Origin of the sequence: Aquabacterium sp. (assembly GCF_030652515.1) — a bacterium.
Taxonomy (GTDB): Bacteria; Pseudomonadota; Gammaproteobacteria; order Burkholderiales; family Burkholderiaceae_C; genus Aquabacterium.
In genome coordinates this window covers 1-43,427 of record NZ_JAUSAR010000089.1, presented here as the reverse complement: position 1 = coordinate 43,427, position 43,427 = coordinate 1, and the positions used below count along the sequence as shown (strand labels likewise).

The 43,427-nt window shown below is 64.0% G+C and carries 37 protein-coding genes and 1 pseudogene; 17 read left to right on the top strand and 21 right to left on the bottom strand.

Annotation, left to right across the window (positions count from 1 at the left end; translation table 11 throughout):
• Positions 1 to 1,529 (bottom strand): annotated as a pseudogene (locus tag Q7V20_RS11350) (hypothetical protein); the annotation flags it as partial.
• Between the two features lie 90 nt (positions 1,530 to 1,619).
• Here Q7V20_RS11350 and dbpA point away from each other — a divergent pair.
• The 3 genes from dbpA (at position 1,620) to Q7V20_RS11335 (ending at position 6,213) form a co-directional block, all read left to right on the top strand.
• Positions 1,620 to 3,038 carry an ATP-dependent RNA helicase DbpA gene (gene dbpA, locus Q7V20_RS11345; protein ID WP_304790762.1) on the top strand — a complete coding sequence of 473 codons (1,419 nt, stop codon included), beginning with the start codon at positions 1,620 to 1,622 and terminating at the stop codon, positions 3,036 to 3,038.
• Between the two features lie 57 nt (positions 3,039 to 3,095).
• A complete protein-coding gene (locus Q7V20_RS11340) occupies positions 3,096 to 3,698 on the top strand; it encodes a CatB-related O-acetyltransferase (protein ID WP_304790759.1) in 603 nt (200 codons plus the stop codon).
• Between the two features lie 100 nt (positions 3,699 to 3,798).
• Positions 3,799 to 6,213 (top strand): YgiQ family radical SAM protein, encoded by a 2,415-nt coding sequence (locus Q7V20_RS11335; protein ID WP_304790756.1) that lies wholly within the window; start codon positions 3,799 to 3,801, stop codon positions 6,211 to 6,213.
• 3 nt (positions 6,214 to 6,216) lie between these two features.
• Here Q7V20_RS11335 and Q7V20_RS11330 read toward each other — a convergent pair whose 3' ends face one another.
• Entirely contained in the window at positions 6,217 to 6,768 is a 552-nt protein-coding gene (locus Q7V20_RS11330; RefSeq protein ID WP_304790753.1) for a glutaredoxin family protein, read from the bottom strand.
• Positions 6,769 to 6,877: 109 nt separating this feature from the next.
• On the opposite strand from Q7V20_RS11330, the gene Q7V20_RS11325 reads away from it, so the two are divergent.
• Together Q7V20_RS11325 and Q7V20_RS11320 are read left to right on the top strand one after the other, a co-directional pair.
• Positions 6,878 to 7,648, top strand: coding sequence for a ParA family protein (locus Q7V20_RS11325; protein WP_304790750.1), 771 nt, complete (start codon positions 6,878 to 6,880; stop codon positions 7,646 to 7,648).
• 74 nt (positions 7,649 to 7,722) lie between these two features.
• Complete coding sequence (locus Q7V20_RS11320; RefSeq protein ID WP_304790748.1) at positions 7,723 to 8,610, top strand: alpha/beta hydrolase; 888 nt, start codon at positions 7,723 to 7,725, stop codon at positions 8,608 to 8,610.
• Between the two features lie 5 nt (positions 8,611 to 8,615).
• On the opposite strand, the gene Q7V20_RS11315 is transcribed toward Q7V20_RS11320, so the two are convergent.
• A complete protein-coding gene (locus Q7V20_RS11315; RefSeq protein WP_304790745.1) occupies positions 8,616 to 9,467 on the bottom strand; it encodes a PA4780 family RIO1-like protein kinase in 852 nt (283 codons plus the stop codon).
• Positions 9,468 to 9,544: 77 nt separating this feature from the next.
• On the opposite strand from Q7V20_RS11315, the gene Q7V20_RS11310 reads away from it, so the two are divergent.
• The gene (locus tag Q7V20_RS11310; protein WP_304790742.1) at positions 9,545 to 10,063 is read left to right on the top strand and encodes a GNAT family N-acetyltransferase; all 519 of its coding nucleotides are present in this window, start codon (positions 9,545 to 9,547) and stop codon (positions 10,061 to 10,063) included.
• A 3-nt stretch (positions 10,064 to 10,066) separates the two neighbouring features.
• Here the strand turns inward: Q7V20_RS11310 and Q7V20_RS11305 are convergent, their stop codons facing one another.
• Positions 10,067 to 10,951, bottom strand: coding sequence for an HDOD domain-containing protein (locus Q7V20_RS11305; RefSeq protein WP_304790739.1), 885 nt, complete (start codon positions 10,949 to 10,951; stop codon positions 10,067 to 10,069).
• Positions 10,952 to 11,096: 145 nt separating this feature from the next.
• On the opposite strand from Q7V20_RS11305, the gene Q7V20_RS11300 reads away from it, so the two are divergent.
• Positions 11,097 to 11,687 (top strand): chalcone isomerase family protein, encoded by a 591-nt coding sequence (locus Q7V20_RS11300; protein WP_304790736.1) that lies wholly within the window; start codon positions 11,097 to 11,099, stop codon positions 11,685 to 11,687.
• Here Q7V20_RS11300 and Q7V20_RS11295 read toward each other — a convergent pair.
• Entirely contained in the window at positions 11,680 to 13,101 is a 1,422-nt protein-coding gene (locus tag Q7V20_RS11295; protein WP_304790733.1) for a cytochrome P450, read from the bottom strand. The two genes, Q7V20_RS11300 and Q7V20_RS11295, sit on opposite strands and share 8 nt — an antisense overlap.
• A 99-nt stretch (positions 13,102 to 13,200) precedes the next feature.
• Here Q7V20_RS11295 and Q7V20_RS11290 point away from each other — a divergent pair, with 99 nt between their 5' ends.
• Positions 13,201 to 14,130 (top strand): tRNA-dihydrouridine synthase, encoded by a 930-nt coding sequence (locus Q7V20_RS11290; RefSeq protein WP_304790731.1) that lies wholly within the window; start codon positions 13,201 to 13,203, stop codon positions 14,128 to 14,130.
• Here the strand turns inward: Q7V20_RS11290 and ppk2 are convergent.
• From ppk2 to Q7V20_RS11275, 3 genes are read right to left on the bottom strand one after another with little or no spacing between them, the layout of a single operon-like run.
• Complete coding sequence (ppk2, locus tag Q7V20_RS11285) at positions 14,127 to 14,963, bottom strand: polyphosphate kinase 2 (RefSeq protein ID WP_304790728.1); 837 nt, start codon at positions 14,961 to 14,963, stop codon at positions 14,127 to 14,129. The genes Q7V20_RS11290 and ppk2 overlap by 4 nt on opposite strands.
• Positions 14,964 to 15,021: 58 nt before the next feature.
• The gene (locus Q7V20_RS11280; RefSeq protein ID WP_304790726.1) at positions 15,022 to 16,137 is read right to left on the bottom strand and encodes a PA0069 family radical SAM protein; all 1,116 of its coding nucleotides are present in this window, start codon (positions 16,135 to 16,137) and stop codon (positions 15,022 to 15,024) included.
• Between the two features lie 57 nt (positions 16,138 to 16,194).
• Positions 16,195 to 16,893 carry a YkgJ family cysteine cluster protein gene (locus Q7V20_RS11275; protein WP_304790724.1) on the bottom strand — a complete coding sequence of 233 codons (699 nt, stop codon included), beginning with the start codon at positions 16,891 to 16,893 and terminating at the stop codon, positions 16,195 to 16,197.
• 184 nt (positions 16,894 to 17,077) lie between these two features.
• Here Q7V20_RS11275 and rpoH point away from each other — a divergent pair, with 184 nt between their 5' ends.
• Entirely contained in the window at positions 17,078 to 18,004 is a 927-nt protein-coding gene (gene rpoH / locus Q7V20_RS11270) for an RNA polymerase sigma factor RpoH (protein WP_304790721.1), read from the top strand.
• A 4-nt stretch (positions 18,005 to 18,008) separates the two neighbouring features.
• Here the strand turns inward: rpoH and Q7V20_RS11265 are convergent, their stop codons facing one another.
• The 3 genes from Q7V20_RS11265 to tal are packed head-to-tail and all read right to left on the bottom strand — an operon-like array spanning position 18,009 to position 21,285.
• Complete coding sequence (locus tag Q7V20_RS11265; RefSeq protein WP_304790719.1) at positions 18,009 to 18,668, bottom strand: HAD family phosphatase; 660 nt, start codon at positions 18,666 to 18,668, stop codon at positions 18,009 to 18,011.
• Positions 18,665 to 20,308, bottom strand: coding sequence for a glucose-6-phosphate isomerase (gene pgi, locus Q7V20_RS11260; protein WP_304790716.1), 1,644 nt, complete (start codon positions 20,306 to 20,308; stop codon positions 18,665 to 18,667). The genes Q7V20_RS11265 and pgi overlap by 4 nt, the downstream gene beginning before the upstream one ends.
• Positions 20,309 to 20,325: 17 nt before the next feature.
• On the bottom strand, positions 20,326 to 21,285 hold the full coding sequence (gene tal, locus Q7V20_RS11255) for a transaldolase (RefSeq protein WP_304790713.1): 960 nt from the start codon (positions 21,283 to 21,285) through the stop codon (positions 20,326 to 20,328).
• A 72-nt stretch (positions 21,286 to 21,357) separates the two neighbouring features.
• On the opposite strand from tal, the gene zwf reads away from it, so the two are divergent.
• A complete protein-coding gene (gene zwf, locus Q7V20_RS11250) occupies positions 21,358 to 22,815 on the top strand; it encodes a glucose-6-phosphate dehydrogenase (RefSeq protein WP_304790710.1) in 1,458 nt (485 codons plus the stop codon).
• 14 nt (positions 22,816 to 22,829) lie between these two features.
• Here the strand turns inward: zwf and Q7V20_RS11245 are convergent, their stop codons facing one another.
• From Q7V20_RS11245 to Q7V20_RS11220, 6 genes are all read right to left on the bottom strand, one after another.
• The gene (locus Q7V20_RS11245; RefSeq protein WP_304790708.1) at positions 22,830 to 23,117 is read right to left on the bottom strand and encodes a lipid asymmetry maintenance protein MlaB; all 288 of its coding nucleotides are present in this window, start codon (positions 23,115 to 23,117) and stop codon (positions 22,830 to 22,832) included.
• A 5-nt stretch (positions 23,118 to 23,122) separates the two neighbouring features.
• Positions 23,123 to 23,758 carry a phospholipid-binding protein MlaC gene (locus tag Q7V20_RS11240; RefSeq protein ID WP_304790776.1) on the bottom strand — a complete coding sequence of 212 codons (636 nt, stop codon included), beginning with the start codon at positions 23,756 to 23,758 and terminating at the stop codon, positions 23,123 to 23,125.
• Positions 23,759 to 23,845: 87 nt separating this feature from the next.
• Entirely contained in the window at positions 23,846 to 24,712 is an 867-nt protein-coding gene (locus tag Q7V20_RS11235; protein WP_304790705.1) for a VacJ family lipoprotein, read from the bottom strand.
• Positions 24,709 to 25,191 (bottom strand): outer membrane lipid asymmetry maintenance protein MlaD, encoded by a 483-nt coding sequence (gene mlaD, locus Q7V20_RS11230; protein ID WP_304790702.1) that lies wholly within the window; start codon positions 25,189 to 25,191, stop codon positions 24,709 to 24,711. Before mlaD ends, Q7V20_RS11235 begins: the two co-directional genes overlap by 4 nt.
• Positions 25,192 to 25,225: 34 nt before the next feature.
• Complete coding sequence (gene mlaE / locus Q7V20_RS11225) at positions 25,226 to 26,008, bottom strand: lipid asymmetry maintenance ABC transporter permease subunit MlaE (protein WP_304790773.1); 783 nt, start codon at positions 26,006 to 26,008, stop codon at positions 25,226 to 25,228.
• Positions 26,008 to 26,820 (bottom strand): ABC transporter ATP-binding protein, encoded by an 813-nt coding sequence (locus Q7V20_RS11220; protein WP_304790769.1) that lies wholly within the window; start codon positions 26,818 to 26,820, stop codon positions 26,008 to 26,010. The genes mlaE and Q7V20_RS11220 overlap by 1 nt, the downstream gene beginning before the upstream one ends.
• A 308-nt stretch (positions 26,821 to 27,128) precedes the next feature.
• Here Q7V20_RS11220 and Q7V20_RS11215 point away from each other — a divergent pair, with 308 nt between their 5' ends.
• Positions 27,129 to 27,884 (top strand): SDR family oxidoreductase, encoded by a 756-nt coding sequence (locus tag Q7V20_RS11215; RefSeq protein ID WP_304790700.1) that lies wholly within the window; start codon positions 27,129 to 27,131, stop codon positions 27,882 to 27,884.
• A gap of 12 nt (positions 27,885 to 27,896) precedes the next feature.
• Here Q7V20_RS11215 and Q7V20_RS11210 read toward each other — a convergent pair whose 3' ends face one another.
• On the bottom strand, positions 27,897 to 30,035 hold the full coding sequence (locus tag Q7V20_RS11210) for a TonB-dependent siderophore receptor (RefSeq protein ID WP_304790697.1): 2,139 nt from the start codon (positions 30,033 to 30,035) through the stop codon (positions 27,897 to 27,899).
• An 81-nt stretch (positions 30,036 to 30,116) separates the two neighbouring features.
• On the opposite strand from Q7V20_RS11210, the gene Q7V20_RS11205 reads away from it, so the two are divergent.
• Positions 30,117 to 31,109 carry a citryl-CoA lyase gene (locus tag Q7V20_RS11205; protein WP_304790694.1) on the top strand — a complete coding sequence of 331 codons (993 nt, stop codon included), beginning with the start codon at positions 30,117 to 30,119 and terminating at the stop codon, positions 31,107 to 31,109.
• Complete coding sequence (locus Q7V20_RS11200) at positions 31,106 to 31,912, top strand: hypothetical protein (RefSeq protein ID WP_304790691.1); 807 nt, start codon at positions 31,106 to 31,108, stop codon at positions 31,910 to 31,912. The genes Q7V20_RS11205 and Q7V20_RS11200 overlap by 4 nt, the downstream gene beginning before the upstream one ends.
• 96 nt (positions 31,913 to 32,008) lie before the next feature.
• Here Q7V20_RS11200 and Q7V20_RS11195 read toward each other — a convergent pair whose 3' ends face one another.
• From Q7V20_RS11195 to Q7V20_RS11185, 3 genes are all read right to left on the bottom strand, one after another.
• Positions 32,009 to 33,475: a glutamate synthase subunit beta gene (locus Q7V20_RS11195; protein ID WP_304790688.1), complete on the bottom strand. Its 1,467-nt coding sequence runs from the start codon at positions 33,473 to 33,475 to the stop codon at positions 32,009 to 32,011.
• A 28-nt stretch (positions 33,476 to 33,503) separates the two neighbouring features.
• A complete protein-coding gene (locus tag Q7V20_RS11190; protein WP_304790765.1) occupies positions 33,504 to 38,180 on the bottom strand; it encodes a glutamate synthase-related protein in 4,677 nt (1,558 codons plus the stop codon).
• Positions 38,181 to 38,440: 260 nt separating this feature from the next.
• Positions 38,441 to 39,163 carry a transposase gene (locus tag Q7V20_RS11185; RefSeq protein ID WP_304790685.1) on the bottom strand — a complete coding sequence of 241 codons (723 nt, stop codon included), beginning with the start codon at positions 39,161 to 39,163 and terminating at the stop codon, positions 38,441 to 38,443.
• A 243-nt stretch (positions 39,164 to 39,406) separates the two neighbouring features.
• Between Q7V20_RS11185 and Q7V20_RS11180 the strand changes: the two genes are divergently transcribed.
• The 4 genes from Q7V20_RS11180 to flhD form a co-directional block, all read left to right on the top strand.
• Positions 39,407 to 40,546, top strand: a complete 1,140-nt coding sequence (locus Q7V20_RS11180; protein ID WP_304790682.1) for a ferredoxin reductase — start codon at positions 39,407 to 39,409, stop codon at positions 40,544 to 40,546.
• 25 nt (positions 40,547 to 40,571) lie between these two features.
• A complete protein-coding gene (locus tag Q7V20_RS11175) occupies positions 40,572 to 41,723 on the top strand; it encodes an acyl-CoA desaturase (protein ID WP_304790680.1) in 1,152 nt (383 codons plus the stop codon).
• Between the two features lies 1 nt (position 41,724).
• Entirely contained in the window at positions 41,725 to 42,912 is a 1,188-nt protein-coding gene (locus Q7V20_RS11170) for an acyl-CoA desaturase (RefSeq protein WP_304790677.1), read from the top strand.
• A 268-nt stretch (positions 42,913 to 43,180) separates the two neighbouring features.
• On the top strand, positions 43,181 to 43,427 hold a 247-nt coding region (flhD, locus tag Q7V20_RS11165; protein ID WP_304790674.1), incomplete at its 3' end, for a flagellar transcriptional regulator FlhD.

Below are 43,427 nucleotides of genomic sequence, written 5' to 3'. Positions count from 1 at the left end.
GTGACGTCGGCCCGGCCAGGCGCCCCCCCATCCAGCCCCCGCCGGGGATTGCCCACGGCCAGGTAAGCGCGGGTCAGGCGCGCCCGGTAGAAGCTGTGCAGCGACGAGGTGTTGGGCATCTGGGCGTTGCCCGCCGTGAGCGCCACCCAGGTGAACCACACCAAGGCCACCAGCGCCGCCCGCATCCACGAAGGCGTGTTGATCAGCGGCGCGAAGGTGTCGGGCGCGAAGATGAACCACTGCAGCAAAACCAGCCAGCCCAGCACCAGCACCAACAGCCCTGCCAGGCTGCCCACGTTGATCAGGCGCGGCAACCATTCGCGCGCGCGCCCGCCAGCTTCCGCCGCCATCTGCTGCAGCGGCTGCACCATGGTGCGCAGACCCAAAGCCACCAAGCCGCCAAAACCCACGCCGCGCCACAGGTAGTTCTCATTGCCCGCCTGGGATTGAAGCTCTTCCAGCAACCACCAGCTCAGCACATCCAGCGCACCCAAACCAGCGACCGCACACGATGCCAGCGTGACCATGCGCAAAGCCCGGGTGAGCGCATTGCGCAAACGGGCCACGGCCAGGGCGTGGGGATCACCACTGAAGAACAACCAGCCTTGCGCCAGCGATTGCCCCACCGTGATGGACAGCAAAGCCAGCACGGCCGCGCTGGTGGCCGTGAGGCCGTCGTGGCAGGGATCGAGCAACTGCGCCGCGATCGACCATCGAACCAACACCCAGGTCCCCAAGGCGCAGCCCAGCAGGAACAGCACATCGCCCACGCTGGGCCCCGCCGACTTGGCCCCCGGGTTGGCCGTGTCACGCGCCGCCCAGTAGCCCGAGATCAAGCCCGGCGCGGTGAGCAACCACCCGGCCAGGGCCAGCACCCACCAGGGCGTGCGCCAGAAGGCCCAGCCTTTGGGATCCAGCAGCTGGGTGCTGTGCTGCAACAAGTGCGGCGCCACCACGATCAGGCCGACCAGCATGCAAGCCACCATGAACTCGGCGTGGATGGCCAGCACAGCACGAAGGTAGGTGACCACTGCCGTGCCCCAATCGCGCGAGCCCGAGGTGGACAGGTAGCGCCCATTGCGCCGCAGCCATTCCAGCACCGGCGAGGACGCGTCGGCCATCAAGGCCTGCGCCCGCGCGATGCCAAAGCTGGACACCAGGCGCCCGAACATGCCACCGATGTAGCCCCCACCCGAGACCGTGGACAGGTAATCGACGCGCCCCAGCAGGCCATCCGCATCCAGCGTGCGCTCATCAGCGGGCACGCCACCGGCGCCGCCCCGCTGGTTCTGGGCCAGGCCACGCATCAGGCCCAAGGCAAAGGTGGCGCTGCGCACGCCACCCCCCGACAAAGCCAGACCCACCCGTGGCAGCTTCAACTCGGTCTGTGCATGGACCGACGCCTCACCCAGCACCTGCTGCCTGCGCGCCTGCAAGGCGTCCTGCTCGGCAGATTGCAAAAGCGCGCCGGCGCCCGGGTGCGCGGCCTGGCCAGGATGTTCAAGCGAAGATTGGATGGATGACGTCATGCCCCATGCTGCTGCATATGGCGGCCACTGCCAACCAATCCAGGGGCCACAAATTAGGGGGTGACAGGCCCGGCGCGGATAATCCGCCACATGAACGCCCCCACACCGACCGCCAATGCCTCCGCCGACCAGCCCTTCAGCCTCCTGCCCCTGGCCCCCGCCATGCTGGACAACCTGACGCAACTGGGCTACCTGACCATGACGCCGATCCAGGCCGCCAGCCTGCCGATCGCACTTGAGGGCAAGGACCTGATCGCCCAGGCCAAGACCGGCAGCGGCAAGACCGCCGCCTTCGCCCTGGCCCTGCTGACGCGCCTGGACCCGAAGAACTTCGCCGTGCAGGCCATGGTGCTGTGCCCCACGCGCGAACTGGCGGACCAGGTCACGCAAGAGATCCGCCGCCTGGCCCGCTTCGAGGACAACGTCAAGATTCTGAGCCTGTGCGGTGGCACGCCCATGCGCGGCCAGATCGACAGCCTGGAGCATGGCGCCCACATCGTGGTTGGCACGCCCGGCCGCCTGATGGACCACCTGGAGCGCGAGACGCTGAACCTCTCAGCCCTGAACACCCTGGTGCTGGACGAGGCCGACCGCATGCTGGACATGGGCTTCTTCGACGACATCGTGAAGGTGGCCAAGCAGTGCCCCAAAGACCGGCAAACACTGCTGTTCTCAGCCACCTACCCCGAAGGCATCGCCAAGCTCAGCGCCCAGTTCTTGCGCAACCCGCAAGAAGTGAAGCTGACCCAGCAGCACGACGACAGCAAGATCCGCCAGCGCTGGTACGAAATCACCGAGACCGAGCGCCTGCACACCGTGGCACTGCTGCTGCTGCACTACCGCCCCGTCAGCACCCTGGCCTTTTGCAACACCAAACAGCAATGCCGCGACCTGGTCGATGTGCTCAAGGCCCAAGGCATCGAAGCCCTGGCCCTGCATGGTGACCTGGAACAGCGCGACCGCGACCAGGTGCTGATCCAGTTCGCCAACCGCAGTTGCTCGGTTTTGGTGGCCACCGACGTGGCCGCGCGCGGCCTGGACATCGCGCAGCTGGAAGCTGTCATCAACGTGGACATCACGCCCGACACCGAGATCCACGTGCACCGCATCGGCCGCACCGGCCGCGCTGATCAAAACGGCTGGGCCCTCAACCTGGCCACGATGAACGAGATGGGCCGCGTCGGCAACATCGAGGTGGCGCAGGGCAAGCAATCCGAATGGCACCCGGTCAGCGAACTGACGCCCGCCAGCAGCGATCCCTTGCTGCCCCCGATGATCACCCTGCAGATCCTGGGCGGCCGCAAGGAAAAAATCCGCCCCGGCGACGTGCTGGGCGCCCTGACCGGCGAGGCGGGCTTCAGCGGCGCGCAGATCGGCAAGATCAACGTGACCGACTTCCACACCTATGTGGCGGTGGAGCGCAGCATTGCCCGCCAGGCGGTCAGCAAGCTGTCGGCCGGCAAGGTCAAAGGCAAGAAGGTGAAGGTGCGCTTCCTGAACGAGCTGTGAGCCCCTGCGCCCCCGTGTATAAAGCTGCCATCCCGCGAGAACAGGACACCCCCCACCATGACCGCCATTGACCCCAGCCTGCCCCGCTACGGTGTGATCGGGAACAGCAAGATCTCCTACGGGCGGTTCAACTACGGCACGCACTACCTGTCCATCCACGAATGGGGCGAAGGGGCCTCGTTCAGCATGGGCAGCTTCTGCTCCATCGCCTCCAACATCACCGTCTTCCTGGGTGGCAACCACCGCACCGACTGGATCACCACCTTTCCCTTCGGGCACGTGTTCCAGGAGCAACTGGGCGGCATGCACATCAAGGGCCACCCCGCCACCAAGGGCGACGTGATCATCGGCAACGATGTCTGGATCGGACACCACAGCACCATCATGTCGGGCGTGACCATCGGTGATGGCGCCGTCATCGGCGCCCACGCCGTCGTGATCAAGGACGTCGAGCCCTACGCCATCGTCGGCGGCAACCCGGCCAAGCACGTGAGATTCAGGTTCGAACCCGAAATTTGTGAATTGCTGAGCCAACTGAGGTGGTGGGACCTGCCGGTGGATGACATCAAGGCCATCGCCAACCAACTGTCCACCCAGCCCACGGTCGAGCTGCTGCAAGCCCTGATCGAGGCCCACAAAAACACGCCCCGCACACCCTGACGGCGGGCGCCGGGCAACCACCCTACTCAAAATAGGGCCATGGATTTGCCCCGAAAGTGGACAATAGAGGGTTGCCCCTCCGTTGTCCCGCCGCCTGCCCATGTCCGCCACCGCCTCGCCGATCACCATCCCCAAAGCTGAAAAGACCCTGAACGGCTACCGTCCGTACTGGGCCAAGCGCTTTGGCACGGCCAAATTCCTGCCCATGAGCCGGGACGAGATGACCGCCCTGGGCTGGGACAGCTGCGACATCATCATCGTCACGGGCGATGCCTACGTGGACCACCCCAGCTTCGGCATGGCCGTGATCGGCCGCATGCTGGAGGCACAGGGCTTTCGCGTCGGCATCATCGCGCAGCCCGACTGGCAGAGCGCCGACCCTTTCAAGGTGCTGGGCAAGCCCAATCTGTTCTATGGCGTCACCGCCGGGAACATGGACTCGATGATCAACCGCTACACCGCCGACCGCAAGATCCGCAGCGACGACGTGTACACACCCGGCGGCCAAGGCGGCAGCCGCCCCGACCGCGCCTCGCTGGTCTATGCGCAGCGCTGCAAGGAAGCCTACAACGACGTGCCGATCATCATGGGTGGCATCGAAGGCTCGCTGCGCCGCATCGCCCACTACGACTACTGGCAGGACAAGGTCCGCCGCTCCATCCTGGCCGATGCCAAGGCCGACCTGCTGCTCTACGGCAACGCCGAGCGCGCCATCGTCGAGATCGCCCACCGCCTGGCCGCGCGCGAGCCCATCGAGCAGATCACCGACGTGCGCGGCACCGCCTTCATGCGCCGCACCAACGACCCCACCGCCGCCGGCTGGTTCGAGCTGGACTCGTCCGAAGTCGACATGCCGGGCCGCGTGGACGAGCACATCAACCCCTACCAGACGACCTCAGAACAGGCCGAAGCCCAAGGCACGACCTGCGCCAAGGAAGACGCCGCCAAGGCCGATGGCCCGCCCGCGCCTGCCGCGGCTCTGGTCGATGGCAACGGCATGGCCGCCGCCATGGGCAGCGGCGTCAAGCCCATCGCCTTCGTGCGCAACCCCTTGAGCGTGGTCAAGCCCACCGGCAAGATCAACATGCCGCCGCGCGACCGCACCGTGATCCGCCTGCCGTCTTACGAACAGGTCAAGAGCGACCAGGTGCTCTACGCCCACGCCAACCGCGTGCTGCATTTGGAAACCAATCCTGGCAACGCGCGCGCCCTGGTGCAGGCCCACGGCCACCGCGACGTGTGGATCAACCCGCCGCCCATCCCGCTCACCACCGCCGAGATGGACTTCACCTTCGATCTGCAATACGCGCGCTCGCCCCACCCGGCCTATGCCGACGAGAACGGCAGCCATGATGGCGCCACCAAGATCCCCTCGTGGGAGATGATCCGCTTCAGCGTCAACATCATGCGCGGCTGCTTTGGCGGATGCACCTTCTGCTCGATCACCGAGCACGAAGGCCGCATCATCCAGAGCCGCAGTGAAGACTCGGTCATCAAGGAAATCGAAGCCATCCGCGACAGCGTGAAAGGCTTCACCGGCGTCATCTCCGACCTGGGTGGCCCCACGGCCAACATGTACCGCATCGGCTGCAAATCACCCGAGATCGAAGCCGCCTGCCGCAAGCCATCTTGCGTGTACCCCGATGTGTGCCCCAACCTGAACACCGACCACGGCCCGCTCATTAAAATGTACCGCCGCGCGCGGGCCTTGAAGGGCGTGAAAAAAATCTTGATCAGCTCAGGATTGCGCTATGACCTGGCCATCAAGTCGCCCGAGTACATCAAGGAGCTGGTCACCCACCACGTGGGCGGCTACCTCAAGATCGCGCCCGAGCACACCGAGCAAGGCCCGCTGACCAAGATGATGAAGCCGGGCATCGGCAGCTACGACCGCTTCAAGCAGCTGTTCGAAAAATTCAGCGAAGAAGCCGGCAAGAAGCAATACCTCATCCCCTACTTCATCGCCGCCCACCCGGGCACCAGCGACGAGGACATGATGAACCTGGCCATCTGGCTCAAGCGCAATGGCTTCAAGGCCGACCAGGTGCAGACCTTCTACCCTTCGCCCATGGCCACCGCCACGGCGATGTACCACACCGGCCGCAACCCCTTGCGCAAGATCACGCGCGACAGCGAGACCGTGGACATCGTGCGCGGCGACCGCCGCCGCCGCTTGCACAAGGCCTTCTTGCGCTACCACGATGCCAACAACTGGCCTTTGCTGCGCGAGGCTTTGAAGGCCATGGGCCGCGCCGACCTGATCGGCAATGGCAAGCACCACCTGATCCCGACCTACCAGCCGGTGATTGATGGCAGCTACCAGACCGCGCGCCGCAAGAACTCCACGCCCACGGGCGCGATCAAAACCTCGCCCGTGACCAAGGGCCGCATCCTGACGCAGCACACCGGCCTGCCCCCGCGCGAAACCGGTGCCAGCGCATCGCCCACCCGCTCGGTGAAAAGCGTGGGGGGTGGCATGGCGCACAAAGCCATTGGGCGCAAGAAACCGCGCTGAAGGCTAAGACTTCAGCAAGGCCAGGAACTCATCCGAGTCAAAGCCGTTTTTCATCGGTTTGCCCTTGACCATCAGGAAGGGCACGCCCACGCCGCCCAGCTCCTGCAGCTTGCGTTCGCAATCCATGCTGGTTTGCGCGTCGCATTCGGTGAAGGTGAACCCATTCTGGGTCAGCCAGCCTTTGGCTTGCGCGCAATAAGGGCAGGTGGTGGTGGTGTAAATGATCACATCGCCCGACTTGACCGAGGCCGCCAAAGCCTGCACATCGCCTGAGGAAGACTGCTCGGTGGCGCCGCCCTCTGCGCGGTGCTTGGCCGACACCTGCCACCCCATCCACGCCCCATAGGCCAGCACCGCCGCCGCCACCCATTTGCCCCACGCGAACTGGCTCTGCTGCCGGGCCACGAACACATCGGTGCGCACGGGCTGGGGCCTCAAGCCTTCGGAGGCCTTGGCGTAAGCCACGCCGCAAGCGGGGCATTGCCAATCGGGGGCCGGAGCTCCGGGCTGGCGAACATGGTGGCACTTGGGGCAGCTCTGCGTCATGTCATTCATGGGGTGGTTGGATCAATGCCCACTCTGCCTGAAATCGCGCCGCCCGCGTCACCAGAATGTGCATTGTTGCAGTGCACAATGCGCATTCATCAGCAGAAGGGACCGGACCATGCGCTACGTTGTGTTCAACCAAAAAGGTGGCGTCGGCAAATCCACCATCACTTGCAACCTGGCCGCCATCAGCGCAAGCCAGGGGCTGCGCACGCTCGTGGTCGACCTGGACCCCCAAGGCAACTCCACGCACTACCTGATGGGCGATTCGATCGAAGAGGGCACCGCCAACCTGGCCGAGTTTTTCGACCAGACCCTGAAGTTCAGCGCCCGCCCCAAGAACACCGCGGATTTCGTGGTGGCCACCCAATGGGACAACCTGGACCTGATGCCCTCCAGCCCCGAGCTGGAAGAGCTGCAAAGCAAGCTCGAATCGCGCCACAAGATCTACAAGCTGCGCGACGCCCTGGCTGAGCTGGACGAAGCCTACGACCGCGTCTACATCGACACCCCGCCCGCCTTGAACTTCTACACGCGCTCGGCCCTGATCGCCGCGCAGGGCTGCCTGATCCCTTTTGACTGCGATGATTTCTCGCGCCGGGCGCTGTACGCCTTGCTGGAAAACGTGCAAGAGATCCAGGCAGACCACAACAGCGACCTGAAAGTCGATGGCATCGTGGTCAACCAGTTCCAGCCACGCGCCAACCTGCCGCAAAAGCTGGTGCAGGAGCTGATCGACGAAGGCCTGCCCGTGCTGCAGCCCTACCTGAGCGCGTCGGTGCGCATCCGCGAATCGCACCAGCAGGCCACGCCCATGATCCACCTGGATCCGCGCCACAAGCTGACCCAGGATTTCGTGGCCTTGCACGACAGTTTGCGCGCCGGCTGATTGATACAGGATTTAACGCTGATCGGTAAATACACCAATCGAATTTGGACAACATCGCCGGTATGTTCGGCGGCATGAACCACACCACCCCATCCAAATTCTCGCGCCTGCTGCAGGTGTCATTGGGCGTCAGCGCCCTGGCCCTGTCGATGGCTGCTCAAGCGCAGCAAACCGGCCCAGACCCCACCGAGGCCAGCCTCGAAAAAGTCGGGCCCCTGGCCGTGGCCAACGTCAAGGTGGCCACGCCCAGCGGCTACGGCTCCGGCACGGTCTATTACCCCACCACTGGCAGCGCCTATGGCCTGGTCTCGGTCACCCCCGGCTTCGTTGAGGGCGAGTGGGCCATCAACTGGCTGGGCCCGCTGCTGGCCTCGCACGGCTTCGTGGTCGTCACCATTGGCACCAACACCCTGTTTGACGTGCCGGCCAACCGCGCCAAGCAAATGATGGCGGCCCTCAAACAGGTCTCCGCCCTCAGCGCCACCCCGACCAGCCCCTTCGCTGGCAAGGTCGATCCTTCGCGCCTGGCGGTCATGGGCCACTCCATGGGCGGCGGCGGCTCGCTCAACGCGGCCCGCGACAACCCCACGCTGAAGGCGGCCATCCCGCTGGCGCCGTGGGAAACCAACAAGGACTACAGCCGTGTGACCGTGCCGACGCTGATCGTGTCCTGCGACGGCGACATCATCGCCCCGGTGGCAGACCACGCCAACAAGTTCTACGCCAGCCTCACGCCCACGCTGAACAGGGCGCTGATGGAAATGAAGGACGCCGGCCACTTCTGCACCAATGGCACGGCCGTCCCGGCCACCAAGACCATGGTTGGCAAGTACAGCATCTCGTGGCTGAAGCGCTTTGTGGACGGCGACACCCGCTACAGCCCCTTCCTGTGCGGCGCGCCCCACCAGGCTGACTTGGGCGGCACGCTGATCTCCACCTACAAGGACAACTGCCCTTACTGAACAGGCTACTGAGCAGGCGTTTGAAGTCGCAGCCTGCGGGCGGCTTCTTCGTCCTTGGCGTCGTCGATCTCGCGCAGCACGCTGTCCAGGTCGACGGCTTTTTCGCTTCTGGCGAACTGGCCGGTGAGTTTCACCTCAGGGTTCAGGGCCCCGGCTTCGTACAGGGCCCAGATTTCGCGGCCGTAGTCGGTGGTCAGCAACTCGGGCGCGTATTGCCCGAAGTACTGCCGCAGATTGGCCACATCGCGCTCCAGCATGCCGGGCGCGTGGTTGTTGCCAGCAGCGTCCACCGCCTGGGGCAGGTCGATGATGACCGGGCCATCAGCGCCCACCAGGATGTTGAACTCCGACAAGTCGCCGTGGACCACGCCCGCGCACAGCATGCGCACCACTTCCATGATCAAGGTCTGGTGGTACTGGCGGGCCAGTTCGGGCTCGAAGGACAGGTCGTTGAGGCGGGGCGCGGCGTCGCCATCGGCCCCCGTCACCAACTCCATCAGCAAAACGCCTTCGTGGAAGTTGTAGGGCTTGGGCACGCGCACACCGGCACCGGCCAGCCGGTACAGGGCGTCGACTTCGGCGTTTTGCCACGCCGCCTCTTGCGCCTGGCGGCCATAGCGCGTACCTTTGGCCATGGCGCGCGCCTGGCGGCTGTTCTTGGTCTTGCGGTTCTCGGTGTAATCCACCGCCTGGCGAAAACTGCGCTTGTTGGCCTCTTTGTAGACCTTGGCGCAGCGGATGTCGTCGCCGCAGCGCACCACGAAGACCATGGCCTCTTTGCCACTCATCAGCTGGCGCACCACCCCGTCGATCAAGCCATCTTCAATCAGCGGTTCCAGTCTTTTGGGGATTTTCATGGTGAGCATTGTGCGCCGCCCGGATGCGACGACAATCCTCGTCCAGAACTTATCCGTCCAACAACACCCCATCTGTCATGTCCCGATATCAGGTTCGCTCCGCCATTCCCCGCGATGCCATGGCCATTGCCGACATCTACGCCGCCGCTGTGCAGGCCTCCTACAAGGACCTGGTGCCTGACGAGCTGCTGAGCACCCTGTTCGCCACCAAGCGCCAGGGCTACTGGCGCGAGGCCATCGAAATGGGCGAACCGCAGATCCAGGTGGCCACCGAGGGCGACCAGGTGGTCGGCTTTGTCGGTTACGACCGCTCGCGCGACCCCAAGACCCCCTCCACCATGGGCGAAATCTGGCAGATCTACGTCCGGCCTGACCTGTGGGCCACCGGTGCCGGCCTGGCCCTGTGGGACGCCGCCCGCGATGGCCTGGAAGACGAAGGCTGCACCCACGTGTCGCTGTGGCTGCCCTTGCGCAACGAACGCGCCCTGAACTTCCACGATGTGGCCGGTTTCAAGCGCGAGCTGAACACCGCCAAGACGGTGGACATCGGCGGCGTGAAGATCGAGACGATCCGGCTGACGCGGGCCATCGGCTGAAGATCAACCGATCTCCAGCATCTCCATGACCTCGTCTTCCCAGACGGCGAGTTCATCGGCCGAGATCTGGAGCCACGCCAGCGCCTTGGCCCCGTAGACGGTCCATTCCTTTTCGGGTGGCAAACCTTCCTGCAGGCGCAAGAGGTGATCGGCCAGCAAACCGGCCGCCACCAGGGTATGCACCTCGGGCTCGGTGAAGCGGTCGCCCAGCGCCGCGAGGTCGTGGTGCAGACGAATGGCAGCCATCAGGCTGGGCGACAGGCGCCACACCCGGGCCACCAGCGCCCCCACCACGGCGTGGTCGGTGCGGTGGTTGGCATTTTCAGTGGCCACGTAAGAGCGATCGACGCGGGCCTGGGCTTCCACCATGGTGCCCACATAGCCCTTCACGCTTTGCATCATCACCGGCAGGCCCACGTGGCAGAACAGGCCATAGGTGTAGGCCAAGTCGGGTGACATGCCCGGCAAGCGCTTGGCGATGAAGGCCATGGCCAGCGCACGCTTGGTGGCACGCTCCCAAAACCCCTGCAGCTGCGGGCTGGTGATGCGGATGGCGTTTTGCGCCAGGAAGCCGGTCAGGATCGCGGCCGTGTCGGTCAAGCCCAGTCGATTCATGGCCTGGCCAATGCTTTGCACCGGCTGGCCACTGGCGTACAGCGGCCCATTGGCCGAGCGCAGCAGCGTGGCCGACATGGCCACATCGCTGGAAGCGATGCGGGCCACTTCATTCAGGTCAGGCTCGCCCGCCGCCATGGCTTTTTGCAAACGCGTCAGCAATTCCGGACAAGGCGGAATGACGATGTGCTGCAGTGGCCCTTTCGCCCTGGCCTGATCCAGCTCTTGCTGGATGGCCAAGGTGCGCGTCGGCGCCAGATCGGTGGTCGTCATGGAAAGGCCTGGAAGTGGTGCTCAGCCTTGGGTATCGGCGTTTTATCCGGGAAGTGAAGAGGGGGAAAACCGGTGTTACACAAATCAGCCATGCTGCGATGATCATGGCGAATGGTCTGCGTTGAAAAGAAACAGGAGCACCGCTGTGAACAAGGAACGCTGGTGGCGGCACGTGGTGCTCTCATGCCTGCTGGTGCTGGCCCATGCAGCCCAGGCCGAGCCGCCTCGCGAGCTGGAAGGCATCACCATCGACGACACCGCCCAGGTGGCGGGCGCCAAGCTGGTGCTCAACGGCGCGTCGATTCAAAAGCGCGGTTTCTTCAAGACCAACACCTGCGCCTTGTACCTGACCGAAAAGCGCCACACGCTGGACGAGGTGGTGAAGCTGGCCGGGCCCAAGCGTGTCCACCTGGTCATGCTCCGCGACGTGAAGGGATTCCTGATCGCCCGACAGTTCCTGAATGACTTCGCGGCCAGTGCCTCCGAAAGCGAAGCCCAGGCGCTCACCACCGAAGTCGAGTCCATCGCCGCCGGCTACGCCAAGATCGACATGCTGCGCAAAGGCGATGTGGTGCTGATCGACTGGATCCCCGGAGAGGGCATCGCTGCTTCGCTCAATGGTCAATCCATGGGGCCAGCCCACGACAATGAACTGCTGTGGGATGTGTCCCTGCGTCCGGTGATGGGCCCCCTGGCCCCCCGCGAGTTGCGCGAGCAACTGCTTGACGTCAACTGAGGCGGGATTTCAGGCGCATGCTCAGGCCCACGGGCGTCATGGTGAAGGACATCAGCTCCTGCGCCTCGCCGCCTTGCGGCGTGTCCACAGTGACGATGTCGAACTGGCTCAGCAACGTGACCATGGCCACCTTCATCTCGACCATGGCCAGGTAACGGCCCGGGCACACGCGGGGGCCGCTACCAAAGGGGGTCGAGACCTTTTTGGCCGTGCCTTCGGCCAGCCAGCGTTCTGGCATGAACGCCGCGCCATTCTGGAAGTGTTGATCGTTCAGCGCATCGTGGCGTGAGATGCACCACACCAACGCGTCTCTGGGCACCAGCACATCGCCCACCACGGTGTCGCGCAAGGCTTGCTGCACCCGAAAGGGCGCGACTGGCTTGAGGCGCATGGTTTCCTGGATGCACGCGTCCACGTAGGGCAGGTCGCCCACCTGGTCCATGTGGAAGGCCGACAGCTCATCACCGACCACGCGCCGCACCTCGTCTTGCGCCCTTTGCAAGGCGGCCGGGTGGCGGTGCAGCAGGTGGATCAGCCAGGCCAGGGTGTTGGCGGTGGTGTCTTCGCCCGCCAGCAGCATGGTGAACACATTGCCCGCCACGACCTGGTCATTCACACCGCTGTCGGGCTGGTCGGCGGCCACGATCAGCGCCTCGATCAGGTTGGTGGGCTGCTCACGGCGGGTGGGCTCCTGGCGCATGCGCTCGCGCGCCTGCTCGATGAAGCCGTTGATCGCATCTCTCACCGTTTTCAAGCTGCGGTCCAGGTCGTGGTCCGACGGCAACTTGACGTAACGCCAATACGGCAACAAGGCGTTGAGCCGTTTGAACAAGGCCGGGAAGATCTTGTCCAGGTGCCGCTGGATGATCTCTTCATCCGACTCCAACGTGTTCATGTCCACGCCAAATGCCAGGCCGGAAATGGCATCCACGGTGAAGCGCATCAAATCGCCTTGCAGGTCAATCGCCTGCCCTTGCTGCGCGGCTTTCTGCCAACGCCCATTCAGGCGCTGAGCCACCTTCATCAAGGCTGGAAAATAGGCCCGCACATGGGTGGGCGAAAACGCCGCCATCACCATGCGCCGCTGGTGGTGCCAATCCTGCCCCTCGGCGCTGAACAAGCCTTGCGCGCCGCCCAACTCCTTCACCACCCGCTCCAGACTGGCCGGCCGCCTGAAGCCATCAGGGCGGTCTTTCATCACGGCATTGATGGCCTCGTGGTCGGTCAGCACCAGCACCGGCGTGGGCCCGAGGCGCACCAGGAAGGTGGGCCCGTACTCGCGCGCCCACTGCTCAAAATCCAGGTGGATGCGTGGCCGCTTGAGCTGCAAGGCATTGCCCACGACGGGCAAGGGGCGTGGACCGGGCAGTTGGTCCAGGCGGCGCAGGGGCGGATGGCTCAGCAAAGTGCTCAAAGGATGACTCCATCTCGGTAGAGTCTCAGTCTCGCACGCGAGACACGCCGGGCCAAGCTCCGTACACTACGCCCCGGCTCCTCCCTCCCTGAATTTTTCATGACCATCCTGCTCGCGCCCATGGAAGGCCTCCTGGATTTCCCGCTGCGCGACATCCTGACCCGCGTGGGCGGCATCGACCGCTGCGTGTCCGAGTTCATCCGCATCACCGACCAGTTGCTGCCCGAGCGCGTTTTCACCCGCATCGTGCCGGAACTGCTCAATGGCGGCCGCACGCACGCCGGCGTGCCGGTGCGCGCGCAATTGCTGGGCTCCGACCCCAGCTGCATGGCCGAAAACGCCGCCAGGCTGGCCACCCTGGGCCCGGCGGGCATCGACCTGAACTTCGGCTGCCCGGCCAAGGTGGTCAACCGCCACGGCGGCGGCGCGGCCTTGCTGGTCGACCCTGAGTTGTTGAACGCCATCGTGTCCGCCGTGCGCCGCGCCGTGCCGGCCGACATGCCCGTGTCGGCCAAGATGCGCCTGGGCTATCTCGACGATTCCATGGCGGTGGAATGCGCGCAGGCCCTGGCCAGCGGCGGCGCCGAAGAGCTGGTGGTGCACGCCCGCACCCGGGCCGATGCCTACCGCCCGCCCGCCTACTGGGACCGCGTGAACGAAATCCGACTGGCCGTGAACATCCCCGTGGTGGCCAATGGCGAGATCTGGAACGTGGACGATGCCCGCCGTTGCCAGCAGGCCTCCGGCTGCCAGGACCTGATGCTGGGGCGCGGCATGGTGGTCAATCCGGGATTGGCGCTCAGCATTGCCATGCCGGGGCACGCGGGCATCGCATGGGCTGAACTGCTGCCCTTGATGTCGGAGTTCTGGAAACTCATCCAGCCCCGCGTCGAACCCCGGCACCGTGCAGGCCGGATCAAGCAGTGGCTCAATTTTCTGAGGCGGCACTACCCGGAGGCGGAAGAAGCCTACGGTCGGGTTCGCACCACCAACGACCACGCGCTGGTGGGCCAGCTCCTGTTTGCCTAAGCCGTCTTGACCGAGGGAATGGGCTTGACCGGCCCGCCAAACACCTCTTTTGCCGGTTGGCCAGGCAAAGGCGGAAATGCCAGTTCGGCCTCGGGCACCTTGCAGTCGGGCAACTGGTCCAGCAGGTGTCGGATCAAAGTCAATCGCCCGCGGCGTTGGTCATTGAAGTCAACCAGCGTCCAGGGCGCATGTTTGGTGTGAGAGGCCTCCAGCATGGCGTCTCGGGCTTGGCCATACTCCTGGTACTTCAGGCGCGCCTCCAGGTCGATGGGCGACAGCTTCCAGCGTTTGAGCGGGTCATTCAGGCGCTCGGCCATGCGCTGCTCCTGCTCTGCCTGGTCCACCGTGAGCCAGTACTTGAACAGCAGAATGCCATCGTCCACCAGCAGCTTTTCAAACACGGGGGCCTGCTTCAGGAAGCGCTGAACCTGCTCATCGCTGCTGTAGCCCATCACCTTTTCGACCCCGGCGCGGTTGTACCAACTGCGGTCCATCAGCACGATGTTGCCACCCGCCGGCAAATGCGCCACATGGCGCTGAAAGTACCACTGCGCCTGCTCGGTCTCGGTGGGTTTGCTCAAGGCCACCACATGGCACATGCGCGGGTTGAGGGTCTCGCTGATGGCGTTGATGACGCCGCCCTTGCCCGCCGTGTCCCGGCCCTCGAACAAGATCAGCACCCGCTTTTGATGGTGCTGCACCCACCGCGCCAGGTTGTTGAGCTCGACCTGCAGAGGCGCCAGCAGATCGCTGTATTCCTGCTTGCCCAGACGATCGCCCGACTCGGGGGCTTTGTCTTTCCCCTTGTCCTTGCCTTTGCCGTTGCTGCCCATGGCGTGCTCGATGAAGTGACGGTAGCGATCTTTATAACCCGCCCGTCCATGCCACTGCTCAGAACAAGCTGCCCTGCTGAGACGAGGACTGGCTTGGCGGGGCCTGCGGGCGTTGGAATCGGCTGGTGTCCAAGGCCACCACAGGCCGACGCGACAAGCCATACCGCGCCGCCGCCTTGCTCACCCTTTGCGCGATCAGTTCGGCCCACAGGCCATGGCCCCGCATGCGGTGGGCAAAGTTGGCGTCGTAGTCCTTGCCACCCCGCAGGTCGCGGATGCGCGCCATGATGCGATCAGCGCGCTCGGGCACGTGGTGCTGCAGCCATTCCTGGAACAAGGGGTTCACCTCCCAGGGCAGGCGGACCACGGTGTAGTGGATGGACCCGGCCCCTGCCTCGGCCGCAGCCTTGATCACTTGCTCGATCTCGGGTTCGTTCAGGAAGGGGATGATGGGCGCCACGTTGACCCCGACCGGCACCCCCGCCTCGGCCAGGCGCTTGACGGTCAGCAAACGGCGATGCGGCGCGGCTGCCCGCGGTTCCAGCTTGCGGCACAACACCGGATCGAGCGTGGTGATGCTGACCAGGACCAAAGCCTGCTGGCGCCGAGCCGCCAGGCCAATCAGGTCCAAATCCCGCTCGACCCCGCTGGACTTGGTCACGATCGAGAAAGGGTGCTCGCACTCGGTCAGCACCTCCAACACGGACCGGGTGATGCCCAGCTCGCGCTCCACCGGCTGATAACAATCGGTGGCCGAGCCCAGGTTGATGGCGCTGGGCTGGTAACTCGCCTTGGCCAACTCGCGCCGCAGGCAATCGGCCGCGTTGACCTTGGCCACCAGGCGGGTTTCAAAATCCAGGCCTGGCGACAGGTTCAGGTAACTGTGGGTGGGCCGGGCATAGCAGTAGATGCAGCCATGCTCGCAGCCCCGGTAGGGGTTGATGGACCAGGCGAAAGGCAGGTCGGGCGAGTCATTGCGCGTCAGGATCGTTTTGGCCTGCTCGTGGGTGACCTGGGTTTGCACGGTCGGCGCCTCTGCATCGGCATCATCCGCATCAATAGGCCAGCCGTCGTCAACCCGCTCACGCCCCTCTTGGTGAAAGCGGTGCAGGATGCGGGTGGCGGTGCCCCGCCCTTTGAAGGGCGTGGCGAGGAGGCGATCGTCGGGTAGCATGATACTGTTTATTTATACAGTAAATCATGCCGCCTGCCAAGCGCCAACCCCTGCCAGCTACGAGGCGGCTCCGTCCTCAAAGTTCGAGGTCGTCGCCTTCAGGAAGGCCCGCTTCCCGCTTTTGAAGCGCTTGGCGCTGTCAGGGCTTCGCATGGCCTCCAGGAAGGCCGAGGACAAATGGTAGGTGCGGGTGTCCAGCCCCAGCTCCTCCACCGCCTTTTTGAAGCCTGCCGCACTGCCCATGGCCGTGTGGAAGACCTCGTCAGCGTAGGTGTTGGGCCAAGTGCTGAAGGGATCCTCGAACGATTTCTGGCAGTTGTCCTTGTCCGTCGAATGGTAATTGCGGCACACCGAGGGGCGGGCCGCGTAGACAGAACAGCTGTGATCGACCAGGAAAGGGCAGGTCGGCCGCAAGGTGAGCCGGGCCTCTTCGGACGCGGCCTTGCGCTGATTCACGTTGTGGGTGGCGCGCTCGATCACGCCACGCAACTGCGCTGCCGTGAAATGCTTGGAAACGTAGGACTGGACCTCGAACACCTCAAAGGGGTGCGCCACCACCTCGAACTGGCGGCAGCAGTAGCTGCACCCGGCCTCGCAGGCCAAAGCCTGGGGCGAGGCCTGAACGGCATCGTGCAAACGCGCTTCGTGGCGCGCGTAGAACCGCACCACCGATTCCCGCATGGTGAATTTTTGAAGGTCTTCACGCGCCTCGGCCAGCTCGGGCCGCGCGTGTTCAAGCATCCGCTCTTCGGACATGGGGAACTCTCCTTGCAGGGCGCCCAAGATAGCAAACTCTGCCGCTGAATCGGCCCTGGCGTTTGCGCGCATTGAAACTTTTTGAAAGCCCCTTCAGGGGAACTTTTCAGGGTTTAGCACTCAAAGCAATAGAGTGCTAATATTTCCATTCACAGTAAAGGATGATTCCGAAAGGACGCCAACGATGACTGCCGCTACCGCCTTGACCACCCGTGATCCCTGGACCCTGGTTCCCTCGCTGGGCAACCTGGATGCCTACATCCGCGCCGTGCAAGACATTCCCATGCTCAAGGTGGAAGAAGAGCAGGATCTGGCGCGCAAGCTCCGTTCGGAAGGCGATGTTCAAGCCGCAGGACGCCTGGTGCTGTCCCACCTTCGTCTGGTGGTGTCGATTTCGCGCCAGTACGTGGGCTACGGCCTGCCCCAGGGCGACCTGATCCAGGAAGGCAATGTCGGCCTGATGAAGGCCGTCAAGCGATTCGACCCCGACCAGGGCGTGCGCCTGGTGAGCTATGCCATGCACTGGATCAAGGCCGAGATCCACGAGTACATCCTGAAGAACTGGCGCATGGTCAAGGTGGCCACCACCAAAGCTCAGCGCAAGCTGTTCTTCAACCTGCGCTCGCTCAAGCACCAGTACAAGGGTGACGCCGACGACGCCCACGTGGGCCGCATGGGGTTCAGCGAATCAGAAATCCAGCGCGTGGCGCATGACCTTGATGTGCGTCCCGAAGACGTCATCGAGATGGAAACCCGCATGTCGGGTGGCGATGTGGCGCTCGAAGCTCCGGCCGACGACGACTATGAGGGCCCTGCTGCTCCCATGGCTTATTTGTCGGACGATGCCCATGAGCCCACGCGCGTCATCGAGGCTCATCACCGCGACTGGCTGGCCAGCGACGGCATCACGCACGCCCTGAACCAATTGGACGACCGCAGCCGCCGCATCGTTGAAGAACGCTGGCTGAAGGTGAATGACAATGGCTCGGGCGGCATGACGCTGCATGATTTGGCCGCCAACTACGGCGTCAGCGCCGAGCGCATTCGTCAAATCGAAGTGGCCGCGATGAAGAAGATGCGCAAGGCTTTGAGCGAAGCCGAAACCGCCTGACCGATCAAGGCGCTTGATCAGGGCTGGGCAAGGCGCCCAGCTCGATCAACTCGCGCTCGCATTGGCCCGCCTCCACGAACTGAACTGCCTTCCATCCCAGTTGCTGGGCGGCAGCCACATTGCCCGCGTGGTCATCGATGAACACGCAGCGCCCAGGCGCCAGCCCGAACTGCTTTGCCGCCGTGGCAAAGATGGCCGCCTCGGGCTTGATCTGCCCCACCTCGCATGAAAACACGCCCCCACGAAAGTGCTTCATGAAAGCATGTTCGCGCAACAGGTAGTCGGCATAGGGGCTCGGCATGTTCGACAGGTAATGCAGTCGCGTGCCAACCCCGGCCAGGCGTTCGATCCAACGCACCGTGGCGGCGATGGGCGCCAGGTGAATAGGGATGGCATCCAGCAAGCGGTGCAGATCTTGGTGAGCCAACCCAGTGCGCTGGGCCAGCCTTTGTTCAATCTCGGGCCGCTGCAAAGTGCCCCGGTCAAATTCCGTCCAGTCGCTGCCGGGCGTGAACGACTGGAAGATGCTCAAGGCCAGGGCCTGCGCCTGGTCGCGTGTGGTGGCCAGGTGCGGCCACAACGACAAGATCAGATCAGGCGGGCTCCAGTTGAAGACCACGCCTCCCAAGTCGAACACCACCGCCTCGCACGGCAAGTCCTTCATCGAAGGCGCCCGATGAGGGCCGCCGTGGCGGCATCCAGGCCAGAGACATCGCCTGTGGCCAATCGGGGAAGCAAGTCCTTGCTCAGCGCCTTGCCCAACTCCACGCCCCATTGGTCAAAGGAGTTGATGCCCCACAAGGCCCCGCTCACAAAGGTGCGGTGCTCGTAAAGCGCCACCAGGGCCCCCAGGGATTCGGGCGTGAGTTGGTCCAGCACCAGCATCAGGCTGGGGCGGTTGCCCGCGAAGGTGCGGTGCCGCGCCAGCACATCAACCGCCAGGCCGCTGGACGCCGCCGTGGGCACGGTTTCCTGCGCGGCCTCCTGCCGGGTCTTGCCCCACATCAAGGCCTGCGCTTGGGCCAGGCCATTGCTCAGCAAAACCTGGTGCTGCTGCGCCATCAGGGCCTGCAGCGCGGGCGACCACTGGGCCGCATCGCGGTGCGTGGCTTGCCTGACCAAAATGAACTCCAGCGGGATGACATCGGAGCCCTGGTGCAGCATCTGGAAGAAGGCATGCTGGCCATTGGTGCCTGGCTCGCCCCACACCACGTCGCTGGTGGCGTAAGGCAAAGGCTGGCCATCGTGGTCCACGCTCTTGCCATTGCTCTCCATCAGCAACTGCTGCAGGTAAGCGGGCAAGCGCCTCAGGCCATGGTGATAGGGCGCGATGCCATGGCTGGTGTAGCCCTTGAAGTTGCGGTACCAGACGTCCAGCAGGCCCAGCCACACCGGCAGGTTGGATTCAAGCGGTGCCTGCGCGAAGTGCTGGTCCATGGCATGGGCGCCCGCCAGCAAGGCCTTGAAATGATCACGCCCCAGCGCCAAGGCGATGGGCAAGCCGATCGACGACCACATCGAGAATCGCCCACCCACCCAATCCCAGAAGCCGAAGGTGGTGGTGATGCCAAAAGCGGCCGCCCCTTCCACATTGGTGGTGGTTGCCACGAAGTGGCGGGCAATGTCCTGCCCGCCCTGGTCCAGGAACCACTGGCGAGCGGCTTGCGCGTTGGCCATGGTCTCCTGGGTGGTGAAGGTTTTGGAGGCGATGATGAACAGCGTGTGCTCGGGCCGCACACGGCGCAGCACCGCCGCCAGATCGTGGCCATCGACGTTGGACACGAAATGGAAATTCAAGCTCGGATGCACGAAGGGATCCAGCGCGGGCACCACCATCTGCGGCCCCAGGTCGGAGCCCCCGATGCCGATGTTGACGACATCGTGGATGTCACCGCTGGCCAAGCCGCCTGCCGTGGCCCGGATGCCCTCCACATAAGCCAGCATCTGGTCCAGGGTCTCGTGCACCAGGTCGCTGTGAGGCGCCTGGCCACGCGGCGCCCGCAAGGCCGTGTGCAGGACTTCGCGCCCTTCGGTCTGGTTGATGGGCTCGCCCGCCAGCAAGGCATCGCGCCGGGCCTCGATGCCGCATTCGCGGGCCAGGTCCAGCAGATGGCGGGTGGTGGCGACATCCCAATGCGCGCGCGCGGCATCCACGAAAACACCGGCGGCTTCGAAAGCAAACCGTTCGGCGCGCTGAGGATCCTGGGCGAACAGAACGCGCAAATCCAGATCGCGACCGTGGGCCTCGAAATGCCCTTTCAAGGCTTGCCAAGCCACCGTTTGATCACAGCGCGGAAATGTCATGCCCACCACCTCGGCCATCAACGCTGCGCTTCGATGAGCGCGTCCAGCTTGGCCGAGTCAACGGCAAACGAACGGATGCCTTCGGCCAGCTTTTCGGTGCCCATGGCGTCGTCGTTCAAGGCGTAGCGGAAGGCCGCTTCGGTCAATGGCGGCACCGGCGCAATGCCGCCAACATCGGCCCCACCCAACTGCCTGTGCACCGGCTGGCTGGACGCATCAGCGGCCTGCAACTGGGCCAGCAACTCGGGGCTGATGGTGAGCAGATCACAGCCTGCCAGGGCCAGGATCTGGCCCACGTTGCGGAAGCTGGCGCCCATCACCTCGGTGCGGATGCCCTGCTGCTTGTAGTACGCGTGGATGCGCGTCACCGACTTCACACCAGGGTCATTCAGGCCCGCGTTGGCGGCCTCGTCCCAGGCGCTGCCCGCGTTTTTCTTGTACCAATCGTAGATGCGGCCCACGAAGGGTGAGATCAGCTGCACGCCCGCGTCGCCACAGGCCTGGGCCTGGCAGAACGAGAACAACAAGGTCAGGTTGCAATGGATGCCCTCACGCTCCAGTTCGCGGGCGGCCTGAATGCCTTCCCAAGTCGAGGCGATCTTGATCAGCACGCGGCCACGGTTGATCCCCGCAGCCTCGTACAAACCAATGATGCGGCGGGCCCGTGCCAAGGTGCCCGGGGTGTCAAAGCTCAGGCGGGCATCGACCTCGGTGGAGACGCGACCCGGCACGACCTTGAGGATCTCCAGACCGAAACGCACCAGCACCTGGTCCACGATGGCATCGAGGGCCTCGCCCCGGTGCGCGGCCACGGTGTCGGCCAACAAAGGCGCATAGTCGGGCTTTTGCACCGCCTTCAAGATGAGCGAGGGGTTGGTCGTGGCATCCTGCGGCGTGAACTGTGACAACTGTTTGAAGTCACCGGTATCGGCCACGACTGTGGTGAATTGCTTGAGCTGATCGAGTTGGGAAGCCATGAAGTGAGCTCTTGCTCTCAAATTGTTTTATCGTGGGTTTGATTTTCCACCTTTTTAACATCCCTCCGAGTCATGTCCTTTGACCTTGTTTTTTTTGGTGGTACCGGCGATCTGACCTGGCGCAAGCTGATGCCCGCGCTGTTCCAGGCCTGGCGGCATGGCAAGCTGCCCGCCCACGGCCGCATCCTGGCCGTGGCACGCGATGACCGGGACGACGCTGGCTACCGCACCTGGCTGAAGGATCGGCTGCAAGAGGCCGAGAGCGCCAAGCGGCCCAGCGAAGAGGAGTTCGCCCGCTTCTCCGCGCTGATCCACTATCTGCGCATGGACTTGTCGCAGCCCACCGACTACCAGCGGCTGAAGGAATGGCTGGACACCCGCGGCGCCGACACCGTGGTCTTCTACCTCGCCACCAGCCCGCACCTCTTCCCCTCCATCTGCGAGCAACTCGGGGCTTGCGGCCTGAACCATGAGCGTGTGCGCGTGGTGCTTGAAAAGCCCTTGGGCCACGACCTGGCCAGCGCCCAGGAAATCAACCGCGTGGTGCGCTCGGTGTTCTCAGAACAGCAGGCTCTTCGCATCGACCATTACCTCGGCAAGCCCGCGGTGCAGAACCTGATGGCACTGCGCTTCGGCAATGTGTTGTTCGAGCCACTTTGGCGGCGCGAGTGCATCGCCAACATCCAGATCACCCTGGCCGAAGGCATCGGCGTGGGCACGCGGGGCGACTTCTACGACCGCACCGGCGCCCTGCGCGACATGATCCAGAACCACGCGCTGCAGTTGCTGACCATGATCGCGATGGAGCCGCCCTCCACCGCGCACGCCGACGCCATCCGCGACGAGAAACTCAAGGTGCTGCGTTCGCTGAAACCGTTCGACGCGATCTCGGTGGCGCGGGATGTGGTGCGCGGCCAGTACCGGGCTGGCAATGTGGAGGGCCACGCCGCCATCGGCTACCTTGAAGAAAGCAAGGTGCCGCCGGGCAGCCACACCGAGACCTTCGTGGCCTTGCGCTGCGAAATCCAGAACTGGCGTTGGGCGGGGGTGCCTTTCTACCTGCGCACCGGCAAGCGGCTGGCGCAGAGGCAAGCCGAGATCGTGGTCAACTTCAAGCCCACGCCGCACTCCATTTTCCCGGGCCCCACCTCGGCCAACAAGCTGGTGATCAAGCTGCAGCCCGAAGACGGCCTGGAGCTGCAATTGCTGGCGGCCAAAGGCAGCGTGTCTGGTGCCGAGCACGAGGCCCTGTCACCAGTGTCGCTGGACCTGGACTTTGACAAGGCCTTCCCGACCGACCGCGTTGGCGCTTACGAGCGCATGCTGCTGGACGCCCTGGCAGGCCGATTGAACCTGTTCGTGCGCTCGGATGAGCAGGAACAGGCCTGGCGGTGGGTCGAGCCCATCCTGGATGCCTGGGCCGCCAATCCGAATGGGCTGCGCCCCTACGCCGCAGGCACCTGGGGTCCACCAGCCGCCAGCGCCCTGGTGGCGCGCGACGGGTTTGCCTGGGCCGAGGAGGAGTGCTGATCCCTGGTCTGCAATCAAACTGATTGCAGCAACCCATCAACCCCATAAAGCCGCGCCAGCTCTTGCAGCTTCTTGGGCAGCGATTGCACCGCAAACGCCCTGCCCTTGGCCCGGGCCATGCGCTGGCATTCCAGCAGCACCGCCAAGGCGCTGGAGTCGAATTGCTCCAGGGTGGAGCCGTCCACGGTCAGCATGGCGGCCTCGCCAGAGCCTGCGGCCGCCGCGCGGTCCAGCGTCTCACGGAACAAACGCAAGGTGGCGCCCACCTGGGCGTGGGTCAGGACAGCGGGCAACATCAGCATCGGAATCAGCCCGCCGGTTTCTTGGCAGCCAGTTGCTTGTTGCGCTCGGCCAATTTGGCGATCAGGCCATCCACGCCGGAGGCGGTCACTTCCTGGGCAAAACTGCTGCGGTAGGTTTCCACCAACCAGGCCCCGAGGACGTTCACGTCGTAGATCTTCCAGCCATCACCGGCCTTTTCAACACGGTAGTCGATCTGCACCGGATCACCCTTGCCGCGCACCAACGAGCGCACGATCACTTCGGTGTCTTCCGGGCGCGAACGCACCGGCTTGAACTCCACCACCTGGTCCTTGATCTGGGCCACGGCGCCCGCGTAGGTGTAGGTCAGCAAAGTGCGGAACTCCTCTTGCAGCCGCTTCTGCTGGTCAGGCGTGGCCTGGCGCCAGTTGCGGCCCACGGCCGACGCCGTCATGCGCTGGAAGTTGACGTAGGGCAGCACCTTGCTGTCGATCAAGGCAATGGCCTTGCGCAGATCACCAGACTGGATGGCCTTGTCGCCACGCACGGTGGTGATCAGGTCGGCGGTGATGCCTTTGACGAACACGTCGGCCGTCTGGGCACCCGTGGTGGCGCTGGCGGCGGCGGGCGCTGCCGTGGCGGCCTGTGCGAAAACGGCGGGGCTGACTGACGCCACGGCCATGGCCAACGCCACGGAACGCAGCACGGTGCGTGTGGAAAGCTTTGGAATGTTCAAGATCTTCGTCCTAAGGATGATGGTCATGCAGTCTTAACGCACGAACTCGTCCGCGCGCAGACCTTGCAACTCCGCCAGGGTGATGTCAGGCCAGCGCTGGTCTGAAACATCGAGCTTGGATTGCGGGGCCAATGGGGCGGCGGCAGGCCCGCTGTCATAGTCTTCGTACTCTTCTTCAGGGGGCTCGCCGTTGTAAACCTGGCTCTGGCGGCGCTGCAAATAGGCGTCACGCACGAAAGAATACGGGTCCAGGGCGACATCGGCCATCAAATTGGTGACGTCCAGCACGCCAGCGCGGGCATTGATCACTTGCAGGATGGACACGCCCATGGCGGCCTCGTCATCGTTGATCACCAGGCGGGGGCTGAAGTACAGGTCACCGGGGATGCTCACCGAATCCCGCAAGGTCGAGGGGCCCAGGAAAGGCCAGACGATGTAGGCGCCAGGCTTGACGCCCCACACGCCCAAGGTTTGCCCAAAGTCTTCGTTCTGGCGCTCCAGGCGCATGGGCGTGGCAATGTCGATCAAACCGGCCAGGCCCAAGGTGGTGTTGACGCTGACCCGCATGATCTGCGTGGCACCGTCACCCGGATGCCCTTGCAGGAACAGGTTGATCGCCGACCACAGGTCTTTGAAATTACCCCCGAAATTGCTGATGGCCGTGCGAAACGGCTGAGGCGTCACCGCCTTGTAGCCGGTGGCCACAGGCTTGAGCAGGTTGTCGTCCAACGCCTGGTTGAACGAGAAGACCTTGCGGTTCATGGGCTCCAGCGGGTCGGGGTTCTGCCGTGTGGCGCAGCCTTGCAGCAAGGCCGTTGACACGATGAGCAAGCCGCCCAGGCCTTGGGCCCAGGTCGCGCGCGACAGGGGAACGGTCAATTCAACCGGTCGTGGATTCACTTCTTATCTCCCGAGGCACCACCGCCGTCCGCCGCCTTGCTGTACAGAAACTGACTGATCAGGTTTTCCAGCACGATGGCCGATTGGGTGGTTTTGATGGCATCACCTTGAGCCAGGTTGGTTTGCTCGTAGCCTGGCTCAAGGCCAATGTACTGCTCGCCCAACAAACCCGCTGTGAGGATTTTGGCGGAACTGTCTTTTGGAAAGCTCACGCCCTGGTTCAAAGCGATTTCAACACTGGCCTGAAAGGTCTTGTCGTCGAATTTGATGGACTGCACACGGCCAATCACCACGCCAGCACTTTTGACGGCGGCCTTGGGCTTGAGCCCGCCGATGTTGTCGAAGCGGGCCGTGACCATGTAGGTCGGGTCGAACGACAAGGTCAGCAGGTTGCCGGCCTTGAGCGCCAGGAACAGGATGGCCGCCGCGCCCAACAGCACGAACAAACCCACCCACACGTCAAATTTAGATCGTTGCATTGCTTTTTCTCCGGGCCAAGGTGTGCGTCGGGGGTCAGACCGAGAACATCATGGCCGTCAGTACAAAATCCAGCGCCAGCACGGCCAGCGAGGCCACCACCACGGTGCGCGTCGTGGCCCGGGACACCCCTTCGGGCGTGGGCTGGCATTCAAAACCCTGCAACAGCGCGACGAAGGTCACCGTGAGGCCAAACACCACACTCTTGATCAGGCCATTGCCCACGTCATACCAGACGTCGACCCCACCCTGCATCTGGGACCAGAACGCCCCTGAGTCGACACCGATCATGACCACGCCGACCACCCAGCCGCCAAAAATGCCCACGGCCGAGAACACCGCCGCCAGCAATGGCATGGCGATGACGCCGCCCCAGAACCGTGGCGCCAGCACCCGCTGGATGGGATCGACCGCCATCATTTCCATGGCCGCCAGTTGTTCGCCTGCTTTCATCAAGCCGATGCCCGCCGTGAGCGAGGTGCCAGCGCGACCGGCGAAGAGCAAGGCGGCCACCACCGGGCCCAGCTCGCGCACCAAAGACAAGGCCACCATGAGGCCCAAGGCCTCGCTGGAGCCATAGCGCTGAAGAATGTAATAGCCCTGCAGGCTGAGCACAAAACCCACGAACAGGCCCGAGACCATGATGATGGCCAGCGAATGGTTGCCCAGAAAATGGATCTGCTCGCCCAACAGGCGCCCGCGCTTGAAGGTGGGGAGCAGCGAGCCCAGCAAGCGCAAGAACAGGCGCGTGCCGTGGCCCACGTCGGCGATCTTGCCGCGCAAGGCGTAGCCCACGTTGGCAGGAGACCAGGTTTTCATCATCCACGAACTCCGTAGTCCTGGCCCGCATCAACGGCAGGATGGTGAAAACGCACCGGGCCATCCGGTGCGGCGGTCACGAACTGCTTGACCAGGGGGTCTTCGCTGGCCCGCAACTCAGCCGGGGTGCCTTGCGCGGCGATGCGGCCATTGGCCAGCAGCACCACGTGGTCGGCGATCAGGAAAGATTCGTCCACATCGTGGGACACCAGCACGCTGGTCAGGCCCATGGTGTCGTTCAACTCGCGGATCAGGCGCGCGGCCACGCCCATGGAGATCGGGTCCAGGCCGGCGAAAGGCTCGTCGTACAGCATCAGTTCGGGGTCGAGCGCCATGGCGCGCGCCAGGGCCACGCGGCGGGACATGCCGCCCGAGATTTCGCTGGGCATCAGGTCGCGCGCGCCACGCAGGCCCACGGCGTTGAGCTTCATCAGCACCAGGTCGCGGACGATGGATTCGGGCAGGCGGGTGTGCTCGCGCAGGGGGAAGGCCACGTTCTCGAACACCGACAGGTCGGTGAACAAGGCGCCAAACTGGAAGAGCATGCCCATGCGCCGACGCGCGGCCATCAGGCCGGCGGCATCCAGCGTGCCGATGTCCACGCCGTTGATCAGCACCTGGCCCTTGATCGGAGACAACTGCCGCCCGATCAGGCGCAGCACCGTGGTTTTGCCCCCGCCCGAGGTGCCCATCAAGGCCACCAGCTTGCCGCGCGGCACCACCAGGTTGATGTCCGACAGAATGACCCGATCACCATAGCCGCATGTGACGCCGCGCAACTCCACGAGCACGTCGGGAGACTGGGGGGACAAAGCGGAATCAGGGGCTGAGGTCGTGTCGGCGGTCATGTCAAAAAATGGGCCGGTGGCGTGACCATCAGCCGTTGGATCATAGGGGATTCCCCGTCGGCCTGCTGTCGGGGCGACGGGAAGGCACAACAGGCGAGGCCATATTCCCCCATTTTCCGAGTGTACCCACGCCGAATCGAGACGCCCCCTGTCTCGGGGAGATGCAGGCACCAGCCCCTGAGTTGGGGTGGATCGCCGGAAGACACATTTGGATACAGTCCGTGTTTTCGCGTTTTAGCATCACGCAGCAGTAACGTAGTCAAGGAACTCTCATGCAGAAGCTTTTGGGCAAGACCGCGCTGATCACAGGCGGCAACAGCGGCATTGGCTTGGCAACCGCCAAGCTTTTCCTGGAACAGGGCGCTCGCGTGGCCGTCACGGGACGAGACCCTGAGTCACTGGCGCAAGCACAACGCGATCTGGGCCAGGACACCCTGGTCTTGCGCAGCGACGCCGGCAAACTCGCTGACATCGAACAACTGATGGCCACGGTCGGTGAACGGTTTGGCGGGCACCTGGACGTGCTCTTCATCAACGCCGCAGCTGGTCAACCCGCTCCCTTGGCACTGACCACCGAGGCGCAGTTCGACAACATGTCGGACATCTCCTTCAGGGGCGTGTTTTTTGCCATCCAGAAGGCGGTCCCCCTGATGCGCCCCGGTTCATCGATCATCGTTACCACGTCCATCGCCAACCAGGTTGGCGCGCCCGGCTTCAGCGTGTACGCCGCTTGCAAGGCGGCCGCTCGCTCGCTGGTTCAAACCGCCAGCCTGGAGTTGGCCGCCCATGGCATCCGTGTCAACGCCATCGCCCCAGGGCCGATCGACACGCCCGGCTTTGGCCGTTGGGATGTGCCCCAGGAGGTGGTGGACGCCGCGCGCGAAGACTTCACACGCCGCTCACCGAGCAAGCGCTTCGGAACAGCCAGCGAGGTGGCCAATGTCGCCTTGTTCCTGGCATCGGACGCCTCCAGCTACGTGGTGGGCGCCGAGTTGGTCGTTGACGGCGGCATGAGCTTGCTCATGTGATCAAGCCCGCACCTACATGCTGTAGGTCAGCTGCACATACAAGGACCGCCCCGCCAGGGGCAGGTCGTTGGGGATGAGGACCTTCACAGGATTGTCCGGTGAATACAAGCTGGGCTCGCGGGCGTCGGCATCAAAGAGATTGCGAACGGAAACCGCCACGTCCCAACCGCTTTTGTGGCGAAGGGTGCGCAAGGTCAGGTCCGCTGTGGTGTAGTCGGCGATGGCGGGCCGGGTGTCGCCAGGGGCGCGTTGGCGGCCCGCCACCCGATTGACTTGACCGCTCAGCAGCAGGCCACCGGCCAATCCCCAGTCCACACGCCCCACCAGGTGGTGGCGTGGCGCATAACCGGCATCCTGGCCACTGGTGTCGTCCACCGAGCGTTGGAACGCATAGTTGCCCGCCAGGCGCAGGTTGCTGCGCAGATCATGGGTGGCTTCCAGTTCAAACCCCTGCCCACGCTGCGATCCGGCGTTGATCCAGGTCGCCGGATACCCCGCCGAGCGGATGATGTCCTTCATCTTGTACCGGAACAGGCTGAGTTGCAGCTGCGTGTCGGGCCGGGCCTGCCACGAGAAGGCCGTCTCCAGCGTGTCGATGATTTCCGGGGTCAGGCTGGGGTTGCCGCGCAACACTGGGTTGTTGATGCTGTACTGCTCCGAGAATGACGGGGGGCGGAAGGCCCGACCATAGAGGATCTTGGCGGTCACATCCAGGCTGGCATCCCACACCAGGGCCACCCGGGGATTGGTGGTCGCGCCAAAGTCGGAATAATCGTCGTGCCGAATGCCCGTGGTCAGCACCCAGTCCCGGGCCAGGTTCCATTCATCCTGCACATAGGCGTAGCGCACCTTGCGACGGTGCGGTATCAGAAACGATTCATCGACCGGAGACTCGACCAGTTCACCACCGGGCGTGGGCACCGGCGCGGCAAGGCCTGGCAGGGTGAAATTTTTGAGCTCCTGCGTCCGGTACAAGTCAAGATCATCCATGCCCACCCCGAAGCGCATGTGGTGCTTGGCCCAGCCGGAGTAGGACACCACCGCAGAGCCTCGCCATTGGCGCTCCCAGGTGCTGGGCGCACCCAGCATGCCTTCGGGGAAGGCGCCGCCCCACGATCCCGGTGGGTAAATCTGGAGCGGCGTGGGATACGTGGTGGCGTACTTGAAGAAACTGGCGGTCAGCCCCAGCTTCCAGTCCTTGTTCAACTCGACATCGTTCCAGGACAGGTCTGCATTGATTCGCTCGGTGCGGCCTTTGCCGACGGGGTCCAGGGCGCTGGCGGCGCCGCCCCCGGGCTCGATGTTGTCACGCCAGCGATAGCCTGCTCGGAACCGCACCTTGTCGTACCCCAGGTCGATGCTGGCATCCAGGGCATCGCGGCCCAGGTTCACGGGGCCTGGCGCCCGGCTTGCCTGGGTGCCGAACGCGGTGTCCAGGATGGATTGCGCATCCGAGTCAATGGTTTTCTTGAAACCATCCGTCGAGCCTACCCGCAGGTAAGTCGCCACGTCCAGGGGGCCCCACTTGCCGCCATGCAAGGCCCAGGCGTCCCTGGTCTGGAACGAGCCGGCGCGCACGCCGAACTGCGTTCCCTCGATGTCTTTCCCCGACTTTGTGATGATGTTGATGACCCCGGAATACGCATCCGCACCATACAGGGCAGACCCAGGCCCGCGAATGACTTCGATCCGCGCGACGTTCTCCAAGGTCAAGCCCGCCCAGGCGTTGCCTCGGTTGCCGATGAAAATCATCGTCATCGGCACACCGTTTTGCAACACCAGCGTCTGCGGGTTGAATTCGCTGTAGATGCCCCGAATGACGTACAAGGGGTTGTAACCCTGCACGTTGCGACTCACGTGGATGCCAGGCACCGTTTCCAGCACCTCGTCCAGGTCGGTGGCGCCCATCGCGGCGATGTCTTCTGCCGTGATGACCGTGGCCACCGCCGGGGCACGCCGCAAGGACTGCTGGCTGCCGGTGGCGATGCTGACGGTCGATTTGTCGCCAAAAGCCAGCGAGGACAATTCCTCATCCTCGTCCGCCACCGCAGCAGCCACGCTGGCACTTGGCAGCATCGCCACCATGCACAGCACGGCCGTCGAAACAGCATGACGCGCAGAGAATCGGTTCACTGGAACGAAACGACGCATTCTTCAGTTCCTGCTTTTTGCACCGGGCCGATTGTGTGGCCTGCCATGCCATTTGGGAAGGGTATTCGGACCCATGCGTGCTTGGCCGCGACAACGACCATCGACCAACCTCTGGTTTACCAGCAGAACGATGGCAAGCCGCTCGATCGTGCGCAATGCACGGACCGCGCCCCCTTGATCAAGGGCCGCCCACACGACAAGGGGGATGACCGGGAGGCAGGCGACAGGCATCCTTGCGAGATGAGCAGTTCTCCTTTGTGCACGCGCATCTGGCTGGAAGAGCCCGAGGCCGACAACCCTTTTGCAACCCGCAGCGCCCGCTGCCACGGCTATGACGTGTACGGGCAGATGGTGGGCCAGGCCCGCTGGGTCGACATGTTGTATTTGCTGTTCCGTGGCGAAGTGCCAACGCTCGCGCAATCGCAAATGCTCGAAGCGCTGGCGGTGGCGCTGGCCAATCCCGGGCCGCGCGACCCGATGGTGCACGCGGCCATGTGTGGTGGCGTCGGTGGATCCCCTGCCGCGGCCAGCCTCATGGCGGCGCTGTCCGTGGGCGCCGGCCAAAGCGGCGGTGCACGCGATGTGTTCCTGGCCATGAAATGCTGGGCGGCTTGCCAGGACGTGGAAGCATCCGGTTGGGCAGAGGTGCTCACACGCCACACACCACCCACCTGGCTGGCCCCGGAAGACGCAGGTTGGCCGGTCATCGAGCACCCCGCGGGTTTCGACCCCCATGGTGTCAGCACTGCCACCGTGGTGTTGCAGACCCTGGAAACCCTGGCAAGCATGAGCACCGGCCCGCGCTTGCCTTGGATGGTGGCACACCGGGCGGAACTGGAGCGCGTGGCGGGGCTGCCCCTGGCCATGACGGGCGTGGCCGCCGCCGCTTTGGCCGACCTGGGGTTCGAGGGGGCGCAAGGCGAAATGCTGCACCTGTTGTTGCGCCTGCCGGGCTCGGCGGCGCATGCGCTGGAGCAGGCCCGCAATGGCTTCAAACGCTTTCCCTACCCGGCCGTGGACCTGCAGGATGATCCCCGCCGGGTACCCACCGATGCCCAGGAGGCGCAGGCATGAAGGGCCCCTTGTTCCTCGCTGAACACGCCGATGTCTTCCGCACCCGGGTTGGTGCGGCATTCCCCGGCAGCCACACCGTCTTTCGGGGTCATGACCTGCACCAGGACCTCAAAGACCTGGACTGGCTGTCGCTGTGCGCTTTCGGCATCACCGGCCGCAAAGTGCCGATCGAGTACCTGCAACTGTTCAGCTCGATCTGGGTCTATACCAGCTACCCCGATGCGCGGCTGTGGAACAACCGCGTGGCCGCCTTGGCCGGCACCACCCGCAGCACACCCAACCTGGCCATCAGCGCGGCGCAAGCCATCTCGGAAGCGACGATCTTCGGCCGGGGCAACGAGTTCCGGGCGCTGGACTTTTTCCTGAAGACGCGCCAGGTGCTGGACTCGGGCGTGTCACTGGCCGACCACCTGGAGGATTTTCTGCGTGGCGGCGGGCGGATGGCCGGCTATGGCCGACCGATCTCGTCCGTTGATGAGCGGATCCCGCTGAGCATGGCCAAGGCGCGCGAGTTGGGCTTGGCCGATGGCCCTTACCTGGCTTTGGCCTATGAGATCGACCGCTACTTCGAGTCCAGCGGACGCCCTCTGCGCCTGAACCTGAGCGCACTCGTCTCCGCCTTCGCAGCAGACTTCGGCTGGACACCACGCGAGTTCAACATGATGGTCCACGCCTGCTTCCTGGGCGGCATGTACCCCTGCTATGTGGAGGCCGCCGACAAGCCCCCAGGTGCGCTGTTCCCGGTGCGTTGCGCGGATGTGCAATACGAAGGTGTGGCGGCCAGGGATTGGCCGTCGGCCTGAAGCCAGATCCCGAATGTAAAAAGGCCTGCCAGCCCAGCGCCAGAAGCGCCACGCTGACAGGCCTTTTGCTTGCCTGTCTGACCTGCGACTGAATGATCAGCGCGGCAGGTCGGACGTGCCCATCAGGAACTCGTCGATCGAGCGGGCCGCCTGGCGGCCTTCGCGGATGGCCCACACCACCAGGGACTGGCCCCGGCGCATGTCACCGGCGGCAAACACCTTGTCCACATTGGTGGCGTAACCACCCATGAAGTCGGTGCTTGCGCGCGCGTTGCCGCGGTTGTCCTTGTCCACGCCAAAACCGCTGATGATGGTCTCGACCGGGCTGACGAAGCCCATGGCCAACAGCACCAGGTCGGCCTTGAGCACTTGCTCGGAGCCGGCCACTTCGGTGAACTTGCCGTCCTTGAACTCGACGCGCACGGTCTTGACACCAGTGACCTTGCCGCCTTCGCCGATGAACTCCTTGGTGGCGATGGCGAACTCGCGCTCGCAACCTTCTTCGTGGCTGGACGAGGTGCGCAGCTTGATCGGCCAGTAAGGCCAGGTCAGGGGGCGGTCCTCTTCTTCAGGCGGACGGGGCATGACTTCGAACTGGGTCACGCTGGTGGCGCCATGGCGGTTGGAGGTGCCCACGCAATCGGAGCCGGTGTCGCCGCCGCCAATCACGATCACGTTCTTGCCCGTGGCCATGATCTGATCCTTGACCTTGCCGCCGCCATTGACGCGGTTTTGCATGGGCAGGAACTCCATCGCGAAATGGATGCCAGCCAGTTCTCGGCCGGGCACGGGCAGGTCGCGCGATTGCTCGGCGCCACCAGCCAACAGAACCGCGTCAAAGTCCGCTTGCAACTGCTTGGGCGTGACCGTCTCTTTGGCCCAGTTGGTGACCTTGCTGCCCTTGGGCAACTCACCCACCATCACATTGGTCTTGAAGACAATGCCCTCGGCTTCCATCTGCTTGACGCGCAAATCGATGTGGCCCTTGTCCATCTTGAAGTCAGGGATGCCGTAGCGCAGCAGGCCGCCAACACGGTCGTTCTTCTCGAACACCGTGACGTCGTGGCCCACGCGGGCCAGTTGTTGTGCAGCGGCCATGCCGGCGGGGCCGGAGCCCACCACGGCGATCTTCTTGCCAGTCTTGACCTTGGCGGGGCGGGCTTGCACCCAACCTTCGGCCCAGGCCTTGTCGATGATGGCGTGCTCGATGGACTTGATGCCCACCGCGTCGTCATTGACGTTCAGGGTGCAGGCTGCCTCGCAGGGTGCGGGGCAGATGCGGCCGGTGAACTCGGGGAAGTTGTTGGTGCTGTGCAGCACCGTGATCGCGTTCTTCCAGTCGCCCCGGTAAACCAGGTCGTTGAAATCCGGAATGATGTTGTTGACCGGGCAGCCGCTGTTGCAAAACGGCGTGCCGCAGTCCATGCAGCGCGCGCCCTGGATCTTGGCGTCTTCGGGCTTCAAGCCGATGACGAATTCCTTGTAGTTCTTCAGCCGCGTCTCAACGGGGGCATAGCCCTCTTCAAGACGGTCGAATTCCAAAAAGCCGGTGGGTTTTCCCATGTCGATGAACTCCTGAGTGTCTGGCCGATCAGGCCTTGGCCTTGCCAGACTTGGCCTTCACATCGTCCTTGGCTTTGGCGATGGTGGCGACGGTTTCTTGTTTGGCGCCCATCTCGGTGAGGGCGCGGCGGTATTCGTGCGGGAAGACCTTGACGAACTTGCTGAGCGAAGCGCTCCATTGGTCCAGGATCTCGCGCGCACGCAGCGATCCGGTCCAGCGGTGGTGGTCTTCGATCAGCTTCTTGAGCAAAGCTTCGTCGGCCACGCCGTTGTGCAGCGGGATGCCATCGGCTTGCTGGTCGGCTGCGGTCAGCACCTTTTCCAGGCTGACCTGGGCCAGGTTGGCGCGCTTGTTGAACTGGCCGTCTTCGTCGTAGACATAAGCTACGCCGCCAGACATGCCGGCTGCGAAGTTGCGGCCGGTCTGGCCCAACACGACGACGGTACCGCCGGTCATGTATTCGCAACCATGGTCGCCCGTGCCTTCGACCACCGCCGTGGCGCCCGACAGGCGCACGCCGAAGCGCTCGCCGCCAACACCACGGAAGAAGGCCTCACCACTGGTCGCGCCGTACAGCACCGTGTTGCCCACGATGATGTTGTCGACCGCGTTGCCACGGAAGTCGATGCTGGGGCGAACGACCACGCGGCCGCCGCTCAGGCCCTTGCCGGTGTAGTCGTTGGCTTCACCGATCAGGTACAGGGTGATGCCCTTGGCCAGGAAGGCGCCGAAGGATTGGCCGCCCGTGCCTTCCATCTGGATGAACACGGTTTGATCCGGCAAACCATCGGGATGGTGCTTGATCAGCTCGCCCGACAGCATGGCGCCGACGGTGCGGTTGACGTTGCGGGCCTCTTCCATGAACTGGACTTTTTCGCCACGCTCGATGGCGGGGCGGGACTTCTCGATCAGGCGCACGTCCAGGGCCTTGTCCAGGCCGTGGTCTTGCGTCGACACGTGCAGGCGAGGCACGTCGGCGGGCACCGGCGGCAGCGCGAACACGCGGGTGAAATCCAGGCCCTTGGCTTTCCAGTGCTCGACGCCCTTGCGGGTGTCCAGCAGGTCGGCGCGGCCGATCAGTTCGTCGAACTTGCGGATGCCCAGTTGCGCCATGATCTGGCGCGCTTCTTCGGCAATGAAGAAGAAGAAGTTGACGACATGCTCGGGCTTGCCAGAGAACTTCTTGCGCAGCACCGGGTCTTGCGTGGCCACGCCCACCGGGCAGGTGTTCAGGTGGCACTTGCGCATCATGATGCAGCCTTCGACCACCAGCGGTGCGGTGGCGAAGCCGAACTCGTCAGCGCCCAACAGCGCACCGATGACCACGTCGCGGCCGGTCTTCATCTGGCCATCGGCCTGCAGGCGGATGCGGCCGCGCAGGCGGTTCAGCACCAGGGTCTGCTGCGTCTCAGCCAGGCCCAGCTCCCACGGCGTGCCGCAATGCTTGATCGACGACCAGGGCGAAGCGCCCGTGCCGCCGTCATGGCCGGCGATCACGATGTGGTCGGCCTTGGCCTTGGCCACGCCGGTCGCCACCGTGCCCACGCCCACTTCCGACACCAGCTTGACCGAGATGTCGGCCACGGGGTTGACGTTCTTCAGGTCGTGGATCAGCTGGGCCAGGTCTTCGATCGAGTAGATGTCGTGGTGCGGCGGAGGCGAGATCAGCCCCACGCCCGGCACCGAGTGGCGCAGCTTGCCGATGTAGTCGGACACCTTGCCGCCGGGCAGCTGGCCACCTTCGCCAGGCTTGGCGCCCTGGGCCATCTTGATCTGGATCTGGTCGGCGGATGTGAGGTACTCGGTGGTGACACCGAAGCGGCCCGACGCCACTTGCTTGATCCTGGAGCGCAGGCTGTCGCCGGCGTTCATCTCGTAGTCCACTTCAACGACATTGGCGCCGATGATCTCGGACACCTTGGTGCCCTGCTTGATCGGGATGCCCTTGAGCTCTTGACGATAACGGGCCGCATCTTCGCCGCCTTCACCAGTGTTGCTCTTGCCGCCGATGCGGTTCATGGCCAAGGCCAGCGTGGAGTGCGCCTCGGTGCTGATCGAACCCAGCGACATGGCGCCCGTGGCAAAGCGCTTGACGATCTCGGCCGCCGATTCGACCTCTTCAACCGGGATGGCCTTGGCCGGATCGAGCTTGAACTCGAACAGGCCGCGCAGGGTCAGGTGACGACGCGACTGATCGTTGATGATCTGCGCGTATTCCTTGTAGGTGTCGAACTTGTTGGCGCGCGTGCTGTGCTGCAGCTTGGCGATCGCATCGGGCGTCCACATGTGGTCTTCACCACGGGTGCGCCAGGCGTACTCGCCACCAGCATCCAGCATGCTTTCCAGCACCGGGTCGTTGCCGAAGGCAGCGCGGTGGTTGCGGATGCCTTCCTCGGCCACTTCAAAGATGCCGATGCCGCCCACTTGCGTGGCCGTGCCGCGGAAGTACTTGTCGATCAACTCCTTGTTCAGGCCAATGGCCTCGAACAACTGCGCGCCGCAGTAAGACATGTAGGTCGACACGCCCATCTTGGACATGATCTTGGACAGGCCCTTGCCAATCGCCTTGACGTAGTTGTAGATCGCCTTGTCGGCCGACAGATCACCGCCCAGGTCCTTGTGCATGGACACCAAGGTCTCCATCGCCAGGTAGGGGTGGACGGCTTCGGCGCCATAACCGGCCAGCACGGCGAAGTTGTGCACTTCGCGCGCCGTGGCGGTCTCGACCACCAGGCCAGCGGACGTGCGCAGGCCCTTGCGGACCAGGTGATGGTGAATGGCCGACAGCGCCAGCAAAGCCGGGATGGCGATGTTGCTGCGGTCCATCTTGCGGTCGCTGATGATCAGGATGTTGTGACCCGACTGGATGGCCTCAACCGCTTCGGCGCACAGCGAGGCCAGCTTGGCTTCGACACCTTCGTGGCCCCAGGCCAGCGGGTAGACGATGTCGATCTCGTAAGGCTTGAACTTGCCACCGGTGTGCTTGTCGATGTTGCGCAGGCGCGCCATGTCGTTGAAGTCCAGCACGGGCTGGGACACTTCAAGGCGCATCGGCGGGTTCACCGCGTTGATGTCCAGCAGGTTGGGCTTGGGTCCGATGAAGGACACCAGCGACATCACCACCGCTTCGCGGATCGGGTCGATCGGCGGGTTGGTCACTTGCGCGAACAACTGCTTGAAGTAGTTGTACAGCGGCTTGTTCTTGTCCGACAGCACGGCCAGGGGCGAGTCATTGCCCATGGAGCCGGTGGCCTCTTCGCCATTGGTGGCCATGGGGGCCATCAGGAACTTGACGTCTTCTTGCGTGTAGCCAAAAGCCTGCTGGCGGTCGAGCAGCGATTCGCTGAACTCGCCCACGGCGCCGCTGGCCTCGATGGTGTCCAGCTTGATGCGGACGTTCTCGATCCACTGACGGTAGGGCTTGGCCTGCGTGAACTGGGCCTTGAGCTCTTCGTCGTTGATGATGCGGCCTTGCTCGAAGTCGATCAGCAGCATCTTGCCGGGCTGCAGGCGCCACTTCTTGATGATCTTGTTCTCAGGGATGGGCAGCACGCCCGATTCCGAGGCCAGGACCACCAGGTCGTCGTCGGTGATGATGAAGCGGGCGGGGCGCAGACCATTGCGGTCCAGCGTGGCGCCGATCTGGCGGCCGTCGGTGAAGACCATGGCGGCCGGGCCGTCCCAGGGTTCCATCATGGCGGCGTGGTATTCATAGAAGGCGCGGCGGCGCTCGTCCATGGTCGAGTGCTGCTCCCAGGCTTCCGGGATCATCATCATCGCGGCTTGCGCCAGCGGGTAACCCGACATGGTCAGCAACTCGAGCGCGTTGTCGAAGGTGGCCGTGTCCGACTGCCCGTCCATGCTGATGGGGTAGAGCTTCTTGAGGTCATCGCCCAGCACGGGCGACTTCATCACGCCTTCACGGGCGCGCATCCAGTTGAAGTTGCCCTTGACAGTGTTGATCTCACCGTTGTGCGCCACCATGCGGTAGGGGTGGGCCAGCGGCCATTCGGGGAAGGTGTTGGTCGAAAAACGCTGATGCACCAGGGCCAGGGCCGAGGTCACGCGCTCGTCGGCCAGGTCGAGGTAGTACTTGCCGACCTGGTCGGCCAGCAGCAGCCCCTTGTAGATGATGGTGCGGCACGACATGCTGGGCACGTAGTACTCGCCGCCATGCGTCAGGTTCAGGCTGGAGATCTTGCTGGACGCCGTCTTGCGGATGACGTAGAGCTTGCGCTCGAGCGCATCGGGCACCAGGATGTCGGGGCCGCGGCCCACGAACACCTGGCGCATGACCGGCTCTTTTTCGCGCACGGTGGGCGACATGGGCATGTCGCGGTCCACCGGCACATCACGCCAGCCCAGCAGCACCTGGCCTTCGGCCTTGATGGCGCGTTCCATCTCTTGCTCGCACGCCAGGCGCGAAGCGCTTTCCTTGGGCAGGAAGATCATGCCCACGCCGTATTCGCCGGGCGGGGGCAAATCAACACCCTGCTTGGCCATCTCGGCGCGGTAGAACTCGTCGGGGATCTGGATCAGCAGACCGGCGCCGTCGCCCATCAACGGATCGGCACCCACCGCACCCCGGTGGTCGATGTTTTCCAGGATCTGCAAGCCCTGGCGCACGATGCTGTGGGCTTTTTGGCCCTTGATGTGCGCCACGAAGCCCACGCCGCAGGCGTCATGCTCGGCGTTGGCGTACATCCCGTGCTCGGCGGCATGCAGGATTTCTTGTTTGGTGGCCGAGGTGGAAGCTTCGGTTGAGGTGGGGAACTGAGTTCCCGAAGTCGCCTGGTTCATGGCGCGCTCCAGAGGTGAGTGGAGATAAAACAACGGCAAAGAAGCCCGAGGATACTGCGCGGGGCAGCCAATTTCAAGTTCATTTAATAGGGTCAGACCACAATTAACTTATCAACGACAGGTTCATGGGATTTAATCGGGGACACATCACGAATGTTTGCAAGTCAAACGCCCTCTTTCGGTGCCTCGTCCGTCACCGTGATCAAGCGCCGGGGTCGCCCGCGCGGTTTGGGCTGGACATGCCGCCCCAGCGCCACCTGAACCTTCTGAAGAAAATCATCACCACCCAAAGCCCACCCCTTGTGCGTTGCATTCGACAAATCCAATACTTGCCTGTGCGACAAGCCCTGCTCCAGGCGCTTGCGCCAGGCCGCCTCGCGGTCGAAGGGCGTGTTGCCCAGGGCCCAGAACAGCGGATGGTCCTGGATCAGAGGATCCACCCGCAAACCAAGGTGGTGGCCCACGCTGGACCACCGGTCCTCCGTCAACTGCTGCACCGCACCCGTCCGCAAAGCATGTTGCTCGATGAAAACCATGCAATCAAGCAAGTACCGCGCCGCCTCGATCACCGTGCAGCGGTAGCGGCCCGACCATAAACCGCCCCGGCGGTCATGGCGCCGGTTGTAGGCCGCCACATAGCGCCGCCCCACAGACTGCATCAGCCTGCTCAAACCGTCATCGGTAGAGGGTGTGGCCAGCAAGTGAAGGTGGTCAATGGCGATGACATAGGCGTGGATGGCCACCGATTCCTCTCTGGCCACCTCCTTCAAGGTGCGCAGCAGCAAGGCGACATCGGTTTCGTCCCGCACCAGAGCCTGCCCTTCGTGGACATGCTGAACCACCATGTGGGGCCACTCGGCCCCGCTCAAACGTGGCATGCGCGCCATGGCTTGCTCCTTGGATTCGGGTCTGACCCTGAATTGTCCGGCAAAAGTAGCCCTGCGTGACAGAGGGACGGAACCCCCTTGTTTGCGGGGGAACCCTGAGATTTCAAGGACTTCCCCCGATGCCCCGAAAAGCCTTGGGCAGTACGCTATACACATGTGCATTAAACTAACGATTAATGTTGCATGCTTGCAGTTATTCTCGGCGAGCTTCACTGTTGTCTTGTTGCCCGGAGTTTTCCCCTGATGGCTGATTCATCCTCACCCTCCTTGACGCCCTCGGCCATGGGCCGCGTGTCGGGGTGGCTGACGCACTGGGGCATCAGCCCCCTGGCCTTCGACGACACCCTCAGCCTCATCAGCCCGCTGTTGACCGTGACGCGCCTGCATGCGCGGGTCATCGCCAAACAATCTGAAACGCCGGGCGCCACCACCCTGGTGCTGCAAGCCGGTTCGGCCTTCCGTGGTCTTCGGCCCGGCCAGTTCATCCTGTTCAGCGTGGTGATTGATGGCGTGCGCCACCGCCGTGCCTACTCGCCCCGCAGCATCGACGGCCGCCAGGACCGTTTTGCCATCACCGTGCAGCGCCAGCCCGGCGGCTTGATGTCCAACCACCTGAACGAACGCACCCAGGTCGGCGACATCATCGAGATCGACCAAGCGGGGGGCGCCTTCACGCTGCCCACCGCCGCACCTGCTGAAGTCCTGCTGATGGCCGGTGGCAGCGGCATCACGCCGTGCATGGCCATGCTGGAGCACCTGTTGCGCAGCCAGGCCCCCACCCGCGCCACGCTGATCTACTTCGCGCGCGGCCGTGAAGACCGCATCTTTGCCCAGGCCCTGGACGACATGGCCCAACGCTGGCCACAGTTCAACTACGTCGCCATCGACAGCGTGGCCAACACGGCCAATGTGCCCGGCACCCAGACAGCACAGCAGGTGCTGGACATCGCCCTGCTGGACCAGGCCGCGCCGCAATGGCGCCAGGTGCCCGCCTACTGCTGCGGCCCTGCCCCCTTGATGGACGCCGCCCGCCAGTTGTGGCTGGACGCCGGCATCGGTGCCCAATTGCACCTGGAAGCTTTCGCGCCGGCCAAGCCCAGCGGCGACACCCACGCGGTGCACACGGTGCAGATGGAACGTGCGCACCAGACGCGCAGCTTCTCGGCCCCCGGCGACCAGACCATCCTGATCGCGGGCGAAACCGCCGGATTGACCTTGAAACACGGCTGCCGCCAGGGCATCTGCCACGAATGCACCTGCCGCTTGCGCAGTGGCAGCGTGCGCGACCTGACCTCTGGCGCCCGCATCGATGGCGAAGGCCAGCCCATCCGCCTGTGCGTCAGCGCGGCGATGAGCGACCTCGACCTTGAATCCCTGAATTGATTGATTGAGCCTGGCAGGTACGACCATGAATCACCCCACGAAACAGATCGGCCCCAAGACCATCGAGCAGATGGACGCCTTTCAACGAGACCTGGACGCCATTGGCGACGAGGCGCGCAAGCTCGTCGGTGAGCAAGATGCCCAGCACATCCGCAAGGTGCTGCGCACGGTGCGCGTGACCGAAGCCCTGGGCCGCGCGCTGCTGCTGTTTGGCTGGTTCCCGCCCACGTGGTTTTTGGGCACGCTGCTGCTGGGCATCTCCAAGATCGTGGACAACATGGAGTTGGGCCACAACGTGATGCACGGCCAGTACAACTTCATGAACGACCCGCGCTTCCATGGCGACACCTTCGACTGGGACAACACCTGCCCGGCCTCTGAATGGCGCCATGCCCACAACTTCGTGCACCACACCTACACCAATGTCATTGGCATGGACCGTGACTTTGGCTACGGCCTGCTGCGCCTGTCCAACGACCTGCGCTGGAGCTGGCTGCACCCCTTCCAGTTGCTGTTGACGGCCCTGCTGGCCTTGTATTTCGAGTGGTTCGTCGCCGTGCACGACATGCAGGTCGACAAGGTGGTGATCGGCCGCCGCAAGTGGGCAGACGTGCGGCCGCAGTGGCTGGTGGTGCGCAAGAAATTCGCCCGCCAGTTCCTGCGCGACTACGCCGCCTGGCCTTTGCTGGCCGCCGCCCTGGCCATGCCATTCGGCCACGCGGTGGATGCCGGCGTTGCCGTGCTGGTCGGCAACTTCGCCGCCAACATCATCCGCAACGTCTGGGCCTGGGCCATCATCTTCTGCGGCCACTTCACGGATGACATCTACACCTTCAGCAAGCAGTCGATCCAGAACGAATCAAAGGGCCAATGGTACCTGCGCCAGATCCTGGGTTCGGCCAACATCCAGGGTGGCCGCTGGATGCACTTCATGAGCGGCAACCTGAGCCACCAGGTCGAGCACCACCTCTTTCCCGACATCCCCGCCAACCGTTATGCCGAGATGGCTCCCAAGGTGCAGGCTGTGTGCGCCAAGTACGGCGTGCCCTACAACACCGGCAAGTTCGCCTGGCAGTTGATGACCGTGCTCAAGCGCGTGGCGCGCTACAGCCTGCCGGGCGGCCCGCACAAGGCCGTCCACATCGCCGTCGAATCGATCATGCCCGAGAACGCATGAAATGAGCGCCAACGCTGCCAGCCGCCCAGCCATGCGGATCACGCCTGGGCCCCGGACGGCGGCAGAGTTCGACGCCTTTGCGCGCGAGCTTGACCAAGTCCGCGTTGACTTCAAGGCCAGCCTGGGCGAGGCTGATTCGCACTACATCCGGCACGTGCTGTACTTGATCCGAGGGCTGGAATCGGCGGGGCGGGGCTTGTTGACTTTGGCCGCCATCGGTTGGCCCATCGGGTTGCTGGGCGCGGTGCTGCTGGGCCTGAGCAAGTGCATCGAGAACATGGAGTTCGGGCACAACGTGATGCACGGCCAGTACAGCTGGCTGAACGACCCACGCTTCGAGGGCATCACCTGTGATTGGGACACGGTCTGCAGCCAGCAGAACTGGAAGGAGTCCCACAACCACATGCATCATTACTACACCAACGTCGAGGGCATTGACCGCGACTTTGGGTATGGTTTTCTGCGACTGTCCAGTGACACGCCGTGGGAGCCTCGCCACGCGGTGCAAGCCCTTTACATGGTGGTCGTGGCCTTCATCTTTGAATGGGCCATCGGCATTCACAACATGGCCTTCGAGCAACTGCGCAACGACCGCGAGGCCACCAAGCTGAACATCGCGCGGCTGTGGCCTGCGGCCCGCGCCAAGATGTGGCGCCAGATCAAAAAGGATTACCTGCTGTGGCCGGTGCTGGGCGGTGTGGCCAGCCTGGTGCTGGGCCATGGCTTCTGGTTCGGCGTGGGTGCCTCGCTGCTGGGCCATGTCGTCGCCAATGTGATCCGCAACCTGTGGACCTTCGTGACGATCTTCTGCGGGCATTTCACCGACCAGGTCCACACCTTTGATCCGGCGGACCTGAAGACGGAAACCAAAGGGCAGTATTACCTGCGCCAGTGCCTGGGATCGGCCAACATCAGCGGCGGAAAGGTCTTCAATTTCATGACCGGGCACCTGAGCCACCAGATCGAGCACCACCTGTTCCCGGACCTGCCCTCGCATCGTTACGCGCAGTTCGCGCCCCGTGTGCGCGAGATCTGCACGCGGTATGGCGTGCCCTACAACACAGGTAGTCTGGCCAGGCAGTTTCCGACAGTGCTTTGGCGCGTGCTTCGCCACAGTTTTCCGGGCGGCGAGAGCCCCATGTCGCGCCCCGCCACCGCGGCGCAAGCGTCCGCCCACGCCCCTTCGTGACACAGGGCACGGCCTGGGGCTTCCAGGCGTTCACATCGTGAGACTGGCCCGGCATTGCCGGGCTTTTTTCTGCATGGGTTTTGGCCTGTTTCTGCGGCCGACAAAACCGCTTTGTCAGGTTTCTTCCTACAAGACAGGCAGCGCAGACCCGACGCGCCTTACAGCGGCCACCCTATTCAGTTATCCCGGGTGACTGCGCAGAATCCATTCCATGGTGAGACGCAAATCCCACCCCCACTCGATAGCCAAGACACCCTGGAGCCCACACATGAACGCCGACCAAATCCTGATGGAAATCCGCGAAACCAACCTGTCGTACCTGATGCTGGCCCAGAGCCTGATCCGCGCCGACCGCGAACAAGCTTTGTTCCGCCTGGGCATGTCGGAAGAAGCCGCCACCATGATCGCCATGTTGTCGCCCGCCCAGGTGTTGAAGATCGCCTCCTCCAACACCCTGCTGTGCCGCATGCGTGTCGACGATGACCTGGTCTGGACCCTGCTGACCAACCACGGCA

Bases quoted from the DNA above. Each gene is read 5' to 3' on its own strand.
- Q7V20_RS11330 (WP_304790753.1), bottom strand. From the start codon at position 6,768: ATGAATGACATGACGCAGAGCTGCCCCAAGTGCCACCATGTTCGCCAG.
- Q7V20_RS11335 (WP_304790756.1), top strand. From the start codon at position 3,799: ATGTCCGCCACCGCCTCGCCGATCACCATCCCCAAAGCTGAAAAGACC.
- Q7V20_RS11305 (WP_304790739.1), bottom strand. From the start codon at position 10,951: ATGACGACCACCGATCTGGCGCCGACGCGCACCTTGGCCATCCAGCAA.
- tal (WP_304790713.1), bottom strand. From the start codon at position 21,285: ATGGCTTCCCAACTCGATCAGCTCAAGCAATTCACCACAGTCGTGGCC.
- ppk2 (WP_304790728.1), bottom strand. From the start codon at position 14,963: ATGGGCAGCAACGGCAAAGGCAAGGACAAGGGGAAAGACAAAGCCCCC.
- Q7V20_RS11210 (WP_304790697.1), bottom strand. From the start codon at position 30,035: ATGCGTCGTTTCGTTCCAGTGAACCGATTCTCTGCGCGTCATGCTGTT.
- Q7V20_RS11315 (WP_304790745.1), bottom strand. From the start codon at position 9,467: ATGAAAATCCCCAAAAGACTGGAACCGCTGATTGAAGATGGCTTGATC.
- Q7V20_RS11190 (WP_304790765.1), bottom strand. From the start codon at position 38,180: ATGTACGCCAACGCCGAGCATGACGCCTGCGGCGTGGGCTTCGTGGCG.
- mlaE (WP_304790773.1), bottom strand. From the start codon at position 26,008: ATGAAAACCTGGTCTCCTGCCAACGTGGGCTACGCCTTGCGCGGCAAG.
- rpoH (WP_304790721.1), top strand. From the start codon at position 17,078: ATGACTGCCGCTACCGCCTTGACCACCCGTGATCCCTGGACCCTGGTT.
- Q7V20_RS11290 (WP_304790731.1), top strand. From the start codon at position 13,201: ATGACCATCCTGCTCGCGCCCATGGAAGGCCTCCTGGATTTCCCGCTG.
- Q7V20_RS11265 (WP_304790719.1), bottom strand. From the start codon at position 18,668: ATGAAGGACTTGCCGTGCGAGGCGGTGGTGTTCGACTTGGGAGGCGTG.
- Q7V20_RS11215 (WP_304790700.1), top strand. From the start codon at position 27,129: ATGCAGAAGCTTTTGGGCAAGACCGCGCTGATCACAGGCGGCAACAGC.
- Q7V20_RS11170 (WP_304790677.1), top strand. From the start codon at position 41,725: ATGAGCGCCAACGCTGCCAGCCGCCCAGCCATGCGGATCACGCCTGGG.
- Q7V20_RS11200 (WP_304790691.1), top strand. From the start codon at position 31,106: ATGAAGGGCCCCTTGTTCCTCGCTGAACACGCCGATGTCTTCCGCACC.
- Q7V20_RS11310 (WP_304790742.1), top strand. From the start codon at position 9,545: ATGTCCCGATATCAGGTTCGCTCCGCCATTCCCCGCGATGCCATGGCC.
- Q7V20_RS11185 (WP_304790685.1), bottom strand. From the start codon at position 39,163: ATGGCGCGCATGCCACGTTTGAGCGGGGCCGAGTGGCCCCACATGGTG.
- zwf (WP_304790710.1), top strand. From the start codon at position 21,358: ATGTCCTTTGACCTTGTTTTTTTTGGTGGTACCGGCGATCTGACCTGG.
- Q7V20_RS11240 (WP_304790776.1), bottom strand. From the start codon at position 23,758: ATGGCCGTGGCGTCAGTCAGCCCCGCCGTTTTCGCACAGGCCGCCACG.
- Q7V20_RS11320 (WP_304790748.1), top strand. From the start codon at position 7,723: ATGAACCACACCACCCCATCCAAATTCTCGCGCCTGCTGCAGGTGTCA.
- Q7V20_RS11195 (WP_304790688.1), bottom strand. From the start codon at position 33,475: ATGGGAAAACCCACCGGCTTTTTGGAATTCGACCGTCTTGAAGAGGGC.
- pgi (WP_304790716.1), bottom strand. From the start codon at position 20,308: ATGACATTTCCGCGCTGTGATCAAACGGTGGCTTGGCAAGCCTTGAAA.
- dbpA (WP_304790762.1), top strand. From the start codon at position 1,620: ATGAACGCCCCCACACCGACCGCCAATGCCTCCGCCGACCAGCCCTTC.
- Q7V20_RS11180 (WP_304790682.1), top strand. From the start codon at position 39,407: ATGGCTGATTCATCCTCACCCTCCTTGACGCCCTCGGCCATGGGCCGC.
- Q7V20_RS11325 (WP_304790750.1), top strand. From the start codon at position 6,878: ATGCGCTACGTTGTGTTCAACCAAAAAGGTGGCGTCGGCAAATCCACC.
- Q7V20_RS11175 (WP_304790680.1), top strand. From the start codon at position 40,572: ATGAATCACCCCACGAAACAGATCGGCCCCAAGACCATCGAGCAGATG.
- Q7V20_RS11280 (WP_304790726.1), bottom strand. From the start codon at position 16,137: ATGCTACCCGACGATCGCCTCCTCGCCACGCCCTTCAAAGGGCGGGGC.
- Q7V20_RS11340 (WP_304790759.1), top strand. From the start codon at position 3,096: ATGACCGCCATTGACCCCAGCCTGCCCCGCTACGGTGTGATCGGGAAC.
- Q7V20_RS11275 (WP_304790724.1), bottom strand. From the start codon at position 16,893: ATGTCCGAAGAGCGGATGCTTGAACACGCGCGGCCCGAGCTGGCCGAG.
- Q7V20_RS11245 (WP_304790708.1), bottom strand. From the start codon at position 23,117: ATGCTGATGTTGCCCGCTGTCCTGACCCACGCCCAGGTGGGCGCCACC.
- mlaD (WP_304790702.1), bottom strand. From the start codon at position 25,191: ATGCAACGATCTAAATTTGACGTGTGGGTGGGTTTGTTCGTGCTGTTG.